Annotated in this window: 44 protein-coding genes and 1 other RNA gene (1 of these 45 running past the window's edge); 22 read left to right on the top strand and 23 right to left on the bottom strand. The window is 65.1% G+C overall.

What is annotated here, in order from left to right; translation table 11 throughout:
• From CCR94_RS17055 to CCR94_RS17030, 6 genes are all read right to left on the bottom strand, one after another.
• Positions 1-254 carry the 5' portion of a 4Fe-4S binding protein gene (locus tag CCR94_RS17055; RefSeq protein WP_184421413.1) on the bottom strand. Its footprint begins 1174 nt before the window's first position, so only the first 254 of its 1428 coding nucleotides appear in the window; it begins with the start codon at positions 252-254; its stop codon lies off the left edge, out of view.
• 9 nt (positions 255-263) lie between these two features.
• Positions 264-608: a cupredoxin domain-containing protein gene (locus tag CCR94_RS17050; RefSeq protein WP_244594112.1), complete on the bottom strand. Its 345-nt coding sequence runs from the start codon at positions 606-608 to the stop codon at positions 264-266.
• Between the two features lie 47 nt (positions 609-655).
• A complete protein-coding gene (locus CCR94_RS17045) occupies positions 656-1195 on the bottom strand; it encodes an iron transporter (RefSeq protein WP_104509047.1) in 540 nt (179 codons plus the stop codon).
• Between the two features lie 323 nt (positions 1196-1518).
• Positions 1519-2292 (bottom strand): Bax inhibitor-1/YccA family protein, encoded by a 774-nt coding sequence (locus tag CCR94_RS17040; RefSeq protein ID WP_104509046.1) that lies wholly within the window; start codon positions 2290-2292, stop codon positions 1519-1521.
• A gap of 136 nt (positions 2293-2428) precedes the next feature.
• Positions 2429-4963: an ABC transporter permease gene (locus tag CCR94_RS17035; RefSeq protein ID WP_158254807.1), complete on the bottom strand. Its 2535-nt coding sequence runs from the start codon at positions 4961-4963 to the stop codon at positions 2429-2431.
• Complete coding sequence (locus tag CCR94_RS17030; RefSeq protein WP_104509044.1) at positions 4956-5654, bottom strand: ABC transporter ATP-binding protein; 699 nt, start codon at positions 5652-5654, stop codon at positions 4956-4958. The genes CCR94_RS17035 and CCR94_RS17030 overlap by 8 nt, the downstream gene beginning before the upstream one ends.
• Before the next feature lie 112 nt (positions 5655-5766).
• On the opposite strand from CCR94_RS17030, the gene CCR94_RS17025 reads away from it, so the two are divergent.
• Entirely contained in the window at positions 5767-6375 is a 609-nt protein-coding gene (locus CCR94_RS17025) for an arylesterase (protein WP_104509059.1), read from the top strand.
• Between the two features lie 190 nt (positions 6376-6565).
• On the opposite strand, the gene CCR94_RS17020 is transcribed toward CCR94_RS17025, so the two are convergent.
• From CCR94_RS17020 to CCR94_RS16960, 13 genes are all read right to left on the bottom strand, one after another.
• Positions 6566-7357, bottom strand: a complete 792-nt coding sequence (locus CCR94_RS17020; RefSeq protein ID WP_104509043.1) for a L,D-transpeptidase — start codon at positions 7355-7357, stop codon at positions 6566-6568.
• An 87-nt stretch (positions 7358-7444) separates the two neighbouring features.
• Positions 7445-8278: a lytic transglycosylase domain-containing protein gene (locus CCR94_RS17015; RefSeq protein ID WP_104509042.1), complete on the bottom strand. Its 834-nt coding sequence runs from the start codon at positions 8276-8278 to the stop codon at positions 7445-7447.
• A 101-nt stretch (positions 8279-8379) separates the two neighbouring features.
• On the bottom strand, positions 8380-9567 hold the full coding sequence (locus CCR94_RS17010) for an acyltransferase family protein (RefSeq protein WP_158254806.1): 1188 nt from the start codon (positions 9565-9567) through the stop codon (positions 8380-8382).
• A 13-nt stretch (positions 9568-9580) separates the two neighbouring features.
• Positions 9581-10711: a GNAT family N-acetyltransferase gene (locus tag CCR94_RS17005; protein ID WP_104509040.1), complete on the bottom strand. Its 1131-nt coding sequence runs from the start codon at positions 10709-10711 to the stop codon at positions 9581-9583.
• Positions 10698-11504 (bottom strand): glycosyltransferase family 2 protein, encoded by an 807-nt coding sequence (locus tag CCR94_RS17000; RefSeq protein WP_104509039.1) that lies wholly within the window; start codon positions 11502-11504, stop codon positions 10698-10700. The genes CCR94_RS17005 and CCR94_RS17000 overlap by 14 nt, the downstream gene beginning before the upstream one ends.
• Positions 11505-11673: 169 nt before the next feature.
• Positions 11674-13044, bottom strand: a complete 1371-nt coding sequence (locus CCR94_RS16995; protein ID WP_104509038.1) for an MBL fold metallo-hydrolase RNA specificity domain-containing protein — start codon at positions 13042-13044, stop codon at positions 11674-11676.
• The gene (locus tag CCR94_RS16990; RefSeq protein ID WP_104509037.1) at positions 13041-13988 is read right to left on the bottom strand and encodes an LOG family protein; all 948 of its coding nucleotides are present in this window, start codon (positions 13986-13988) and stop codon (positions 13041-13043) included. The genes CCR94_RS16995 and CCR94_RS16990 overlap by 4 nt, the downstream gene beginning before the upstream one ends.
• A gap of 57 nt (positions 13989-14045) precedes the next feature.
• Positions 14046-14654, bottom strand: coding sequence for an aminoacyl-tRNA hydrolase (gene pth, locus CCR94_RS16985; RefSeq protein WP_104509036.1), 609 nt, complete (start codon positions 14652-14654; stop codon positions 14046-14048).
• Between the two features lie 62 nt (positions 14655-14716).
• Entirely contained in the window at positions 14717-15364 is a 648-nt protein-coding gene (locus CCR94_RS16980; protein ID WP_104509035.1) for a 50S ribosomal protein L25/general stress protein Ctc, read from the bottom strand.
• Between the two features lie 169 nt (positions 15365-15533).
• Positions 15534-16418, bottom strand: a complete 885-nt coding sequence (locus CCR94_RS16975) for an S-methyl-5'-thioadenosine phosphorylase (RefSeq protein ID WP_104509034.1) — start codon at positions 16416-16418, stop codon at positions 15534-15536.
• Between the two features lie 310 nt (positions 16419-16728).
• Positions 16729-17079 (bottom strand): DUF6460 domain-containing protein, encoded by a 351-nt coding sequence (locus tag CCR94_RS16970; RefSeq protein WP_244594111.1) that lies wholly within the window; start codon positions 17077-17079, stop codon positions 16729-16731.
• Between the two features lie 22 nt (positions 17080-17101).
• Complete coding sequence (locus CCR94_RS16965) at positions 17102-17527, bottom strand: hypothetical protein (protein ID WP_104509033.1); 426 nt, start codon at positions 17525-17527, stop codon at positions 17102-17104.
• A 103-nt stretch (positions 17528-17630) separates the two neighbouring features.
• Positions 17631-18323 (bottom strand): response regulator, encoded by a 693-nt coding sequence (locus tag CCR94_RS16960; RefSeq protein WP_104509032.1) that lies wholly within the window; start codon positions 18321-18323, stop codon positions 17631-17633.
• 653 nt (positions 18324-18976) lie between these two features.
• Between CCR94_RS16960 and hemA the strand changes: the two genes are divergently transcribed.
• The gene (gene hemA / locus CCR94_RS16955) at positions 18977-20290 is read left to right on the top strand and encodes a 5-aminolevulinate synthase (RefSeq protein WP_104509031.1); all 1314 of its coding nucleotides are present in this window, start codon (positions 18977-18979) and stop codon (positions 20288-20290) included.
• A gap of 279 nt (positions 20291-20569) precedes the next feature.
• Positions 20570-24055 (top strand): PAS domain-containing hybrid sensor histidine kinase/response regulator, encoded by a 3486-nt coding sequence (locus tag CCR94_RS16950; protein ID WP_104509030.1) that lies wholly within the window; start codon positions 20570-20572, stop codon positions 24053-24055.
• A gap of 35 nt (positions 24056-24090) precedes the next feature.
• Here the strand turns inward: CCR94_RS16950 and CCR94_RS16945 are convergent, their stop codons facing one another.
• Positions 24091-25359 (bottom strand): polyhydroxyalkanoate depolymerase, encoded by a 1269-nt coding sequence (locus tag CCR94_RS16945; protein ID WP_104509029.1) that lies wholly within the window; start codon positions 25357-25359, stop codon positions 24091-24093.
• 262 nt (positions 25360-25621) lie between these two features.
• On the opposite strand from CCR94_RS16945, the gene CCR94_RS16940 reads away from it, so the two are divergent.
• On the top strand, positions 25622-26266 hold the full coding sequence (locus tag CCR94_RS16940) for an MBL fold metallo-hydrolase (protein WP_104509028.1): 645 nt from the start codon (positions 25622-25624) through the stop codon (positions 26264-26266).
• Entirely contained in the window at positions 26263-27093 is an 831-nt protein-coding gene (locus CCR94_RS16935; protein WP_104509027.1) for a universal stress protein, read from the top strand. Before CCR94_RS16940 ends, CCR94_RS16935 begins: the two co-directional genes overlap by 4 nt.
• A 95-nt stretch (positions 27094-27188) precedes the next feature.
• Here CCR94_RS16935 and CCR94_RS16930 read toward each other — a convergent pair whose 3' ends face one another.
• The gene (locus CCR94_RS16930; protein WP_104509026.1) at positions 27189-27983 is read right to left on the bottom strand and encodes a response regulator; all 795 of its coding nucleotides are present in this window, start codon (positions 27981-27983) and stop codon (positions 27189-27191) included.
• Positions 27984-28152: 169 nt separating this feature from the next.
• On the opposite strand from CCR94_RS16930, the gene CCR94_RS16925 reads away from it, so the two are divergent.
• The 10 genes from CCR94_RS16925 (at position 28153) to CCR94_RS16880 (ending at position 47005) form a co-directional block, all read left to right on the top strand.
• The gene (locus CCR94_RS16925; RefSeq protein ID WP_104509025.1) at positions 28153-28362 is read left to right on the top strand and encodes a NepR family anti-sigma factor; all 210 of its coding nucleotides are present in this window, start codon (positions 28153-28155) and stop codon (positions 28360-28362) included.
• Entirely contained in the window at positions 28359-28895 is a 537-nt protein-coding gene (locus CCR94_RS16920) for a sigma-70 family RNA polymerase sigma factor (RefSeq protein ID WP_104509024.1), read from the top strand. Before CCR94_RS16925 ends, CCR94_RS16920 begins: the two co-directional genes overlap by 4 nt.
• An 81-nt stretch (positions 28896-28976) precedes the next feature.
• Complete coding sequence (locus CCR94_RS16915) at positions 28977-34259, top strand: alpha-2-macroglobulin family protein (RefSeq protein ID WP_104509023.1); 5283 nt, start codon at positions 28977-28979, stop codon at positions 34257-34259.
• A complete protein-coding gene (pbpC, locus tag CCR94_RS16910; protein WP_244594110.1) occupies positions 34256-36397 on the top strand; it encodes a penicillin-binding protein 1C in 2142 nt (713 codons plus the stop codon). The genes CCR94_RS16915 and pbpC overlap by 4 nt, the downstream gene beginning before the upstream one ends.
• A 288-nt stretch (positions 36398-36685) precedes the next feature.
• The gene (locus tag CCR94_RS16905) at positions 36686-39181 is read left to right on the top strand and encodes a glycogen/starch/alpha-glucan phosphorylase (protein ID WP_104509022.1); all 2496 of its coding nucleotides are present in this window, start codon (positions 36686-36688) and stop codon (positions 39179-39181) included.
• A gap of 9 nt (positions 39182-39190) precedes the next feature.
• The gene (gene glgB, locus CCR94_RS16900) at positions 39191-41395 is read left to right on the top strand and encodes a 1,4-alpha-glucan branching protein GlgB (protein WP_104509021.1); all 2205 of its coding nucleotides are present in this window, start codon (positions 39191-39193) and stop codon (positions 41393-41395) included.
• Positions 41396-41458: 63 nt separating this feature from the next.
• Positions 41459-42721, top strand: coding sequence for a glucose-1-phosphate adenylyltransferase (gene glgC / locus CCR94_RS16895; RefSeq protein WP_104509020.1), 1263 nt, complete (start codon positions 41459-41461; stop codon positions 42719-42721).
• 11 nt (positions 42722-42732) lie between these two features.
• Positions 42733-44196: a glycogen synthase GlgA gene (glgA, locus tag CCR94_RS16890; RefSeq protein ID WP_104509019.1), complete on the top strand. Its 1464-nt coding sequence runs from the start codon at positions 42733-42735 to the stop codon at positions 44194-44196.
• On the top strand, positions 44193-46202 hold the full coding sequence (gene glgX / locus CCR94_RS16885) for a glycogen debranching protein GlgX (RefSeq protein ID WP_104509018.1): 2010 nt from the start codon (positions 44193-44195) through the stop codon (positions 46200-46202). Before glgA ends, glgX begins: the two co-directional genes overlap by 4 nt.
• A gap of 290 nt (positions 46203-46492) precedes the next feature.
• The gene (locus CCR94_RS16880; RefSeq protein ID WP_104509017.1) at positions 46493-47005 is read left to right on the top strand and encodes a hypothetical protein; all 513 of its coding nucleotides are present in this window, start codon (positions 46493-46495) and stop codon (positions 47003-47005) included.
• 47 nt (positions 47006-47052) lie between these two features.
• On the opposite strand, the gene CCR94_RS16875 is transcribed toward CCR94_RS16880, so the two are convergent.
• Positions 47053-47439: a DUF6165 family protein gene (locus tag CCR94_RS16875; RefSeq protein ID WP_104509016.1), complete on the bottom strand. Its 387-nt coding sequence runs from the start codon at positions 47437-47439 to the stop codon at positions 47053-47055.
• A 356-nt stretch (positions 47440-47795) separates the two neighbouring features.
• Between CCR94_RS16875 and CCR94_RS16870 the strand changes: the two genes are divergently transcribed.
• From CCR94_RS16870 to CCR94_RS16860, 3 genes are all read left to right on the top strand, one after another.
• Positions 47796-48164, top strand: coding sequence for a hypothetical protein (locus CCR94_RS16870; RefSeq protein ID WP_146090063.1), 369 nt, complete (start codon positions 47796-47798; stop codon positions 48162-48164).
• A 151-nt stretch (positions 48165-48315) separates the two neighbouring features.
• Positions 48316-49410, top strand: a complete 1095-nt coding sequence (gene ribA / locus CCR94_RS16865) for a GTP cyclohydrolase II RibA (RefSeq protein ID WP_104509014.1) — start codon at positions 48316-48318, stop codon at positions 49408-49410.
• Entirely contained in the window at positions 49388-51742 is a 2355-nt protein-coding gene (locus tag CCR94_RS16860; protein ID WP_104509013.1) for a hypothetical protein, read from the top strand. The genes ribA and CCR94_RS16860 overlap by 23 nt, the downstream gene beginning before the upstream one ends.
• 195 nt (positions 51743-51937) lie before the next feature.
• Here the strand turns inward: CCR94_RS16860 and panB are convergent, their stop codons facing one another.
• On the bottom strand, positions 51938-52747 hold the full coding sequence (gene panB / locus CCR94_RS16855; protein WP_104509012.1) for a 3-methyl-2-oxobutanoate hydroxymethyltransferase: 810 nt from the start codon (positions 52745-52747) through the stop codon (positions 51938-51940).
• 172 nt (positions 52748-52919) lie between these two features.
• On the opposite strand from panB, the gene dnaG reads away from it, so the two are divergent.
• The 4 genes from dnaG to CCR94_RS24645 form a co-directional block, all read left to right on the top strand.
• Complete coding sequence (gene dnaG, locus CCR94_RS16850; protein WP_104509011.1) at positions 52920-54872, top strand: DNA primase; 1953 nt, start codon at positions 52920-52922, stop codon at positions 54870-54872.
• A 247-nt stretch (positions 54873-55119) separates the two neighbouring features.
• A complete protein-coding gene (gene rpoD, locus CCR94_RS16845; protein WP_104509010.1) occupies positions 55120-57135 on the top strand; it encodes an RNA polymerase sigma factor RpoD in 2016 nt (671 codons plus the stop codon).
• A 117-nt stretch (positions 57136-57252) separates the two neighbouring features.
• Positions 57253-57400, top strand: a non-coding RNA gene (ssrS, locus tag CCR94_RS16840) — 6S RNA.
• Positions 57389-57671: 5-formyltetrahydrofolate cyclo-ligase (locus CCR94_RS24645; protein WP_146090062.1), on the top strand; the 283-nt coding region annotated here is incomplete at its 3' end. The genes ssrS and CCR94_RS24645, both read left to right, overlap by 12 nt.

The raw sequence follows: 57671 nt of genomic DNA, 5'->3' as shown, positions 1-57671 counted from the left end.
CACAAGCCCCAGAACGCGAATTGCGCGATCATGGTGAGATTGTTCCAGACATGCGCCGTGGCGTCCGGCAGCGGCAGGAAGGCGGGGACGCCGACCAGCAGCAGATAAAACCCGACCACGACCCATTGCGTCCGGCGGATCAGTTTCTGGTTGCGCATCAATGCGTCGCCCAGCGCCGCCAAGGCCCGCGCGGCGAGCCCGCGACGCGGCGGCGAAGCGGGCTGGAGCTGAAGTTCGCGGATCGCCATGGTCATGTCTTCAGCCTATTTCGCCACGAGGATCGCCGGCGGCGCATCGGGGTGGAAGTCGTCGAAGAAGGGATATTCGCCGGGATCGAGCGTGCGGATCACCAGCACGGAATCGCTCTCCGCCGCCAGAACCTTTTCCTTCTTCAACTCCTTGCTCTCGAATTCGGCGGGGGTCTTGCCGGAATTCTTCAGCTCCAGCCGAAAGCGGGTGTTGGCGGGAACTTCGAGCCGGGACGGCGTGATCGCGCCGTCCCTGAATTCCAGCGTGAAGGTCGGATCCTCCGCAGCGAGGGCGGGCGCGACCACAAGCGGCAGCAGAAAGCCGCAGATCGTCGTCAGCCGCAATCTTGTCGCCCTCATCGTCGCTCTCCCAGTCATGCCGAAAACTCAAGCAGGATGCGGGCCAATCAATAGCCGCCCTTCTTGCCGATGCCGGCATAGGTGAAATCATATTCCGCCGTCAGCGGCTTGAACCATTCGCCGACGCCGGTTTCCTTGTCGGTGTGGCGGCCGAAATGGTTGTGCATCGAGGAATTCGGCGGGGAAATCAGCAGTTTAAGCCTGTACTTGCCGGGGCCGAACATTTTGACGTTGTCGCCGTAATGCGGGCCGTCATTGGCGACCATGGGCATGAAATCGCCCTTCACCACCTGACCATCGTCGAGCTTGGTGAGTTCGAACTGGATGGCGAGATAGGGAATCCAGTCGCCCTCGGCAAAACCGTTGGTATTGCCCTTGGCGGCGTGAATGTCGGCCTCCAGATGCACGTCGGACTCTTTTGCCGCGCGCATCATGCCCGGCGGGTCCATTTCGATCGGCTGCAAATAGACCGCGCCAACCTCCATGCCGCCCAACTGCTGCTTTTGCCCGACCGGATATTCCTTGGCCGAGGCGGCGCCGGCGAGCGTCAGCGCGAACAGCGTGGCGGAGATGATTTTCTTGTACATTCCTGGCTCCTTGGGTCCGGAACAACCGGCCGGACAAAGTCTCTCGCCATGTTTCCGCGATCAGGCGCGAGGCGCAAAATAAATCGTGCTGTTTAGAGTTTTTCTAATTTGCGCTTGGCAAATTCCTGGCTCCTCCGATGATGCGCCCCAGTCCGGCCCGCAATGGCGGCCGCTGTTTTCGGCGGCGCGCGCGGACGCGGCGGAACAGGAACTGGCGCGGCGGGCGAAGGCCCCTCGTTCTGACCAGACTGGATCGGGCGCTCTCATGAAAAAAGCCCCGCCGGAGCGGGGCTTTCGTTTTCAGAAGAGGAGGCTTGGCTGCTTCAGTCGTTCCGCTGGCCCGTCAGTTGGATCAGCGAAGTGAAGATGTTGATGAAGTCGAGGTACAGCATCAGCGCGCCGTTGACCGACTTCTTGGTGGCGACCTCATAACCGTCGCTCTCGTAATACATCGACTTGATCGACTGGGTGTCATAGGCGGTCAGGCCGGCGAAGATCAGCACCGACAGGATCGACAGGCCGAACTGGAAGGCCGCGCTCTGCACGAACAGGTTGACCAGGCCGGCGATGATGACGCCGATCAGGCCCATGATCATGAACGAGGCCATCGGACCAAGATCTTTCTTGGTGGTGTAGCCGTAAAGGCTCAGACCGCCAAAGGCCGCCGCGGTGATGAAGAAGGCGCGCGCCACCGAGGAACCCGTGTAAATCAACAGGATCGACGACAGCGACAGGCCCATCACCGCCGCGAAGGCGAAGAACAGGGTGCGCGCCGAACCGGCCGCCATCGAGCCGATCTTGAAGGAAAAGAACAACACGAAGGCGAGCGGGGCGAACATCACCACCCAGCGCAGCGGCGAAAGATACAGCGCGGCGCCGGCTTCGGTGAGATACAAGTGGCCGACGTGATAGGCGGTGGGCGTCGCCGAAACGGTCAGCAGGTTGGCGCCGAGCGCCACCAGGCCGGTCAGCGCGAGGCCAATCGTCATATTGTTGTAGACGCCCAGCATGAAGGCGCGCAGACCTTGATCGACCTCGGCGCCCGTCCGGGCATAGCTCCGGCTCCACGGAGCGGCGTTGCGGTCAAAGTTGGACATGAAATCCTCGTTTCCCGCCGCGCGTCCGCATCAGGACAATCCGGACGCGGTGCGGCTCACTGAAAATATGGCCGGAGGGAATTCAAAAGACAAGCGGCGCCGACCCTTTCGATTCATTACATTTTGTTCATTCGACTCATTCCTGCCGCAGCCAGCGCGCCGGTTTTTCGCCGAGCGCGCGCGCCGTGCCGAGCAGACCGGCGACGATGGCGAACAGCGTCGCGCCGCCCGCGACCAGCGCAGCCTGGGCGGGAAACAGCGCGAAAGGCGCGTCCAGCAGCTTGACCGTCACCAGCCACGCCGCCAAACCGCCCGCCAGCAGGCCAAAGGCGGCGGTGATCGCGCCCAGCAGCGAAAATTCCAGCGCCAGCGCCGCGAGAAGTTTGCCCCGCGTCGCGCCCAGCGTCTTCAGGATCACCGCTTCGTAAAGCCGCGCGCGCTGGCCGGCGGCCAGGGCGCCGGCCAGCACCAGGGCCGAGACGATGAAGGCGAGCGAAGCCGCGACGCGGGTGGCGACCACGAGCTTGCCCAGGATATCGTCGAGCGTCGCCAGGGTTTCGCGCAAGGAGACGCCGACGACGGAGGGAAATTTTTGCGCCGCCGCGCCCAACAGCGCCGCCTCGCGCGCGGGGCTGGGCTTTTCCGGCGGCGTCAGCGTCATCAGGGACGTGAACGGCGCGCCCTCGAACACGTTGGGCGAAAACACCAGCACGAAATTGATGCCGAACGAGCGCCAGTTGACCTTGCGCAGATTGGCGACCTTCGCGGTCACCGCGCGTCCCATCACATTGACGGCGATTTCGTCGCCGACGCTCAAGCCCAGGCCGCGCGCCACCTCGGTTTCCATCGAGACCAGCGGGGGACCGTTGTAGTCCGGCGCCCAAAATTCGCCAGCGACCAGCCGCGACCCCGGCGGAAGCGTGGTCGCGAAGGTGATGCCGCGATCGCCTTCCAGCGCCCAGCGCGCCTTGTCGCCCGGCGTGACCTGTTCGGCCGGAACGCCCTTGATGCGGGTGATGCGGCCGCGCAGCATGGGCGCGCTCACGATTTTGGCGCCGGGCGCCTCCGCGTGCAGGAACCGCTCGAAATCCTCGGCTTCGGCTCTTTGCACGTCCACGAAGAAATAGCTCGGGGAGTCCTTGGGCAGGGAGTCGCCGATCTCGGCGCGCAGATTGTGCTCGACGGCGGTCAACGCCGTCAGCAGGGTGACGCCGAGGCCGAGCGACAGCAGAAAGGACGGGGTGAGCGCGCCGGGCCGGTGGAGGTTGGCGACCGCCAGCCGCAGGCTGACGCTGCCGACATGCGGCGCGCGCCGCGCCAGCGCCATCACCAGCCGGGCGATGGCGTAGAGCAGGCCGAAACTCGCCAGCACGCCCAGGCCGAACTGCGCGGTCAGCATGGCGTCGCCCGAGGTGAGCAGGGCGAGACCGAACAAGGCGGCGCCTCCGACGACCCCGAGGGCGAGACCGCGCCGGCTCGGGCGACCGCCCGTCCGCATCGCGTCTTCGCGCAACAGCCGCGTCACCGGCAGCGTCCGCGCCTCTTCGAGCGGCGGCGCGGCGAAGGTCAGCGCGATCAGCAGGCCGAAGCCGACCGCATAGGCGGCGTCGCCGGGATGGATCGCCGGCGTGATGGGGAAAGGCAGGGTGTCCGCGAAGCCGGTCAGCAGCAGGGCCGGCAAGGCCAGTCCCAGCGCCGCGCCAAAAAAGGCCGCGCCAAAAGCCACGATCATCGCCTGGATCAGCACGAAGCCGGCGGCTTCGCCGCCGCTGGCGCCGAGCGCTTTCATGATGGCCAGGGTCTTGCGCTTGCGGTCGATCAGGGCGCGCACCGAATTGGCGACGCCGATGCCGCCGCAGACCAGCGCGGTCAACCCGATCAGCGTGATGAACTGGGCGACGCGCTCGATGCTGCGCGACAATTGCGGCGAGGGGTCGGCGCGGGTGCGGATCTCATAGCCGGAATCGGGGAAGCGCGCCAAAAACGCCTTCTTCACGGCTTCGACCCGCGCGTCGTCCGCGCCCGGCAGCGACAGGCGCAACGAGGCGCGCGTCAGGGAGCCGGGTTTCTTCAGGCCGCTCGCGGCCAAGGCGTTTGCAGACAACAGCACATGGGGCGCCAAACTGAAGGCGCCCATGGCGTCCGGTTCGCGGCGCAGCCAGGCGGCGATCACGAATTTGGCGTCGCCGATGAAGAAACTGTCGCCGAGTCCGAGCGAGAGGCGCGCGCCCAGTTGCGGGTCGATGACCACGCCAAACCCTTTGTCGCGCGGCGCCAGCAGCTCCGAAAGCGGCGCTTGCGGCTCGGTCCGCATCTCGCCCGTGAGCGGATAGGCGGCGTCCACGCTTTTCATCTCGACCAGCGTGGCGTGGCTGGAATCCTCGCGCCGCGCCATGGAACGCAGGATGACGACCTCGCTCAACCCGCCCTGGCTGGCGAGAAAAGCGCGGTGTTCGTCGGCGGGCGACCCTTGCGCGCGCGAAAAACTCAAATCGCCGCCGATGATGACCGCGCCCTGCCCCGCCAGCCCGTCGCGCATGGCGCGCGAGGTGGCGGCGACGGCGGCGAGCGCCATCACGCCGATGGCGAGGCAGGCGATGAACACGCCGAACGACCTCAAGCCTCCGCGCAGGTCGCGCAGGGCGAAGCGAAGCAGCGCGCGATTAAGCATCCTGCAAGTCCCGCGTGGCGTCGGATTCAACGGCGCCATTGCGCAGGCGGACGATGCGCCGGCAGCGCCGCGCCAGATCCTCGTCATGGGTCACCAGCACCAGCGTCGAGCCGCGCTCCCGGTTGAGCGCGAACATCAGTTCGACGATTTCGGCGCCGACGGCGGAATCGAGATTGCCGGTGGGTTCGTCGGCAAAGAGGATGTCGGGGTTGACGACCAGGGCGCGGGCCAGCGCCACGCGCTGCTGCTCGCCGCCCGACATTTGCGCCGGATAATGTTGTTCGCGATGGCTGAGCGACACTTGCGCGAGCGCCTCGCGGGCGCGGCCGAAAGCGTCCGCCACGCCGCCAAGTTCGAGCGGCAGCGCGACATTTTCCAGCGCGGTCAGCGTCTGCACCAGATGGAAGGCCTGGAACACCACGCCGATATGGGCCCCGCGAAACCGCGCCAGTTCATCCTCGCCCATGCGGTCGATCCGGCGCCCGGCGACTTCGACCGCGCCGGATTCCACCCCCTCCAGTCCCGCCATCACCATCAGCAACGAGGATTTGCCCGAGCCGGACGGGCCGAGCAACGCCACGGTTTCCCCGCGAAAAACGTCGAGCGAGACGTTTTTGAGGATGTGAGCTCTGGCTTCACCGTCTCCAAGCGTTAGATTGACATCGACAAGGCTTATGGCGCGTTGTGGCATGGAGTGAGTCCGGAAAGGATTGAGCGTGTTGCATGGAAGGCGATTTTGGAGGCGGGGCTATGGCGCATATGGGCGCCGCAACCCGCTTCGTCCAGTTTTGTTTCTGGCGGCCATGCTGATCGGCGTCGTGACCGGCCTGAGCGCGCCCGCGCTGGCCAAGCCGACCAGGATCGTCGCCCTGGGCGACAGTCTCACCGCCGGCTACGGCCTGCCGGCGGACGCCGCCTTTCCCGTCGTTCTGGAAAAAGCATTGCGCGACAAGGGTATAGACGTCGAGATCGTCAATGGCGGGGTGTCCGGCGACACATCGGCCGGTCTGCTGGCGCGGCTCGACTGGACGCTGGGCGAGGGCGCCGACGCGGCCATTGTCGAAATCGGCGCCAATGACATGCTGCGCGGTTTCGAGCCCTCGGGAACGCAGCGCAACATCGACGCCATCCTCGGAAAATTGCGCGAGCGGAAAATCCCGTTCCTGATCGCGGGCATGCGCGCGGCGCCCAATCTCGGCGGAACCTATGCGGCGCAGTTTGAACCGATCTACCAGAGCCTCGCGGCCAAATACCAGGCGCCGCTCTATCCGTTCTTTCTCGACGGCGTCGCCGGGGTCGTCCCAAACCAGTTGCCCGACGGCCTGCATCCCAGCAAGGCGGGCGTTGCGCGCATCGTATCGGGCATTCTGCCCCTGACCGAGGACTGGCTGAAGAAGCTGGCCACGAATTAGCGCATAGTCCCGAAAAGCGCGCGCGGTTCTCTGAAAAGAATATGCGTTTTCAAATCAACATAGAGTATCCCCGCGTCGACTGAAGCGGGGATAATCTATGGCGCCCCGCGTCGGGTCGCGCCTTGAAGCGATGAGGATAAAATAACGTCATCCTTCTTCCGCCAGAAGGAATGACGTTAAATCGCCGCCCTCACATCACCACGACCTTGGTGCCCGCCGACACCCGCCCATAAAGGTCGATCACGTCGGCATTGTGCATGCGGATGCAGCCCGAGGACGACGCCGTGCCGATGCTTTTGGGCTCGTTGGTGCCGTGGATGCGGAACAAGGTGTCGGTCTTGCCCTGGAACAGATAAAGCGCGCGCGCCCCGAGCGGATTGTTGAGCGCGCCATCCATATGTTCGGGCAGGTCGGGATGGCGCTCCAGCATTTCCTTCGGCGGCGTCCAGCCCGGCCAGAACGCTTTTCTGCCGATGGTGGCCGAGCCTTTCCAGGCGAAACCCGCCTTGCCCACGGCGATGGAATATTGCACCGCCTGACCGCCGCCCAACGAATAGTAAAGCTTGCGCTGCCTTGTGTTGACGGTCAGCGTGCCCGCCGCCTCGCCGGTCGGATCGGACACGATCTGCTGCGTCGTCAGCTTGAAATTGACCTTGTTGTCGAGATCGACCGGGGTCGAATAATTGGGGTCGGCGTCGGGGGGCAGCGCCGCGTAGCTGGAGCCGCCGCGCGGCGGTTCGACGCCGGGTTCGCGGTAGATCGAGCCGCCACGGTGAAGATCGACCACCACGCCGGGATCGTCGTCGTCGTCGCGCAGGACGGGCCGGGGCTGATGCCTGGGCTTGGGCGCGGACAGGACGCGCGGCTCAGGCTGGGGCCCCGGCGGCGGATCGAAGAAGTAAAACTGCGCGTCCGCCGGCGCCGCAAAGGCGCCAAGGCTCGCCAAGATCACCAGCGATTGAAGGAGTTTCGTTCTGGACATGAAGGTTCCCGCCTGCGCCCGCACGCGGGCGCAAAATGTTTGTTAAGGTTTTGTCCCCAATCGCGGCGTTTGTAAAGCAGGCCGATCTCAGGTTTTCAGCACGGCGCAGGCGCCGCCGGCGCCGTGGATTTTTGCGCACAAAGCTTCCGCCGCCGCCCGACTCTGCGCCGGCGCCCGGATCGCCCAGAACCGCGCGAAACCGCGCCCCGGCGCCCGCCGGCCGATGATCATGGGCTCGCCGGTCAGCAGGCCGCCAAAACTCCGCCGCGCCCGCGTGTAAGCCGCCATCGCCGCGCCGCGATTGAACGCGCCGGAGATCTGCACGCCCCAGGGCGCCATCAGGGCGGAGCGGGCGAACTGGAGCGGCTCGTCGCGCACCATGCGCGACGCCAGCTCCAGGCAGGAGCCTCCCGGCAGCTTGATCGTCTCGGCCGCCTTGGCGTCCTGCCAGTCTTCCGCCACGTGGCGCGTGATGATTTCGACATAGGAGCGGGTTTCGAACGGCAGGCCGCCGGTCCCGGCCAGCCAGGCCGCGACGCGGTTCGGCCCGCCATTATAGGCCGCCGCGGCGAGGCCGAGATTGCCGAACCGCGTCCGCAGCTCCGAAAGCAGCTCCGCCGCCTTGGGAATGGCCTGCTCCGGGTCGAACGGATCGGAAAGCCCACGCTCGGCCGCCGTGCCCGGCATGAATTGCGCGATGCCCTGGGCGCCCTTGGGCGAGACCGCATTGGAGCGGAACGCGCTCTCTTGCCAGATCAGCCGGGTGAGAAAAGAGACCGGCAGGTTGTGGGTCGAGGCGGCCTTTTCGATCATGCCGCAGACCTGCTCGCGCAGGCCTTCCTCGGCGCGGGCGGGCGCCGAAAGCAGCAGCAGCGCCAATGCGGGCGCGAAGATCGTGGCGATGCGTCCTGGCAAAATCATGCTCCCGAAGCCATCTGGCGAAATTGCAAGGCTCCTGTCGCGGACCGGCCGGGAGGGGCGGGTCCGCAGCCAGCTTTCGATAATCCCCAATGACGAGGGCATCAAGCCGGCAGCACGCGCCGGGCCGGGGTCTGGCCGCGCGCCGCCAGCGCGTTGAACCAGCTCCGGCCGGGCCGCTCGATGAAACGGAAGGTCAGCGCGGACACCCCGAGCACCAGCGCGACATAGACCGCGAACACGCCGGCCTGCGCCAGCAAACCTTGCGAAAACACCGCAGCCAGGGCGCGCCCGCCGTCGGTTCCCGGCGCCACGCCGAACAGCCCGAACTTGCCCGCGACGGAGGCCGCCCGTCCCAGCACGTTTACCAGCAGGAAGGCGTGGACCATGTAGATCGAATAGGACCATTCGCCGAAAGCGTGGAACGGCCGCGTCAGCAGAAGGCGCGACACCGGCCCTTGTTCGCGCGCGTAAATCAGCGTGGCCAGGGCGAACAGCGGCGGCGCGAGCATGAACAGCCAGAAGCGTTCGCCATAAGCGATGAACGCGATCGCGACGAGCGTAACCAGGACTTCCGCCGCCGCCAGCGCCCAGCGCGGCCAGCGGGCCAGGAGATCGCGGTTTTCCGCCCGCAACCTCTGCGCGGCGACGCCGAGGAAGAAGCCATAAATGCAGCGCAGCAGGCCGTAGTCAAAAGTCAGATCCTTGCTGACCCGCGCCGCGAAAAAGGTGGCGACGCCGCCGGCGAGCGCCAACAGCACGACGAGACGCGTCTTCTCCCTCAGCGGGTCCTGACCCGCCCGCGACAGCGGCAGCGCCAGCACGGCGGCGAACAGCATGTTGACCCAGAATTCGACGCTGATGCTCCAGGCCGGGAAATTCCAGGTGATGCCGTCGTGCAGGCCCAGCGCCTGCGCCAGCGCCAGATTGCTCAGCAGCGAGGGAACCGATGTCCCTTGCGAAAACGGCGTCGCGGCCAGCGTCGCGCCCTTCAGGCTGGCGACGTAGCGGCCGATCTCGACCACGACGAACAGGCCGAGAATGAAGAAGTGCAGCGGGTAAAGCCGCCCGACGCGCCGGATCGCGAAGGCCGCGCCCTCGCCGCGCGCCGCCAGCGATTCGAAAAAGGCGTGGGCGAGAACGAAGCCGCTGAGCACGAAGAAAAAATCGACCAGCGCGAAGGAGTGGGCGATGAAGTCCGGCGGCGTCACATTCATGTGGGTGTAGAGGTGCAGCAGCGCCACGGTCAGGGCGCAGAGGCCACGCAGTCCGTCCAGGGCATGAAAGCGCATCACCTCTCCCTTGTTATGCTTCGACGCAATCGTCCGCATCCGGCTCCGCCACCGGCCGCGCGCCGTGGCGCAACCGGCGCAGCAGAGGCAAGGCGAGCGCGCCACGCCAGCCGGCGCCGCGCGTGTAAAAACCTTCGGTGGTCACCAATTCCGGCCGGAACCGCGTTTTCGAGCGATCGATTCCCGACGACAGGTTCACGAGCCGCACGTTTTGCTCATGCGCCCATCTCAGCGTCTCCGCCATTAGCGTGGTCATGATGCTGTAGCGGCCGTAATCGGGGTCGTAGCCGGAGAAATAGAGGTAGAGTTCGTCGCCCAGCGCGAAGCCGAGGCGGATCGCGACGATTTCGCCGCCGACGCGGATCTCGAACAGGCGCAGGTCGCCGTTGCAGGCCATCCGCCCGCAATAATCGTCAAGAAAGGCGCGCGACCGGGCGCCATCGAAAACATTCGGGTGTGACGTCACGTCCTTGAGCGCGGCGCGCCGGGCATGCAGCGCGTAGAATCTTTGCAACGAGTCACACGCCGCTTCCGGCGCGGTGGTCACGCCAAACGCGTAATGCACGTTGTCGGCGCATAAATCGTTCTGGCTCTTGCGCAGATGCTTTCGCGTCTTTTTCGGCAGGGCCGCGTGGAAAGCGTCCCAGCTTTCCGCCATCGGCAGCACGGAATCGACATCCTCCAATTGCGGCTGAACGATGCAGTCCTCGCGCGAAGAGCCCGGCGCCATGCCGCGCCATTGCACGAAATCGCAGTCTTGCAAGGTTTTGACATGCGCCGCCAGCCGGGCGCAGACTTCGGGCAGGCGCTCGCGCCGGCACACCGGGCCGCGCAATTGCGTGACATAGGGATCGGCGCCGAAGAACTGCAATTCGCTGAACAGGCCCGGCCCGAAGCCGGGCCGGCGCGTCCGCATCATCGGCGCGACGGCGACGAGTTGGCCGCCGTCGTCGCGCAGCACGAACACGCGCATCTCGTGCCGCGCGAGGGCTGAGGGCCGCGCGCCAAAATGCTTCCACCACGTCAATTGCCACAGCGGCGATTTCGACGGCGTGCGCAGGGTCATTGCGCCGAACAGCCTTTGCCATTCCGGCGCGAGCGCCTGAAGCTCCTCTTGGGAGCTGAGGACGCTAATTGAGATCATCGATCTTGTTCAACAATTTGGCGAAAGTCTTCATGGCGTAGAAATCGACGGCGCCATGCTCCGCGCGGTAGCGGCTGTGAATGTCGCGGTAGGATTGCTCGATCAGCGGCTGGCGGTCGGGCAGGCGCATCAGCGAAGGGCCGATGCGATAATGGATCGAGGTGCGGTCGAGCAGCACCGCGCCGAATTTGCGAATGGCGCGGGCATAGAAATCGACGTCCTCGGCGATGACGGGACCATTGCTGAAGCCGTCGATCTCGGCGACGCAGCGCTTGCGGGTCATCGCGGCGCTGCACACCAGCAGCGTCTCCTGGAAGAACATGGCGGCGGAAAAGCCGAGCTTGCCCATGCGCTGGTATTTTTTGGCGCGGCGGAAGGCCCGGTCGAAATAGGCGCGCTCGCCGGAAATCTCCGTGTCGCCGAACGGCTCGATCTTGCCGAACACCACGCCGATCTCCGGGCGCTCGGCGAAGGCTTTCAGCGCCTCGGCGTAATAGCCGTCCGGCACGAGATCGTCGTCGTCGAGGAAATGGATGATCTCCGCTTGCGCCCCCCGCCAGCCGAGATTGCGCACCAGGGCGGGCCGGCCGCCCGAGGGCGCCGGGGAGCGCTGGTAGGTCAAGCCACGGTCGAGATAGGGCGCGACGACGTTTTCGGCCGAGCCCTGGGGGCAGTCGTCGACCACGCGGATTTCGCAGGCGACGCCTGTCTGGGCCAGAACGCTTTCGATGGCTTCGACGAGATGTTCAGGCCGCCGGAATGTGGGGATGATGACAGAAATCTGGGGGATCATAAGGGTTTCGCGCCTCGGGCCTCAGGCCCGCGTCGAGCGGGAGACTGTGCCCAAGCCGCTAAGGAAGGCTTGTCCGAATGCGGGGATTCCGGTTAACGCGCGCGCGTTCGCCGACAAGTTTAGCGAAATTTTCTACAGTCTTAACGAATGGTTTCCCTGTTGCGCCGCGTCACAGCAGAAAGCTCTTCCCCAACTCGGGCCGATCCACCGGGCCGGGCAGCAGACCGGCGAGCGTCTCCATCGCCTCCTCCTCGCCATGCACGAGAAAAGTCCGTTTCGGCGCCGCCGACTTGTGCCAGGCGACCAGCTCGGCCTGGCCGGCATGGGCGGAAAAGCCGTTGATGGTATGGATATGCGCGCGCACCGCGATCTCCTCGCCGAACAGCGACACTTTTCGCGCGCCATCGATGATCTGGCGCGCCAGCGTTCCCTTGGCGGCGAAGCCGACGAAGATCACGCTGGCGCCCGCGCGGCCGAGATTGTGGCGCAGATGATGGCGCACGCGCCCGCCATTGCACATGCCGGCGCCGGCCATGATCACCGCGCCGCCGCGAATGGTGTTCAGCGCAATGGACTCCGCCGCCTCGCGGCAGAAATGCAGGCGCGGCAGGGCGAAGGGATCGCGCCCCCGCGCCAGCAGGGCGGAGGTCTCGCCGTCATAGCATTCCGGGTGGGCGCGAAAAATCTCCGTCGCCGAAATGGCCATGGGGGAATCGAGGAAGACCGCCAGGGCGGAGGGCAGTTTGTTGTTTTCCATGCCTTCGCGCATGTAGAACAGCAACTCCTGCGCCCGCTCCAGCGCGAAGGTGGGGATGACGACATTGCCGCCGCGCTGATAGCTCTCGTTGAGGGCCTGATAAAATTCTTCAAGCGTCGGCGCGAGCGCGCGATGGTCGCGGTCGCCATAGGTGCTTTCCATCACCGCCACATCGACGCCATGGGGGACGACGGGATCGCGCAGGATGGCGCGGTCGCAATTGCCGATGTCGCCGGAAAACAGCAGCCTTTTGCCCTCCGCCTCGACCAGCAGGCTGGCGGAGCCGAGAATGTGGCCGGCGTCGAAAAAGGTGACGGCGAGGTTGTCGGCCAGTTCGACGCGGGTCTCGTAGGCAATTGCGCGGCCGAAGCGGTCGAACACGTTCAGCGCGTCGATCAGGTCATAAAGCGGCGCCGGCGCTCCGGTTTCGCCGCGGCGCTCGGCGCGGCGCGCATGGGCGCGGGCCTCCTCCTCCTGAAGGTGCGCGGAATCAAGCAGCACGAGGCGGGCGAGATCGCGGGTGGCGGCGGTGGATATGATCTCGCCGCGAAAACCGCGCTTGTTGAGCAGCGGCAGCCGTCCGCAATGATCGAGATGGGCGTGGGTGAGCAGGACGAAATCGATGTCTCCAGGGGAAAAACCGAAATCGCCGGCGTTCTCCTCGGCGCTTTCGCGCCCGCCCTGGAACAAGCCGCAATCGACCAGCACTTTCTTGCCCGCCGCCTCCAGCAGGTGGCAGGAGCCGGTGACGTTGCGATCGGCGCCGTGGAAGGAAAGTTTCATGATTTTCCGCGCTCCCATTGCATGATGGCGTCGAAAATGTCTTCAGCCGTTTCGGCGAACCAGAACAATTCGCGGTCCTCGGGGTCGATCACGCCCTGCTCCGCCAGAAAGTCGAAGTTCACGGCGCCGCGCCAAAACGCCTCCCCCACCAGCACGATGGGGATAGGCTTGATTTTTCGCGTCTGCGCCAGGGTCAGGACTTCAAAAAGTTCGTCGAACGTGCCGTAGCCGCCGGGAAAGGCGACCAGCGCCACGGCGCGTTGCAGGAAATGCAGCTTGCGCATGGCGAAATAGTGGAACTGGAAGCACAGGCCGGGCGTGATGTAGGGGTTGGGATATTGCTCGTGGGGCAGATGAATGTTGAGGCCGACGCTCTGCCCCCCGGCCTCGAAGGCGCCGCGATTGGCGGCCTCCATGATGCCCGGCCCGCCGCCGGTCATGATGCGAATCTTGCCCAGTCCGCCCCAATCAGCCAGCGAGGCCGTCTGGCCGAACGCCCTGGCCACGTCGTAATAGCGGCTGAGCGCCAGCACGTTTTCCGCCGCGCGCAACCGGACCTCGGCCGCACGCCGGTCTTCTCGCCGGTCGTCCGCCGCCGCGACGACCCGCCGCGCCGCCTCGACGCGCCGCTTCGCGGCGGCGGGCTCGCACAGCCGGGTCGAGCCGAACACCACGATGCAGCGCTCGATCCCCGCCGCCCGCAGGCCGTCCTCCGCCTTGAGATAGTCGAGTTGCAGCCGGGCGCCGCGCGCGGCGGGGCCATCCAGGAAATCCTGGTCCTCCACGGCGAGCCGGTAGGAAGGGCTGGCCGTGATCGCCTCCAGACGGGCATGGGCGGCGGGATCGTCGGCGGGCGGCTTGGGATTGCGCCCGGGCAGCGGCTCGCGCCGCTCCGGTTTGGGCGGCGTCGGGATTTTACGGGGGGTGTGGTTGCGCTCGGTCATGCGGGCCTTTTGCAGTTCGGTCTACGCCGATCGCCGCCTCCGCTCAAGCCAAGAGAATTACGCGCCCTTCGTCACCGGCGCGGCCTGCCCAAAACCGGCGGTCTCCATGGCCAGATGCACCTTGCTCTGGAAATGCGAGTCGTCGCCCTTGACCAGCAGGTCGGCGTTGCGGGCGAGCGCGTCGCACAAAGCCTCGACCCAGCCCTGCTCAGCCTTGGCGAAATCGCCGAGCACATAGGAATGGACGCGCGCCTTGTCGCCGGGATGGCCGATTCCCAGCCGAATGCGCCGGTAATTCGACCCCATATGGGCGGTGATGGAGCGCAGGCCGTTGTGGCCGGCGTCGCCGCCGCCGATCTTCACCCGCACTTTGCCCGGCGCGAGGTCGAGTTCGTCGTGGAAGACGAAAATGTCGGCAAGCTCGATCTTGTGGAAGCGCGCGGCCTCGGCGACGGAGCGGCCGCTTTCGTTCATGTAGGTCTGCGGCTTGAGCAGGATGGCGCGCTCCGATCCGAACCGCGCCTCGGCCATGTCGCCCTGGAATTTCTTGCGGAACGGCCCGGCGTCGCTGGCGCGCGCCAGCGCGTCCACGGCCATGAACCCGATATTGTGGCGATTGCCGGCATATTCCCGACCGGGATTGCCCAGTCCGACCAGTAGCAGCATGACCAACCCTCAAAACAAAACCGCCCGCTTTTTCAAGCGGGCGGTCTTCCGAAAGCCGAAGCTTACTTCTTGCCCTTGGCCGGAGCCGCAGCGGCTGCTGCCGCGGCGGCGGCGGCCGCAGCTTCCTCGGCCGCGGCGACCGCGCCGCCGGGCGGCGGGGCGACCGTGACGATGGTGAAGTTGGACCGATCGACCGGCGTGCAGTTCGCCGGCAGTTCAATCGACTTGATATGCACGGCGTCGTTGAAGTTCAGGCCGGAGAGATCGATGGTGATCGAATCCGGGATGTTGTCGGCGGGAACCAGCATGTCCACGGCGTGGAGCACGATGTTCAGCGAACCGCCGCGCTTGATGCCGGGGGCGACTTCCTGGTTGGCGAAATGCACGGGCACCGCCACCTTGATGCGCGATCCCGGCTTCAGGCGCAGGAAATCGACATGCATCGGCGTGTCGCGCACGACGTCGAGCTGGTAGTCGCGCGGAATGGCCTTTTCCTTCTTGCCGTCGATCTCGATTTCGAAAATCGTGGTCAGGAAGTGGCCCGCGTAGATCAGCTTGTTGAGGTCGCGGTAGTTGAGGGTGATCGGGGTCGGGGCTTCGCCGCCGCCATAAATCACTCCGGGAATATTGCCTTCACGACGAACGCTGCGGGCGGCCCCCTTGCCGGTCCCGCTGCGAACCGTGGCGGCGAGGGTCTTGATCTCGGCCATGGGTTCATCCTTTTTGGAAAGATCGCGCCCACGCCTCCAGGGGTGTCGGAAACGGACGCGAAGCGGCGCTTTTAATCGCGCCGCGCCGAAAACGCAAGCGCGCCCGTTCCTTTTGGCGTCACGCTTGCGACGTCACGCCGTCCTGGGGTTCATCCGGCCTGCTTGGCGCTCATCCGGCCTGCTTGGCGTTCACCCGGGCGAGGATGGCGTCGAGCTTGTTCAAGAGTTCGGGATCGCGCGCGTCCCTTGCCGTGGTCAGCGCATAGTCCAGCGCGCGGTCCGATCCGACCGGACAGGGCTGGTGCTCGACGGGGAAATCGGTCAACAGCCGCGCCACCAGTCGCGCCGCCTTGTCGGCGTTGGACTTCACCACCTCCATGATGTCGGTGACCTCCACCGCCGCGATCTCGTCATGCCAGCAATCGAAATCGGTGACCATCGCCAGGGTGGCGTAGGACATTTCCGCCTCGCGCGCGAGCTTGGCCTCGGGCAGCGCGGTCATGCCGATCACCGAATAGCCGGCGGCTTTGTAGCTGAGCGATTCCGCCTTGGAGGAAAATTGCGGCCCCTCCATGCAGACATAGGTGCCGCCCTTCACGATCTCGATCTGCTCGGCGCGGGCGGCGGCGATCAGGCGATGCAGCAGCAGCGGCGCCACCGGCTGGGCCATGGAGACATGGGCGACGCAGCCGTTGCCGAAGAAAGAGGTTTGCCGCCCGAAGGTGCGATCGACGAACTGATCGACGGCGACGAACATGCCGGGCGGCAATTCCTCGCGGAACGAGCCGCAGGCCGAAACCGAGATCACGTCGGTGACGCCGACCCGCTTCAGCGCGTCGATATTGGCGCGATAATTGATGCCCGACGGCGACAGGTGATGGCCCCTGCCGTGGCGCGGCAGGAACACCGCCTCGGTCCCGCCGATCCGGCCAAAGCGCAGCACGTCGGAAGGCTCTCCCCAGGGCGAATCGACCTTCTCCTCCTTGATGTCCGAGAGGCCGGGCAAATCATAGACGCCGGAGCCGCCGATGATGCCAAGAAGCGCTTTGGTCATTCGCCAATCCTTTGAACTTGAGTCTTCGCAGCGAAATTGGCGCAAGCCTCGCCGCGCGACAAGGAGCCAAATCAAAAAAAGGCAGGGCCGAGGGAAACGGCAGGACCGAGGGACCCGAGCAAAAAAAAACCGGACACTTGCGTGCCCGGTTTGCCAAAAAGGCTTTAAGTTGGCGCCACTGGAGCGAAATGGGGAGGACACTCGCCCGTACGTGGTGTGCCCCTTCTATCGCTTAACAGTTGCCGCGCCACAATTTTTCATACCGCAACACTGCCATGCGCCGAGCGCATGGAGGCGACCGGATTGTTGGTTAGTTTTTCGGACCGCGCGGCTTCATGCCGATCAGACGCAAGGCCAGCCAGACCGGAACGACAATGGCCGCGCCCGCCGCGACATAACTGGCGATCTCGCGCACGGCGTCGAAGCCGGCGGCCCAGAACCGCTCGAAGATGCGCTGAACGCCGGTCAGGACCTCCATCGGACGGATATCCAGCCAGACCAGGAAGAAACCGACCATCAGCGACAGCAGAACCAGTCGGGTCAGCACGGAGCCGGGAGAACCGCCAAGGAAGCGTTCAAGGTCGGAGTCCGGAGGCCGCGCGGCGACGTCGGCCGGACGCGGCGCGAACGGATGCTGGGTCTTGAGATTTTCCTCGGACATGGCGTCGATTCCTGCAACAGATCTAGAGTGAAGGCGGGGCGGGCTTTTCCGTTTCCCGGAACAGGCGCAGCATGCGCCGCATGAAGGTTTCGGCGCGGTCCATGGCGCGGTTGAACCGGCGGTCCTCCTCGTCCTGCTGCGCCAAGGCGGGCGGGGCGGCGGCCCCGGCCTTGAGCGCGGCGTTTTCCTTCGACAGCCGGGCGATTTCCGCTTCCAGCGCGGCGCGCTCGTCGGCTCCGGCGCGGCATTGCGCCTGATCGGCCGATGTCGTGCACAAGGAGGTCTGGCCGGTCTTGGTGTCGAGGCGGAGAAAGCCGTTCGCGACCGGCGTCATGGCGAACCGCCCGTTCTCGGCCTCGGCCGGCGCCGGCGTCTGCGCGCGCACGGGCCCCGCGAGGGCGGAAAACAGCCCCACGGCGCAAAAAAACGATCTTCGTGTCGCGGACATGACGAGCCGCCTTTCCCCTCGGAACGACAGCCAGAACATAAGGGCGAGGGGCCGCGGCGCCAGAGGCCGCGCGCGATCTTGCCGAAATTTAATGGCGGGAAGTCTAATGAGGCCCTTCGACGGCTATGCCGTTGACGGTGTTGACGGCGCCGGAGAAAGCCTCGATTCGCGCGGCGGCGATCACGGCCTGGGTGCGGCTCTCCACCCCGAGCTTTTGCAGGATGGCGGAGACATGGGCCTTCACAGTGGCCTCGGACACCGACAATTCATAGGCGATCTGCTTGTTGAGCAGACCTTCCGACAGCATCATCAGCACCCGGACCTGCTGCGGCGTCAGCGAGGCCAGACGGCGCACGCTGTCGGCCATGTCGCGGTCGGCGGGGCCGGCGAGATCGACATCGGCGGGCGCCCAGACATCGCCGGCCAGCACCGCGCGGATCGCCGCCTGCATGGTCTCCATGTCCGTGCTCTTGGGGATGAAACCCGAAGCGCCGAAATCGATGCACATGCGGATGACGCTGCGTTCTTCATTGCCCGAGACCACCACCACCGGCGTGCCCGGATATTGCGCGCGCAGCACCAGCAGCCCGGAAAAACCCCGCACGCCCGGCATGGCGAGATCGAGCAGCACAAGATCGGCGTCGCCGCTGGCGTCGAGAGAGCGGGTCACATCGTCGAGGCTGCCGCATTCCACCAATTCGGCCCCGGCGACCGCAGACGCGACCGCCTGTTTCAGCGCGCCACGCACGAGCGGATGGTCGTCGGCGATCAAAATACGCGTCTTCAGCTGATCCACACTGCCTCCGGGGCTATGGCGCCCGAGCCAATTCAAGCTCCCCTTTGCGTGTCATACTAAAGACTGTCAAGGCAATTTTGTCCATATGCGACGCAAGTTTTATTTCGAAGTCTTTTGCGGCGCGGGTTCAGCTTATTGTAACGTTTGGCGCGCCAGTCGTGCGAAGGCGTCGCTCAATCCTCCAGCATCTCGCCTGTCTTTCACGAAGACAGAGCGGCGATCATGCAATGAAAAAAAATCCATTTCTGTCGGACGTCCGCTTTGCATTTGTCTTTATTTGGTCCATTGAAAAGCGCCTTGGTGGCGGAAGGCGCCTCCAGCCCTTTGTCAATCGGAACAGACGTCAAGTAATCTTTACATGCGATGGCCGCGCGCCCGAGCGCGGCTCTTGTCCAACCCTGTGAAATCGGCCAAGAATGATCTGGCGCAAGGAAACTGGGCGCCCGGCGTGATTGTTTGACGTCGAGTTAAGCAGACTGCCTACGACAGCATCTTCCAGATGCGTCATCGTGGCGGTCGATCAAAGGCGCGGAACCCTGATAAGGGATGCGTCGGGTAAGCCGAGGCTTGGCCGGGAACGACTGAGCCGCAATGAACTAGCTCAGATCAACCGCGGCAAAATTGAGCCGTTGCGGACCGGAAGGTTGAAGACGATGCAGTATCGCGAGATTTTCGAAAATGCGATCGGCAAACTGAAGGCGGAACAGCGCTATCGCGTGTTCGCGAACCTTGAACGTGACACAGACCGTTTCCCCAATGCGATCTGGCGCCCGGACAATGGTCCGGCCCGCGACGTCACTATCTGGTGTTCCAACGATTATCTCGGCATGGGCTGCAACCCCGAGGTGACGAAGGCCATGGCCGCCGCCGCGAAGAAACACGGCGCCGGCGCCGGCGGCACCCGCAACATTTCCGGCACCAGCTATCCGCTGGTCACGCTCGAAGCCGAACTGGCCGACCTGCACGACAAGGAAGCCGCTCTGGTCTTCAATTCCGGCTGGATCTCCAATCTGGCGTCGATTTCGACCATCGCCGACCTGCTGCCGAACTGCCTGATCCTGTCCGACGCCCTCAACCACAATTCCATGATCGAAGGCGTCCGCCGCTCCTCCGCCGAGCGGAAGATTTGGCGCCACAATGACGTCGCTCATCTGGAGGAGTTGCTCGCGGCCCAGCCGCGTGAGCGCGCCAAGCTGATCGTGTTCGAGAGCCTGTATTCCATGGACGGCGATATTTCGCCGATCAAGGACATCTGCGACCTCGCCGAAAAATACAACGCCATGACCTATATCGACGAGGTTCATGCGGTGGCCATGTATGGCGAACGCGGCGCCGGCGTCGCCGAGCGCGAAGGCCAGATGCACCGCATCGACGTGATCGAGGCCACTCTGGCCAAGGGCTTTGGCGTGGTCGGCGGCTATATCGCCGCGACGGCGGCGATCTGCGACGCCGTGCGCTCCTTCGCGCCGAGCTTCATTTTCAGCACCGCCCTGCCGCCGGCCGTCTGCGTCGCCGCGACCCAGTCGGTGCGCATCGCCAAGGCCCATCCCGAACTGCGCATGGCGCATCAGCGTCAGGCGTGGCTCACCAAGCATGCGTTGATGCGCGCCGGCCTGCCGGTGATGACCAACACTTCGCACATCGTCCCGGTGATGGTGGGCGACGCTCAGTTGTGCAAGGCCGCCAGCGACATGCTGCTTGAGCGCCACAACATCTACATCCAGCCGATCAACTATCCGACCGTGCCGCGCGGCACCGAGCGCCTGCGCATCACCCCGACGCCGCATCACGGCGACGCCCACATCACCCATCTGGTCGAATCCATGGTTGATGTCTGGAAGACACTTGGCATCGCCTTCGCGGCGGCGAGCGACATCGAATCGCCCTTCGCCAATGACGCGGACTGCACCTATCCGCAGAAGAAGCAGGATTGCAGCTATCCGCAGATCAAGCGCGCGGCCGAATAAGCCAAGCCAAACACCGAGATCGGAAGAGCCGGCTTGACGCCGGCTCTTTTGTTTCATGGCGGCTTTGCGCCGTATCGCCTTTACTCCATGCCGGCGCGCGCGGATCGCACATCCTTTCGGCTGCTTTTCCCCGACTTGCGGAGTCCGTGAAGGCGACTATGCTTCTCCCGGCCCATGAACCGCGCAAATCGCGATCGGCTCCGCGAAAAAAGGGAGGCCTTGTGCGCCAGACATCGCCCGCTCCAGGCGCGAACCGCTTGACGCCAGCGGCCTCGCGTCATGCCTGATCGCGTGATCGGCGTCGCCGTCATCGCCCTGTATCTGCTCGCGCTGCTCGGGCTGGCGATTTACGGCGACCGCGGCGCCAAGGCGCTGGCGCGCGATCCCGCGCGAAAAATCATCTATGCGCTCGGCCTCGGCGTCTACTGCACCTCCTGGACCTTCTTCGGCTCGGTGGGCATCGCCTCGTCCAACGGACTCGATTTCCTGCCCATCTATATCGGCCCGATGCTGGTGTTCGGTTTCGGCTGGCCCTTGGTGGCGCGGGTGGCGCGGCTCGCTCATGCGCAGAACATCACCTCCATCGCCGATTTTCTCGCCGCCCGCTATGGCAAGTCGCAGGCCGTGGCCGCCGTCACCGCCGCCATTTCGGTGCTGGGCGTCACGCCCTACATCGCCCTGCAGATCCGCGCCATCGCCACCACGCTGGCCATCGGCCTCGGCCTGACCGAGCCCTTCGCCCAACCGGCCGCGGATATCGCCGAGCCGCTGTCGGCGGCGAGCGTCATCCTGCTGGCCCTGTTCGCCATGGCCTTCGGCACGCGCCGAATCGCGGCGGGCGAGCGCCAGAGCGGGCTGATGCTGACGATCGCCGCCGAATCGACCGTCAAACTGTTCGCTTTCCTGGCGGTCGGCGGCTTTGTGGTCTGGAGCATGTACGACGGCTTGGACGATCTGTTCCGCCGCGCCGCAGCCGATCCGAAGATTCACGGCGTGATCTCCTCGCCGCCCGACCCCTGGGTCTGGGCGTCGCTCACCCTGCTGTCCAGCGGCGCCATGCTGTTCCTGCCGCGTCAGTTCCACGTCGCCATCGTCGAAAACCACGACGAAACCGACATCCACGCCGCCGCCTTCCCGTTCCCGTTCTATCTGGTCGCCATCAACCTGTTCGTCATTCCCTTGGCGATCGCCGGCCTGCTGACCTTTCCCAACGCCATCAACCGCGACCTCTCCGTGATCGCGCTGCCGATCTCCGCCGGCCACGGCTTTGTCACGCTGCTCGCCATGATCGGTTGCCTGTCCGCCGCCACCGCCATGGTCGTGGTCGAATCGGTGGCGCTCTCGATCATGGTGACCAACGACCTGATGCTGCCGGTGCTGCTGCGATTCGGTCGCAACCGCGCTACGAACAAGGGGAGGGCCGGCGCCCAATTGCTGCTGGCGCGCCGGTTGGCGATCGTCGCCATTCTCGCCCTGGCCTATTTCTATTATCGCGCCGCCGGCGAGGTCTTGTTGGCCTCGCTCGGCATCCTGTCCTTCGCCTGCGTCGCGCAACTCGGCCCGGCCTTCATCGGCGCCCTGTTCTGGCGGCGCGGCACGGCGCTCGGCGCCATAGCCGGGCTGACCACCGGCGTGGCGATCTGGGCCTACGCCCTGCTCGCGCCCTCGCTCGACGCCGCCTTCGCGCCCTCCGCAGAACTCTATCAACTGCAATTGTCCACGCTTGCCCACGGCGCGCTGTGGAGTCTGGCCGGCAATGCGCTGGCCTATGTGGTGTTTTCACTGGCGCGCCGGCCGCATCCGATCGAGCGGCTTCAGGCCGATATTTTTGTCGGCAAGACCCAGGCGCCCATGGCCCAGGCGTTCCGGCTGTGGCGGTCCTCGGTTCCCGCATCGGACGTCGAGGCGGCCGTCGCCCGCTATCTCGGCGACGAACGCACCCACGAGGCCTTCGAGAGCTTTTTCGCCGCGCGCGGGCAGAGCTACGATCCCGAAGAAGAAGCCGACATTCACCTGCTGCGCATCGCCGAACATATGCTGGCCTCCGCCATCGGCGCGGCCTCCTCGCGACTGGTGCTGTCGCTGCTGCTGCGCCGGCGCAATCTCTCCAGCACCGCCGCGCTGAAGCTGGTGGACGAGGCCTCCGCCGCCTTGCTCAACAACCGCGACATGCTGCAATATGCGCTGGATTTCGCGCGGCAGGGCATTTCCGTGTTTGACGCCGACCTGCGGCTGACCTGCTGGAATCGCGAATTCCGCGAAATGTTCGAACTCACGCCCGACCTCACCCATTTCGGCGTGGCGCTCGACGAGATCCTGCGGCACAATTCCGAGCGTGGGCTCTACGGGCCCGGCCCCGTCGACGAACAGGTGGCGTCGCGGCTGGAGCGGCTCACCGCCGCCGAACCGTTCCGCGTCGCCCTGGCCACGTCGGGGCGGGTGATCGAGACCCGCGCCGCGCGCATGCCCGACGGCGGCCTGGTCGTCACCTATACCGACGTCACCGCGCAGCACGCCGCCGAACAGGGGCTGGAGGCCGCCAATGAAACCCTTGAGCGGCGCGTGCGTGAGCGCACCGAGCAACTCACCCGCGTGAACGACGAACTGGCGCGCGCCAAGGCGGAAGCCGACGAAGCCAATATTTCGAAAACCCGCTTTCTCGCCGCCGCCGGCCACGACATCCTGCAACCCCTCAACGCCGCCCGCCTTTACGCCGCCGCCATGCAGCAGCGCGCCGATTCCGGCGCGCCGGCGCAGGAGGTGGTCAGCCTCGCGCGCAATGTGGATTCGGCGCTGGAGGCTGTGGAGGACATTTTCTCGGCCCTGCTGGAAATATCGCGGCTGGACGCCGGCGCCATGAGGGTCGAGCCGGCCAATCTGCCGATTGACGATCTGTTTCGTCAGCTCAAAATCGAATTCGCCCCGCTGGCGCGAAAAAAGGATCTGGAGCTGATCTTCGCGCCCTGTTCGCTGGCGGTGCGCTCGGACAGAAAACTTCTGCGCCGCCTGTTGCAGAACCTGATTTCCAACGCGCTGAAATATACGCAAAAAGGCCGCGTGCTGGTCGGCGCGCGGCGCGTGCGCGGCCGGCTGCGGATCGAGGTCTGGGACACCGGCATCGGCATCCCCCCGGACAAGCAGAAGAGCGTGTTCCAGGAATTCAAGCGCCTGGACGCCGGCGCCGGCGTCGCGCCGGGCCTGGGCCTCGGCCTGTCCATCGTCGAACGGCTGGCGCGCGTGCTCGGCCACAAGATCGCGCTGAAGTCCCGGCCCGGACGGGGCTCGGTGTTTTCCGTGACCGCGCTCAGAGCGCCCGCGCCGCCGCGCGCGCCGGAAGGCGCCTCCGAGGCCGCGCCGGCGCCGGCGGGGCACGGACCTCTGGCCGATATGGTGGTGGTCGCCATCGACAACGATCCGCAGATCGTCGATGGCATGAAAGCCCTTCTGTCCGGCTGGGGCTGCAAGGTGGTGGCCGCCGGCAGCCAGCGCGACGCGATTTCGCAACTGGCGCGGCTGCGCTGCGCGCCGGACGCCGTCTTCGCCGATTACCACCTCGACGAGGGCGACGGCGTCGACGCCATTGTGGCGCTGCGCTGGAAGTTCGGGCCGCAATTGCCGGCCGCGCTGATCACCGCCGACCGCTCGCAGGACATGCGCGAGCGCGCCTCCGACAAGGACATAGCCGTGCTGCGCAAGCCGCTGAAGCCGGCGGCGCTGCGCGCCCTGCTGGCGCAATGGCGGGGACGGGCGAAGGCGGAGGTTTGACCGCCGCGCCCCCCCCTTGGACAGCCCGCGAGCCGTCAGGCCGGGAACAGCCCCGCCTCCTCCACCGCCTTGTGGAAGGCGCACACCTTCGGCGCGATGTGCTTGCGGAAACGCGAGCCGTTGAACACGCCGTAATGGCCGACATCCTCTTGCAAGTGATGCAGGCGAATGGCGTCGGGGATGCTGGAGCACAGATCCTGCGCGGCCTGGGTCTGGCCGACGCCCGAAATATCGTCCTTCTCGCCCTCGACGGTCAGCAGGCCGACGCGGCGGATCGCCTTGAGATCGACCTTCTCGCCCCTGTGCATCATCTCGCCCTTGGGCAGGGAATGATGCACGAACACCGTGTCGATGGTCTGCAAATAGAATTCGGCGGTCAGGTCCATCACCGCCAGATATTCGTCGTAGAAGTCGCGGTGCTTTTCCGCCGAATCGCCGTCGCCCTCGACCAGATGGTTGAACATGTCGAGATGGGCGTTGACATGGCGGTCCAGATTCATCGCCATGAAGCCGGACAGTTGCAGGAAACCCGGATAGACCGAGCGGCCCGCGCCTGGATAAGGCAAGGGCAGCAGGTGGATGCAATTTTGCCGGAACCAGGCGGGGCCGCGCTTTTCCGCGAGCTTGTTCACCTGCGTCGGGCTGCGCCGCGTGTCGATCGGGCCGCCCGTCAGCGTCATCGACGCGGGAACATGGGGGCTGTCATGCGCCTCCATGCGCGCCACCGCCGCCAGGACCGGCACGGAGGGCTGGCACACCGCGAGAATGTGAAACGGCGTTCCCCCGGCAAGGCTGAGGTGCTCGCAGATGTCCGCGACATAATCGATGTAGTCGTCGAGATCGAACTTGCCAAGGCTCAGGGGCACGACGCGGGCGTCCACCCAGTCGGTGATGTAGACGTCGTGGGTTTGCAGGAAGGTCTCGACCGTCCCGCGCAAAAGGGTGGCGTAATGGCCGGACATGGGCGCGACCAGCAGCAGGCGCGGCTGCGGGGCCGATCCGGCGGGCAGGTCGCGCGCGAAATGCACCAAATGGCAGAACGGCTTGACCAGGACGGTTTCCTCGGTGACGCCGACCTCCTGACCGTCCACGAAGACCGTGGCGATGTCGAAGGCCGGCTTGCCGTAGCGCCGCGTAACCCGCTCGAACATTTCCGCCGATGCGGCGATGTTGCGGCCCACCGGCGTATAGGCCCAGGGATTTCCAGGGTTTTTGAAGGTCATCCGGGTCAGGTCGGAAAACGCGCGCGCCGGCGCCATGGCCAGTTGGGCCATCTCGTAGATTTGATAAGAAAAACGATTCATTTTTACGCTCCGACACGTGGCTCTCGTCTGATGACGGAACCATCCTCCCGCCGGCGCGCTGCTTGTTGTTTTTGCGCCGGGCCGATTTTTCAAAATTAACATGGAAAACCCTGACGTCCACAAAACCTAGATCCCACCAAGGCGCCAGATACTCGGCTTTTCGGATAATGCCGTTAAATTTACCTTTTCGCCGGGCCTGAAGCGCCGCTATGATCGCGGGAACCGGGGCGACCGGCGGCGGCGCGGAGGGAAGTTCAAGTTCATGACGCAGATCAAGGTCGCCATCGTTCCCGTGACGCCGTTCCAGCAAAACTGCTCCCTGCTGATTTGCGAAAACAGCAAGAAGGCGGCCGTGGTCGATCCCGGCGGCGACGTGCCGCTGATCCTGCGCGCCATCGCGCAGACCGGGGCGCAGGTGGAAAAAATCCTGCTGACCCACGGTCATGCCGATCATGCCGGCGGCGCCGCCGAATTGCGGGAGAAGCTCGGCGTAACCATCGAGGGGCCGCATATTGGCGACAAGTTCCTGCTCGACAGCCAGGCCGAGACCTCCGCGCTGTTCGGCTTCGCCTGCCGCAACGTGACGCCGGACCGCTGGCTGGCGCATGGCGACGTGGTCACGTTCGGCGACGCCGCCTTCGACGTGCGCCATTGTCCCGGCCATACGCCCGGCAGCGTGCTGTTCATCAACACCCCCATGAACTTCTGCCTTGTGGGCGACGTCGTGTTTCAGGGTTCGATCGGCCGCACCGATCTGCCCGGCGGCGACCACACGCTGTTCCTGCGCTCCATCGCCGCGCAGGTTTTAACGCTCGACGACAATATGACCTTCATTTCCGGCCATGGGCCGATGAGCACGATCGGCGAGGAACGCCGCAACAATCCCTTCCTGCAAGAATTGGCTTGATCCTCATGACTTTGCGCTCGATTCTCCTTCATGTCACCGCCAGCCCGCGCTGCGAGGCGCGGCTCAAGCTCTCGGTCGAACTGGCGCGCCGGAGCGACGCCCGCCTGACCGGCCTGTTCGCGCAAGTCGCCGCGCCGCATCGGATCGGCGTGGCCTCGCAATGGCCTTCGCAGGACTACCGGGAGGCCGGAGAGACCGCCCGCGCCGCGTTCGCGCTCGCGACCGAGGGCCTCGACGCGCGTTTTCAGGATCTCAACCGCGGCGCCGAAGCCGATATGGTTCCGCAATTCGTCGATTACGCCCGGCATTTTGACCTGATCGTGCTCGGCCAGCGCATGCCCGACCATTCGCTGATCCCGCCCGACCTTCACGAACAGATCATCGTGCAGTCCGGCCGCCCGGTGCTGGTCACGCCCTATGTCGGCACATTCCCAAGCCTCGGCGCGCGGCCGGTGTTCGCCTGGTCGGATTCCCGCGCCTGCGCCCGCGCCTTCGCCGATGCGATTCCGCTGATCGCGCCTGACGCGGACGCGCTGATCGTGAGCCTGTCCAAACCGGGCGACGAGGAGGGAATGGCCTATCGCAAGGAATCGCTGGCGCTCGCCGCCGACCATCTCGCCCGCCATGGCGTCAAGGCGCGAACCGAGCAAATCGTGCTGGGGGAGCTCGGCCTGATGGATTCGTTGCTCAACCGCGCCGCCGACCACAGCGCCGACCTATTGGTGATGGGCGCCTTCGGCGGCTTCCGCTATCCCCTGTTTTCGCGCGGCAGCGGCTCGCGCTACCTGCTCAAGCACATGACCCTGCCGGCGCTGTTCTCGCATTGAAGTGAGCTTGCTCGATCAACCCGTCCTCACGCTTCGAGAAAGCGCTTCAGCGCCGTCTCGAAGCGCGAGGACGGTTCACGGATCAGCCCCGCCTCTCACGCAACGCGCGGCTGCGCCGGGCGCGCCTGTTCGTCGAAGAACAGGGCCTGGCTCACCAAAGCCTTGACCGTCTCGGCGCGGAACGGTTTTGAGATCAGGAACGTCGGCTCCGGCCGCTCGCCGGTGAGCAGGCTTTCGGGATAAGCGGTGATGAAAATCACCGGCGTGGCGCAATTTTCCAGAATTTCGTTGACCGCGTCCAGCCCCGAACTGCCGTCGGCGAGGCGGATGTCGGCGAGAACAAGCCCGGGGTGCTCGGCATGGGCCAGCGCCACCGCTTCGCTATGGGTGCGGGCCGGCCCCACCACCTGATGGCCCAGGCTGGAGAGGATGGATTCGAGATCCATGGCGATCATCGGTTCGTCCTCGATGATCGCCACCTTCGAGGCGACCTGCGCGGAAATGACGCGCCCGGCCTCCGCGATCAGCCTCCCGACTTTCTCTTCCGGCAAATCGAGAATGCGGGACGCCTGTCCGGGGGTAAAACCTTCGACGGCCGTCAGCAGGAACACCTGCCGCGCCACCGGCCCGATGGCCTCGATGCGCTGGTCCGGGAGGGTCGATACCGAGCAAATCCCCGTGACCGGCGCGCGCGCGTTCCAGACCAGCGAGAACAACCGGAAACTTTCTTCAAGCGGCTCCTCATCAAAGTCGAACAGGGCGGGTTCCGCGATCAGCCGTTCCAGCAGGGCTTCGACCGCGGCGTCGCCCACAGGCTGCGATCCGCTCAAGGCGCGGGCGTAGCGCCGCAAATGGGGCATGTGCTCGAAAATAACCTTGGCAACCGACATTCAGGACCCTCTGCCTCGGAGGAGACAATACACAAATACATGAAATGAGATATAGGTTAGGCTGTTTGATGGCGCCAGCGCGGCCACGGGAACGAAATCCCGCCGGGCGCGTTTTGACGCCATCGGTCCTTTCGCGCGACGCTCAAGTCGCAAACCAAAATCTGGCCCCATGACGGAAAGCAGCAAAGACGAGAACAGCGCTGAAATCGGCCTTGAGCCCTTGCTGCAAGCCCATATCGGTCGGAAACTCCGGGAATTCTACGATTCCGCCGTGCGCGAGCCGGTGCCGGATCGCTTCAAGCTGCTGCTGGACCAGCTTGAAAACGGGGAACTGGAAGGCGTCGGGAGCAAAGCAGAGGGCAAGGCCGATCAGGCATGAGCCAAAACAGTTCGCCAGGCTTGAAGGAGCAATTGCTGGCGGAAATTCCGTCATTGCGCGCCTTCGCCCTGTCGCTGGTGGGGATCGCGGACCGCGCCGATGACCTGGTGCAGGACACGCTGGTCAAGGCCTGGGCCAACGCCGATTCCTTCACCCACGGCACGAACATGCGCGCCTGGCTGTTCACCATCATGCGCAACACCTTCTTCAGCCAGTATCGCAAGGCGCGGCGCGAAGTGCAGGACGTCGACGGCGAGGCGGCGGCGCGGCTGGTGGCCCTGCCCGACCAGATGTCGCATCTCGACTTCACCGATTTCAAGGCCGAACTGGACCAACTGCCCGCGGACCAGCGCGAAGCGCTGGTGCTGATCGGCGCCTCCGGCTTTTCCTATGAAGAAGCGGCGGAAATCTGCGGCGTCGCCGTGGGCACGATCAAGAGCCGCGTCAATCGCGCGCGACGCCGGCTGATCGAGCGGTTGGCGCTGCAAGCGGAGGAAGAGACCGCGCAAACCCCTGACGCTACGAAAGCCTGAAAACACAACTTTTTGATCGCTTGCCCTTGGCGTCGAGCCGGGAAATACTGTCGTGCATTTTGCCCTGAAGGAGAGCGCCTCATGCGCCCGACTCGCAGCCTTTGCCTCGCAGTTCTCGGTTTTTTTCTTGCAATTGCTTCAGTTTCCGCCGCCCCGCAGCCGCAGAAAGCGCCGGCGACCCGGCAAGACCCCAAAGCCCAAGCCCTCAAGGCCCAAGCTCCCAAGGCTTATGTCAACGACGACCTCGCGGCGTCCGGCGAACAACTCGCCCAGAAGGCGCAAGAGGACACCAGGGACTTACGCCACACGCCGCCGCTCGAATTGCGCAAGCAATTGGACGAGGCGGAAAAGCGCGGGGATGTCGCGCAACAACTGACCCTGCTCGAAGCCTTGGCGGCTTCGGCGCCGGACGATCCCTACGGCTGGCTGGCGCTGGCCCGCGTCGAACTCTCCGCCTCCACCGTCAAGGACGCCGACGAGAGCAAATTCAAGGATTTGGCGCTGGCGGCGGCGTGGCTGTCCTATCAAAAGGCGCGCGCCCCCGGCGACGAGGCCGCCGCCCTCACCCTGATCGGCCAGATCCAAGCCAACCGCGAATCCTGGCGCGAGGCGCTCAACGCCACCGCCGCCGCGCTGAAGGCGCAGGACAATCCGGATCTGCGCAAGACTTACGAGGACATGCGCGAAAAACACGGTTTTCGCGTGCTGAAATATACGGTTGACAATGAATCGGCCAATCCGCGCGCCTGCTTCCAGTTTTCCGAAGACCTTTTGCGCAGCCGCACGGATTTCTCGCCCTTCGTCACGGTCGGCGGCCAGGACTCCCCTGCCATTTCGCAGGAGAGCCAGCAAATTTGCGTCGAAAACCTTGTTCATGGCGAACATTACGCGGTGACGCTGCGCGCCGGCCTGCCCTCGCAGGTCGGTGAAGACCTTTTGCATCCGCTCAATTACGATCTCTATATCCGCGACCGCAGCCCCAGCGCGCATTTCACCGGCCGCAATTACGTTCTGCCGCGCGTCGGCCCCGAAGGCCTGCCGATCGTCTCGGTCAACACGCGCAAAATCAAGGTCGAGATTTATCGCGTCGGCGACCGCAACCTGCTGCCGACCGTCCGTTCCGAAGACTTTCTCAGCCAACTCAGCGGCTATCGCCTGAAACAGTTTGCGAACAGCGACGGCGAAAAAATCTGGAGCGGAACGCTCGACGCGCAAAGCGAAGCGAACAAGGATGTCGTGACGGACCTGCCGGTTCTCGAAATTTTGAAGACCCCGCAACCCGGCGTCTACGTGATGAGCGCGCAGGCCGCCGACGACCTCTCCACGAGCGACGATTCCTACGACACCAAGGCGACACAATGGTTCGTGGTGTCCGACCTCGGCCTGACCGCGCTGAGCGCCCCGGACGGCGTGACCGTGCTGGTGCGTTCGCTGGCCGACGCTTCGCCGAAGCCGGGCGTGGAGGTGCGCCTGCTGGCCAAGAACAATGAACCGCTGGCCACAGCGACAACCGACGCGCAGGGCGCGGTGCGTTTCGATCCCGGCCTGTCGCGCGGCGAGGGCGGACTCGCGCCCGGTCTGATCGTGGCCAATGACGGAAAAGCCGACGCCAATTTTCTCGATTTGCAGCAAAGCGCCTTCGACCTCGCCGATCGCGGCGTGAAGGGCCGCGCCGCGCCGGCGAAGCTCGACGCCTTCGTCTATGCCGAACGCGGCGTGTACCGCTCCAACGAGAACGTTTTTCTGACCGCGCTGCTGCGCGACGCGCAGGGGGCGGCGGTGGCGCAAACGCCGCTGACTCTGGTGATCAAGCGGCCGGATGGCGTCGAGTTTTTGCGCGCGACCTCTCCCGACCAAGGATTGGGTGGTCGCGCCCTGTCCTTCAAACTCCCCAATGACGCCGCATCCGGCGGCTGGACCGTCGAGGCTTTCGTCGATCCGAAAAGCCCAGCGCTGGGCGAAACCTCGTTTTTGGTCGAGGACTACGTCCCCGAGCGCATGGACATGACGCTCGCGCCCAAGGCGGCGAGCGCCAAACCGGGCGCGTCGGTAAAACTGGATGTCGCGCTGCGCTATCTCTATGGCGCCCCCGGCGCCGGCCTGAACCTTTCGGGCGATGTGGAAATCAGCCAGGCCAAGGACCACGGCCTGCCCGCGCTGGCGGGGTTTGACGCGGGCATGACGGACGAGGACTTTTCCGCCGTCAAGAACGACATTGAAACCGACGCCGCGACCGATGAGTCCGGCAAGGCCAGCGTCGAGGTCGCCCTTCCGGAAGCTGAGGCCAACCGGCCGCTGGAGGCCAAGATCACGCTGCGCGCGGGCGAAGTCGGCGGCCACGCCATCGAGCGGCAGGTCTATCTGCCGCTGCTGCCGGCGACCGGCCTGATCGGCGTGAAAAAGACCTTTGGGACTCTGAGCGACGGCGCGCAGGCGACGTTCGATGTCATCGCGGTCGGGCCGGACGGGCGCCGCAAGGCGCAGCCGCACGTGCAATGGACGCTGGTCCGCGTCAACAACGATTATCAGTGGTACAAGCAGGACGGCCGCTGGACCTTCGAGCAGGTCAATTCCACCAGCAAGATCGCCTCCGGCACGCTCGATCTGGCCAAGGACCAGCCCGGCAAAATCGCCGCCCTGGTCGGCCTCGGCCATTACCGGCTCGACCTGCGCGGCGAAGACCCCAAGGACGCCCAGACCTCCGTGAGTTTCGATTCCGGCTGGTCGAGCGAGGCCAAGGCCCCGACGCCCGACCTGCTCGACCTCACGCTCGACAGACAAGATTACGCCAGCGGCGAAATCCTGGTCGCGAAAATCACGGCGCGCGCCGACAGCAAGGCGACGCTGGCGATCGTCAGCGACAAGGTCCACGCCACAATTCTCGCCGATCTGAACAAGGGCGAGAACGAAATCAAGATTCCCGTCGGCGCCGACTGGGGCGCCGGCGCCTATGCCGTCGCGCTGGCCCATCGCCCGCTCGACAAGGCGGCGCAGCGCAATCCCGGCCGCGCCATTGGCGTCGCCTGGTTCGGCATCGACCATAAGGCGCATAGCCTCGATGTGGCGCTCAAAGCGCCCGCCAAGGCCAAGCCGCGAGAAAAGCTGACCATCCCGCTCGAAATCAAGGGGGCGGACGAGGCCTATGTCACCATCTCCGCCGTCGATCTCGGCATACTCAATCTCACGCGCTACCAGACGCCCAACCCGCGCGACTATTTTTACGGCCAGAAAATTCTGGCGGCGGAGGTGCGCGACCTCTACGGCCTGCTGATCGACGGCCTTCAGGGAACGCGCGGCGCGATCCACAGCGGCGGCGATTCCGGCGGCCCGGAAGCGGGCGTGGAAAAGCCGACGCAGGAGCCGCTGGCGCTCTATTCCGGCTTGGTGAAAGTCGGGCCGGACGGCAAGGCGCAGGTCTCGTTCGACCTGCCCGCCTTCAACGGCACAGTGCGCCTTACCGCCGTCGCCTGGGCGAAAAAGGCCGCCGGCTCGGCCTCGGCTGACGTGATCGTGCGCGATCCCGTGGTGGCGCAAGCCAGCCTGCCGCGCTTCCTCGCGCTGAAAGACCAATCGCGGCTCAACCTGCGTCTTGACAATGTCGAGGGCGCGGGCGGCGACTATCGCATTGATGTGCGGACGCGCGGCGGCGTGGCCGGCGATCCGGCGGCGCTGCATCGCACGATCAAGCTGGCGGCCAAGGCTTCGGCCGTGCTGGACATTCCGTTGCGCGCGGAAAAACTTGGCGACGGCGCGGTCGAGGTGGCGCTGGCGGGACCGAATTTTTCCGCAACGCAAACCCTGCCGCTCGCGGTGCAGCCGGGAACCTCGCCGGTGGTGCGCCGCGACATTCGCGAACTCGGCCCCGGCGAAAGCCTGACGCTGAACGGCGCTCTGCTCGCGGACTTTTTGCCCGGCGCGGGCGCGGTGGCGGTCAGCGTCTCGTCGCTGGCCGGCATTGATGCGGCGGCGCTGCTGCACAGGCTCGACGCCTATCCGTTCTCCTGTTCGGAACAGACGGTGAGCCGCGCGCTGCCGCTGCTCTATGTCAACAAACTCGCGCAGGACCGACACGTCGCCTGGGCGCAGGACATTCCCGCTCGCGTCAACAGCGCGATCAAAATCCTGCTGGCGCGGCAGGATTCCTCCGGGGCGTTCGGCCTGTGGTCGGCAAGCGGCGCCGAGGACATGTGGCTGAACGCTTATGTCAGCGATTTCCTCACCCGCGCGCGTGAAACTTCCTATGACGTCCCGCAAAAGGCGATGGATCTCGCGCTCGACCGTCTGCGCAATTATGTCGTCAACACCACCGAGGTCGACGCCGACAAGGGCGCGCCGCTCGCCTATGCGATTTATGTGCTGGCGCGCAACGGACGGCCGGTGAGCGGCGACCTGCGCTATCTCGCCGACGCCAAACTCGACGCCTTCACGACGCCGCTCGCCCGCGCCCAACTCGCGGGGGCCGCCGCGCTGCTGGGCGACAAGGCGCGCGCGAAAAAAATCTTCGTCGCCGCCGCCGAGGCGCTGAATGGGGCGCGACCCTCGCAATACTCGCGTCCCGATTTTGGCTCGTCGCTGCGCGACGGCGCCGGCCTGCTGGCGCTGGGCGCGGAAAGCGCCGCCGATCCGGCGGTTCTGGTCAAAGCCGCGCGCTTCGTCGAGGGCGAAAGCGCCAACCTGCAAAAGAGCTCAACGCAAGAGCAAAGCTGGCTGGTGCTGGCGGCGCAAGCGACGGCGACGCAGGCGCAAGCTCAAAAAATCACCGTGGATGGCGTCGAAAAGCAAGGCGCCTATAGCGCCCGCTACGAAGATGCGGTTTTGCGCGCAAAACCCGTGACCATCACCAACGCCAGCGACAAGCCTGTCCGCATCGGCATCGACGTATCCGGCCGCCCAAGCGCGCCGGAGCCGGCGGAAACGCGCGGCTATTCGCTCGAACGCGGCCTGTTCCACATGGACGGCTCGGCCGCCGACCCGATGCATCTCACCCAGAACGAGCGGCTGGTGGCGACCCTGAAAGTGGTGGAGAGCGAAGCCGCCTTCGCGCGTCTCGTGCTGGAGGACCGCCTGCCCGCCGGTCTGGAGATCGACAATCCCGCGCTCTATGACGGCGGTTCGAGCGAGGGGCTGGACTGGGTCAAGGCGGGCGTGGAGCCGAGCCACACGGAATATAAAGACGACCGTTTCGTCGCCTCGTTCGAACGTTCGGGCGCCGACAAGGCCACCTTCACCGTGGCCTATATCGTCCGCGCCGTCAGCCCCGGCCGCTACGTGCAGCCGCCGGCGTTGATCGAGGACATGTACCGTCCCGAACGTTTCGGCCGCACCGGCTTCGGCGAGGTGGCGATCGAGGCGGCGAAGAAGTGAGCCAACGCGATCCTCGCTTCCTCAAAATCTTTGTCGCGCTGCTCGTCCTCGGCCTCGCCCTGCCGTGGGGCTGGGGAGAGATTCAGCGCCGGATGGGGCCACCCGATCTTTCCGCCCTGCAAACCAGTTCAACCTTCGCGCTCGACCGCAATGGCGTCCTGTTGCGCGCCTTCGCGGCGCCGGACGGGCGCTGGCGGCTACCGGCGAAAGCCGACGAGGTCGATCCCAAATTCTTCGTCCTGCTGAAAGCTTACGAGGACAAGAGATTCGCCAGCCATTCCGGCGTCGATTTTTTGGCGCTGGGACGGGCGCTCTGGCAATATGCGACCCACGGCCACGCGCTCTCCGGCGGCTCGACCCTCACCATGCAGGCGGCGCGTCTGCTGGAGCAGCGCTCGGAAAAGTGGGTGCCGGTTTTCCGAGAAAGCGCTGCGACCAACAAGGACTCGCCGCGCGCGCCACACTCGTTTCCCGCCAAGCTCAAGCAAATTTATCGCGCCGTCCAACTGGAGGCGCGGTTCTCGAAGAAAGAGATTCTCGAAATCTATCTGGCGCTCGCCCCCTACGGCGGCAATGTCGAGGGTTTGCGCGCCGCGAGCCTCGCCTGGTTCGGCAAGGAGCCGCGCCGGCTCAGCACGGGCGAGGCGGCGCTGCTGGTGGCGCTGCCGCAGGCGCCGGAAGCCCGCCGCCCCGACCATTTTCCAGCCCGGGCGCGCGCCGCCCGCGACCGGGTGATCGACCGCGCGCGCGCCGCCCACGTCCTCGGCGCGGAAGAAGCCCGCCGCGCCAAGGCTGAACCGCCGCCGCTGCGCCAGAATTTTCCCAATCTCGCCGCCCAGGTCACCGACCAGTTCGTCAAGGCGCATCCGGAGCGGCGCGTCTTCCATCTCGCCTATGACGCGCGACTCCAGCAAAGCCTGGAAGACCTGGCCAAGCGAAAATGCGAGCGGCTCGGCCCAAAACTCACCGCCGCGCTCATCGTGATCGACAATGCCAACGGCCATGTGCTCGCCCATGTCGGCGGCGCCGATTATTTCGCCAAGGCGCGCGCCGGATCGCTCGACATGGCCCGCGCGCTGCGCTCGCCGGGTTCGACATTAAAACCTTTCATCTACGCCACCGCATTTTCCGAGGGGCTGGCCCATCCCGAAACCCTGCTCGACGATTCCCCGGCGCGCTACGGCCTGTGGCGCCCGGTCAATTTCGACGATGTGTTTCATGGCGCGGTGACCGCGCGCAAGGCGTTGCAATTCTCGCTCAACCTGCCGGCGGCGCAACTTTTGAACGAGGTCGGCCCCGCGCGCCTGCTCGCCCGCCTGCGCAGCGCCGGACTGGAGTTGAAACTGCCCAAAGACTCCGATGTCGGCCTGGCCATCGGCTTGGGCGGCGTCGGCGCGCGACTGATCGATCTCGCCCGCGCCTATGCCGCCTTTACACGCGAGGGCGTCGCGCCCGATCTGGTCGAAAGCCTCGACGATCCGCCGCGCCCCGAAAACCGCCGCCTCACCGAACCCGCCAGCGCCTGGCAGATCGCCGACATTTTGCGCGGCGCGCCGCCGCCGGACAATGGGTCGGCCGGCCGCATCGCCTTCAAGACCGGCACGTCCTACGGCTATCGCGACGCGCTCGCCATCGGCTTCGACCGCGCCCATACCATCGCGGTCTGGGTCGGGCGCGCCGACAACGCGCCGGTCCCCGGCCTGATCGGCCGACAGGTGGCGGCGCCCATCCTGTTCGACGCCTTCGCACGTCTGGGCGGCGCCAACGAGCCAATCGCCAAGCCCGAAAACGTGCTGGAGGCGCGCAACAGCGCCGACCTGCCGCCGCCGCTGCGCCATTTGCGCCACGGCGCGCCAAAAACCATCGCCGCGACCTACGCCCATCCGATAAAAATCTTTTATCCGCCGGAAGGCGCGCGAATCGATCTCGGCCTGAGCCACGGACCGGACAAGGCCGACCTGAGCCTGAAGGCGCAAGGCGGCGCGCCGCCGTTCACCTGGACGGTGAACGGCGCGCCGATCGACGCCGCCAACCCGCGCCATGAAGCCCGCTGGAAGCCGGACGGCGCGGGTTTCGCCCGCGTGTCCGTGATCGACGCCAATGGCGCGAGCGACAGCGTGAGCGTGCGGCTGGAGTAGGACAAGGTGACTTCAGAAGTAAAATGCGCAGCCTCCGTTCTGTCATCGCGCGACAAACGAAGCAGTTCAGACGACGCCACAGACGAGCTCAAGGTTTCATTGACGCCGCCCCCCGAAAGAGAGCTTCAGCAAAATTCCTGGATTTCTTCGACGCGCTCGCAATGATGACAGAGATATTTTTGCCAACCCGCGACAGTCGCCCTGACAAAATGCCCTCTTACCGCTGGCAAAGCGCGTCGCGGGGTCTTACCATGGCGGCAAATCGCCATTCGCCATTCAGGAACACACATGACCGAAACCATCGCCGCCGCCTCCGACCGTCCCAACGAGGCGCCGGAAGCCGAGGCCTTGAACGGCGATATCGCCAAATTGCGCGACGCCGTGCTGGAAAAGCTGACCTATTCCGTCGGCAAGGACCGCAATGCCGCCAGCGAGCGCGACTGGTTCATCGCCGTCGCGCTCGCCGTGCGCGACCGCATGGTGGACAATTGGATGACCTCGGTGCGCGGCAATTATCGCGACAACCGGCGCCGGGTCTATTATCTCTCGCTCGAATTCCTCATCGGCCGGCTTCTGGTCGATTCCCTGACCAATCTCGGCATTGTCGAGCCGATGCGCGCGGCTCTGGCCAGCCTCGACGTCGATCTGGAAAAATTGCGCGACATCGAGCCCGACGCGGCCCTGGGCAATGGCGGCCTCGGCCGTCTCGCCGCCTGTTTCATGGAGAGCATGGCGACGCTCTCCATCGCCGCCCATGGCTACGGCATTCGCTATGACCACGGCCTGTTCCGCCAGACCATCGCCGACGGCTGGCAGCACGAATTTCCCGAGGACTGGCTGGAATTCGGCAACCCCTGGGAGTTTCCGCGCCCGGAAGTGAGCTACATGATCGGCTTCGGCGGCGCGGTCGAAAGCATTCCGCGCAACAGCCACCCGGCCCACGTCTGGCATCCCTCCGAAACCGTCGAGGCGGTCGCCTATGACACGCCGGTGGTCGGCTGGCGCGGCAAGCATGTCAACACCTTGCGGCTTTGGTCGGCGCGCGCGCCCGATCCGCTCAAGCTCGACGTGTTCAACTCGGGCGATTATGTCGGCGCCTTGGCCGACCAGGTGCGCGCGGAAAGCATTTCCAAAATCCTTTATCCCAGCGATTCCACGCCCGCAGGCCTGGAATTGCGGCTGCGGCAGGAATATTTCTTCGCCTCGGCGTCGTTGCAGGATCTGATCCGCCGTCATCTCGAGCAACATGGCGATATCGAGCTTCTCGCCGACAAGGTCGCCATCCAGCTCAACGACACCCATCCGTCGATCGGCGTCGCGGAATTGATGCGCCTGCTGGTCGATGTCCATGGCGTTGATTGGGACCGCGCCTGGGAGATCACCGTCGCCACTTTCTCCTACACCAACCACACGCTGTTGCCGGAGGCGCTGGAAACCTGGCCGGCGCCGCTGATGGAGCGGCTGCTGCCGCGACACATGCAGATCATCTTCCTGATCAACGCCAAACATCTCGACGGTCTCCGCGCGAAGGGCATGGAGGACGCCGGCAAGCTGTCGGCCGTGTCGCTGATCGACGAACACGGCGGGCGCCATGTGCGCATGGGCCATCTCGCCTTCCTCGGCTCGCACAAGGTCAATGGCGTGTCGGGGCTGCATTCGGAACTGGTCAAGCAGACCGTGTTCCGCGACTTGCATGAAATCTTCCCCGACCGCATCTGCAACGTCACCAACGGCGTCACTTTCCGCCGCTGGCTTTACGAGGCCAATCCGCATCTGACCAAACTGCTGGTGGAGACGCTGGGCCGGGGTTTTCTGGACGACGCCTCGCAATTGCAGAAACTGGAGCCCTTCGCCGACGATCTGGATTTCCAGGCGCGCTGGGCGGCGGCCAAGCAGCTCAACAAGGAGCATCTGGCCAGCGTGGTTGCCGACCGCCTGCTGATCAAGATCAACCCGAACGCGCTGTTCGACGTGCAGATCAAGCGCATGCACGAATACAAGCGCCAGCTCCTCAACATCCTCGACACGATCGCGCTCTACAACGAGATCCGCGCGCAACCCATGCGCGACATGGCGCCGCGTGTGAAAATCTTCGCCGGCAAGGCGGCGGCGAGCTATCAGCAGGCCAAGCTGATCATCAAGCTCGCCAATGATGTGGCGCGCGTGGTCAACAATGATCCGACGGTGCGCGATCAGCTGAAAGTGGTGTTCCTGCCCAATTACAATGTCAGCCTCGCCGAGGCGATCATTCCCGCCGCCGATCTGTCGGAGCAGATCTCCACCGCCGGCATGGAGGCTTCCGGCACCGGCAACATGAAGATGGCGCTGAACGGCGCGCTGACCATCGGCACGCTCGACGGCGCCAATGTCGAGATCAGGGAGAAGGTCGGCAGCGAGAACATCTTCATTTTCGGCCTCAAGGCCGATGAAGTGGCGGCGCGCCGCGCCCGGGGCATCGATGCGCGCGAAACCATCGCCGCCTCGCCGCAATTGCGCGAAGTGCTGGAGAGCATCGCCGACGGCGTTTTCTCGCATGACGACCGCCACCGCTACCAGGGTCTGGTCGATGCGATCACCTATCACGATTACTTCCTGGTGACGGCGGATTTCGATTCCTATCGCGCCGCGCAGGCCGCCGTGGCGCGCCGCTGGCGCGACCGCAAGTCTTGGCAGCGCTCCGCCATTCTCAACACCGCACGCACCGCCTGGTTTTCGTCAGATCGCGCCATAGCCGAATACGCCGACCAAATCTGGAACGTCCCGGTCAGCCGGCCAAAGGACTAAGCAACTGCAATGAAACAAATTCTGGACCGCGCCTCGGACGCGGAGATCGCGGCCCTCGCGGGGGCGCGGCATGCCGATCCCTTCGCCATCCTCGGCCCGCACGCCACCCGCGGCGGCGCGGCGCTTCGCGTTCTGGCGCCGGGCGCCGAAACGGTGACCGCGCTGCTGGAGGGCGGCGAAAAGCTTGTCCTCACGCCGCGCGGCCAGGATTTTTTCGAGGGGTTTACGCCCCGCAAGCCGCCCTTTACCTATCGCCTGCGCGCGGAAAACGCCGGAGGCGACTGGGAATGGGACGATCCCTACCGGTTTGGCCCGGTGCTCGGCCCGATCGACGATCACCTGCTGGTGGAGGGCTCGCACTTAAGACTCTATGAGCGGCTCGGCGCCCATGTCATGACCCATGAAGGCGTGGAGGGCGTGCATTTCTCGGTTTGGGCGCCGCAGGCCCAGCGCGTGTCCGTGGTCGGCGACTTCAACCAATGGGACGGCCGCCGCCACGCCATGCGCAAGCGCGTGGATTCCGGCCTGTGGGAGATTTTCATCCCTGGCGAGAGCGTCGGCCTGTTCTACAAATATGAAATTCTCGGCGCCGGCGGACACATTCTGCCGCTCAAGGCCGATCCGTTCGGCCAGCAGTCGCAGTTGCGGCCCTCGACCGCCAGCATTGTCATTTCCGAAAAGCCGTTTGCCTGGAGCGACGCCGATTGGCTGGCGCGCCGCGCCCACACCGACTGGCGCCGCGCCCCCATGGCGATCTATGAGGTCCATCTCGGCTCCTGGCGGCGCGGCTTCGACGCCAACGAGGTTGACGGGCGCTTCCTCAGCTACGACGAACTGGCCGACAGCCTCATCCCCTACGCTTGCGACATGGGGTTCACCCATCTCGAATTGATGCCGGTGTCCGAGCATCCGCTCGACGCCTCCTGGGGCTACCAGCCGATCGGCCTGTACGCCCCGACCTCGCGCTTCGGCGATCCCGACGGTTTCAAGCGCTTCGTCGATCGCGCCCACGCGCAAGGCCTGGGGATTATCGTGGACTGGGTGCCCGCCCATTTCCCGGTGGACACCCACGGCCTCGCCGAATTCGATGGCGCCGCGCTCTATGAAAACGCCGATCCGCGCCGCGGCTTCCATCCCGACTGGAACACCGCCATCTACGATTTCGGCCGGCGCGAAGTCGCGAATTTCCTCACGGTCAACGCGCTCTACTGGTTCGAGCAGTTCCATGTCGACGGGCTGCGCGTCGATGCGGTGGCCTCCATGCTCTACCTCGATTATTCGCGCAAGGACGGCGAATGGCTGCCCAACCAGCACGGCGGCAATGAGAACCTCGAAGCCGTGGCCTTCCTCCAGCGCGTCAACACGCTGGTCTATCAAAACCATCCGGGCGCCCTGATGATCGCCGAGGAATCGACGGCCTGGCCCGGCGTGTCGCAGCCGGTCTATGCCGGCGGCCTCGGCTTCGGCTTCAAATGGAACATGGGCTGGATGAACGACACCTTGCGTTACATCAGCAAGGATCCCGTCTATCGCCGTTTCGACCATCAATGGCTGACCTTCGGCCTGCTCTACGCGTTTTCCGAAAACTTCATTCTGCCGATTTCCCATGACGAAGTGGTGCACGGCAAGGGGCCGTTGATCGGCAAGATGCCCGGCGACGAATGGCAGCGTTTCGCCAACGCCCGCGCCTATCTCGCGTTCATGTGGGCGCATCCCGGCAAGAAATTGTTGTTCATGGGCCAGGAATTCGGCCAGACCAGCGAATGGACCGAGCATCGCTCGCTCGACTGGCATTTGCTGCAATACGCCCCGCACCAGGGCCTGTCGCGGCTGGTCGGCGATCTCAACCGGCTGTATCGCGACCTGCCGGCGCTGCACGGCCGGGATTGCGAGGGCGAGGGATTCGAGTGGATCGAGGCCGACGACGCCGACAATTCCGTGCTCGCCTGGATTCGGCGCAGCGCGGGCGCGCCGACCGTCGCCTTCGTGGTGAATTTCACGCCGGTGCCGCGCCTCGATTACCTGATCGGTCTGCCCCAGGCCGGGCGCTGGCGGGAGGTTCTCAACACCGACGCCGCAATCTACGGCGGCTCCGGGCTGGGCAATTGCGGCGGCGTCACGGCCGAACCCCATGCGTACAAGAACTTTCCCGCCTCCGCGCGGGTCAAAGCGCCGCCATTGGCCGCGCTCATCTTAATTCTTGACCAGAATTGATCCAGAATCACGCGCATGTAACAGAAGAAGACTAGTTTCCGGCGCAAATAAGAGGAAAGCCCAATGCCGGCCAATTCACATGCCCCACTCGCCCGTCAGGCCATGGCCTATGTGCTGGCCGGCGGCCGCGGCTCCCGCCTTCTGGAACTGACCGACCGCCGCGCCAAGCCCGCCGTCTATTTCGGCGGCAAGACGCGCATCATCGATTTCGCGCTGTCGAATGCGCTCAATTCCGGCATTCGCCGCATCGCCGTCGCCACCCAGTACAAGGCGCACAGCCTGATCCGCCACCTTCAGCGCGGCTGGACCTTTTTGCGCGCGGAACGCAATGAAAGCTTCGACATCCTGCCGGCCTCGCAGCGCGTCTCCGAGGACAAATGGTATGTCGGCACGGCCGACGCCGTCTACCAGAACAGCGACATCGTGCTGGACTACGGCCCGGAATATGTCATCGTGCTCGCTGGCGACCATATCTACAAGATGGACTACGAACTCATGCTGCAACAGCATGTGGACGCGCGGGCGGATGTGACCATCGGCTGCCTCGAAGTCCCCAAGGCCGACGCCATCGGCTTTGGCGTGATGGGCGTGGACGAGAGCCAGCGCATCGTCAGCTTCGTGGAAAAGTCGAAGGATCCGCCGACGATTCCCGGCTCGGACGACACCTGCCTCGCCAGCATGGGCATCTACGTCTTCAACACAAAATTCCTGTTCGACCTGCTGGACCAGGACGCTGCGGACCTCCATTCCAGCCACGATTTCGGCAAGGATGTGATCCCCTATCTCGTCAAGAACGGCAAGGCGGTCGCCCATCGCTTCGCCGATTCCTGCGTGCGCTCCCGCAACGAGACGCGCGCCTACTGGCGCGACGTCGGCACGCTCGACGCCTATTGGGAAGCCAATATCGATCTCACCGGCATCACGCCCGAACTCGACCTGTTCGACCGCGACTGGCCGATCTGGACCTATGCCGAACTGACCCCGCCCGCCAAATTCGTCCACGACATCGATGGGCGGCGCGGCCATGCGGTGTCCTCGCTGGTGTCGGGCGGCTGCATCGTCTCCGGCGCCTCGCTGCGCGAAACCCTGTTGTTCAGCAATGTGCGGATCAATTCCTTCGCCAGCGCCAGCGAATGCGTGATCCTGCCCGATGTGAATGTCGGGCGGTCCGCGCGGCTGCACAAGGCGGTGGTTGACGCCGGCGTGCGCATTCCCGAGGGCCTGGTGGTCGGCGAAGACCCGGAACTGGACGCCGAGCGCTTCCGCCGCAGCGAAACCGGCGTCTGCCTCATCACCCAGCCGATGATCGACAAACTGAAAGACTGAAGACCTTTGGCATGAACATTCTCTCCGTCGCCTCCGAACTCTTTCCCCTGATCAAGACGGGCGGCCTCGCCGATGTCGCGGGCGCGCTGCCCGGGGCGCTTCAGGCCGAGGGCGTGGCGATGCGCAGCCTGATTCCCGGCTACCGGCCGGTGATGGCGGCGCTGAAAAAAACCGAACAGGTCGTCGCTTTCGACGACCTGTTCGGCGCGCCGGCCAAATTGCTCGCCGCCAAGGTTGGCGCGCTCAATCTGTTCGTGCTCGACGCCCCGCATTTTTACGCACGCGACGGCGGCCCCTACGCCGGCGCCGACGGCCAGGATTTCACGGATAACGCGCTGCGATTCGCCGCGCTGGCCAAGGTCGGCGCGCTGATCGGCCAGGGCCTTGTTCCCGCCTTCGTCCCGCATGTGGTCCACGCCCATGACTGGCAGGCCGGCCTCACCGCCGCCTATCTGCACTATAACGACGCTCCTCGTCCCGGCAGCGTCATCACCGTCCACAATCTCGCCTTCCAGGGCCAGTTCGGGGCTGATGTTTTCGGCCAGCTCGGCCTGCCGCCTCAGGCCTTTTCGATCGAGGGCGTCGAATATTACGGCGGCGTCGGTTTCCTGAAGGCCGGATTGCAACTGTCGGATCGCATCACCACGGTCTCGCCGACCTATGCGCAGGAAATCCAGACGCCCCACGCCGGCATGGGGCTCGACGGCCTGTTGCGCGCGCGCGCGGGCGCGCTTTCCGGCATTCTCAACGGCATCGACTGCGACATCTGGAACCCCCAGACCGACAAGATGATCGCGAACTATTCCGCGAAAATCCTCGGGCCACGCCTCGCCAACAAGAAGGCGCTACAGGAACGGTTTGGCCTCGACCGCGACGACAAGAAATTTCTGGTCGGAATCGTCAGCCGTCTGTCCTGGCAAAAGGGCCTCGACCTGCTGCTCGGCTGCCTGGCGACCTTTGAGGCTTGCGACGCCCAACTGGTCATGCTGGTCTCCGGCGATTCCGCTCTTGAAGCCGCGTTTCAGGAGGAGGCGCGGACGCAGGCCGGCAGGATCGGCGCGCATTTCGGCTATGAGGAAAAGCTCGCCCATCTCATCCAGGCGGGCGCCGACGCCATTCTCCTGCCCTCGCGCTTCGAGCCCTGCGGCCTCACCCAGCTTTGCGCCCTGCGCTATGGCGCGGCGCCGATCGTGGCGCGGGTCGGCGGCCTTGCCGACACCATCGTCGACGCCAATGAAATGGCGGTGCAAGCGGGCTGCGCCACCGGCCTGCAGTTCGCGCCGGTGACGTCGGAAGCTCTGTCCGGCGCGCTGCGGCGCGGCGCGAACCTGTTCCAACAAAAGAAGATCTGGAAGAAGATCCAGTCGAACGGCATGAAGACCGATGTGAGCTGGACCCATCCGGCCAAGCATTACGCCGAAATCTACCGGCAAGTGGCGCCGCCGCAGCGCGAAGTGGCGCGGCCGGCGGCATGAGTTTTGAGATCACGCCAGGCGCGCCGGAGCCGCTCGGCCTGCGACTCGTCGCGGGCGGAGCCAATGTCGCCGTTTATTCGGAAACCGCGGAACAGATCGACCTCTGCCTGTTCGACGCCACCGGCGCGCGCGAACTTTCGCGCGTAAAACTGCCGGGCCGCGCCGGTCCGGTGTTCCACGGCTTCGTCCCGGGCCTGAAAGCCGGCGCGCTCTACGGCCTGCGCGCCCACGGCCCCTGCGCGCCGGAGCGCGGCCTGTATTTCGACCCGCGCAAACTGCTGCTCGACCCCTTCGCGCTGGAGCTGAACCAGACGCCCCGCTCGCACCCGTCGCTGTTTCCCTCGCCGGACGACAGCGGCCCCCACGCCCCCAAGGCCAAGGCCTGCGCGCCCGAGCCGGCGCCGGCGCGGCGCGCCAGAATTCCGTGGCGCGACACCGTCATCTACGAAATGCATGTGCGCGGCTTCACCAAGCGTCTCGGCGGCGTTCCCGAAAGTTTGCGCGGAACCTTCGCCGGTCTCGCGCAACCTGAAGCCATAGCCCATCTGAAACGGCTCGGCGTCACCACGCTTGAACTGCTGCCCTGCGCCGCCTGGCTCGACGAGCGCCATCTGGTCGATCTCGGTCTGCCCAATTACTGGGGCTACAGCCCCATCGCCTTGCTCGCGCCCGATCCGCGCCTCGCGCCCGGCGGCTGGACGGAGGTGCGCGAGACCGTCGCCGCCTTGCAGACGGCGGGGCTGGAAGTTCTGATCGACGTGGTGCTCAACCACAGTGGCGAAGGCGACGGACACGGCCCGATGGTCTCGCTGCGCGGCCTCGACAATCCCGCCTATTATCGCCTGAGTCCGGAAAACCCCGCCGGCTATATCAACGACGCCGGCTGCGGCAACATTTTGCAGGCGGATCATCCGGCTGTCGTTCGGCTGGCGATGGACGCCCTGCGCGCCTGGGCGATTTACGGCGGCGTCGACGGGTTCCGCTTCGATCTGATGACCACGCTCGGTCGCCGCGCCGACGGCTTCGATCCTCATGCGCCGCTGCTGACCGCCATCGCCCAGGATCCCGCTCTGCGCGAACTGAAGATCATCTCGGAGCCGTGGGATTTGGGGCCGGGCGGCTATCAACTCGGCGCGTTCCCCGCGCCCTGGGGCGAGTGGAACGACAAGTTCCGCGACACCGTGCGAAAATTCTGGCGCGGCGATTCCAGCATGATCGGCGAACTGGCGACGCGGCTCGCGGGCTCGGCCGACCTGTTCGCGGGAAAAAAGCCGCCGTCGCGCTCGGTGAATTTCGTCACCGCCCATGACGGGTTTACGCTGGCCGACCTGGTCTCCTACGCGCGCAAGCACAACGAGGCCAATGGCGAGCAAAATCGCGACGGAACGGACGCCAGTTTTTCCTGGAACAATGGCGTGGAGGGCGCGACCAAGGACGAAGCGATCCTGGCGGCGCGCCGGCGCGACCAGCGCGCCCTGCTCGCCACGCTGATTTTTTCACGCGGCACGCCGATGCTGTCGATGGGCGCGGAATTCGGCCACAGCCAGAACGGCAACAACAACGCTTACGCGCAGGACAACGAAGTGTCCTGGCTCGACTGGGACAAAGCCGATCCGCGCCTGCTCGCCTTCGTCACCCGCGCCCTGGCCCTGCGCCGGACGACCCCGGCCTTCACCGACGAAACCTTTTTGACCGGCGCGGACCAGGGCGACAGCCCGCCGGATGTGGAATGGTTTGGAGAGCGCGACCCTATGCGCGCGCCGGACCATTGGCGCGGCGGCGAGCGCCTTTTCCTTGGCGCCGTGTTCACATTGGGCGAATCGCGCGCCGCCCTGCTGCTGAACGCCGGCCGGGCGCCCGTCGCTTGCGCGCTGCCGCCGCGGGCTGGCAAAAGCTGGCGCCGCGCGCTCGACACCCAGAGCGAAGACGGCGCGCCCCGCGCGGAACGCGGCGTCATCGCCGCACGCTCGGCGGTGGTTTTTATCGAAGAAAACCAGGGCGAGTGAACTTATCCCTGTCCAATTCAAGCTTATAATCAGGAATTAATAATCTTGACGCCGTCATTACGAGCGGAGCGAGGCCGCCCAGCCGTGATGAACGTATACATCCTAGACTCAACCAGGAGTTACGCATCGGAAAGGGGCGGGAATGCTTGTTTTGCCTGCACCTCAAGAGGCGGCGCGTGTTTTTGCGGTTATAATTTGTAAAATACGAGCCATTCGCGCTCCGGTTTTTCAATATTTAACCGCCATTTTTCTGATCGCACGCGCCACGCGCTCCTTTCCCGGACAGGCACATGAACAGCTACGAACTGAACCATTCAAGCCACTTCGACTACGCAAACGTGGTCAAACGCATGAAGATGGCCAATGAGAAGCGCAGTCGGCCGGCGCCAAGCAAGCCGGCGAGCGCGCGCGCGACCTCGCTGGGCGGCCGCCCGCGACCGGCGCCTCGCCCCTCCATGTGGTCGCGCATGAAAAGCGTGCTGCTCGACGAATCCAAGCATATGATCGTGGCTTCGCTCATCCTGCTCGGCTTCGTCGTCTGGCTCGGCTCCACGGCCCAGACGATCTACGCGCAACACACCGAGGCGGGGTTCGCCAGCGCGTGCCAGCAGAACCAGTTTGCCCACGCCGGCTCCACCTATTGCTACGACGACCGCCGCATCGTTCATACCCTCAAGCCGGATGGAACGACGACGAGACCCGGTCTCGATTGGCGCGTCAACGAGTCCGCGCTTCGCATTTCCGAAGCGGCGGCTGCGCGCGAAGCGCGCGAGGCGCGTGAAGCGCATCCCAACGAACCCTGAGACGGACTTGCGCCATTTCCGCCGGCGCCCGGACGCCGGCGGCGACGTCAGTAAGCCGCGTAGCTCTTTTCCTCGATCAACTCGCTTTCCAACAGCAGGTTGATCCGCCGCTTCACCTCGGCGCGGCGGTCATTGGTGCGATAGACGGCGCGGGCGAGGTCGATGAATATCTCGCGGAAATTTTGCGCGCGCTCTTGGTCGCGGATCGCGTCCTCGATCTCCCACAGCGAGAGGTTGATCGCCTTCAACTCGTCGCGAAGGCGCGTCAGCTCCGCGCCTTCGGGCGCGACGGCGGCGAGCGTGGCGCTCAGGACGCTCAGTTCGCGCCGCACATTGCCGCGTTTGCCCTCATCCTGGATGCGTTCGAGCTTGATCTCGAGAATGGTGATCTTGTCGATCAACTCGCCCGGCGAAATTTCAGCGAAGATAACCATAGGTCCCGGCCCATTCGATTTGGAAATTTTTTCAGGCGGGAAGGATCCTCAATCAAGGTGGCGCGGGGCTGGTCTCGGCGGCGTCCAGACGAAGCAATCGCCGCGTCGAGCAACTATATCACCGTAGACACGCTTCGGCTTCCTGCGCGGGTTTGACATGATGCGGAGCCTACCGAGATTCTCGGTTCGTGTGACGCGAGTCCTCGCCGTATTCTTGCATCGCGGCAGCTTCGGCCGCCTTGGTCATTTTTTTACGAGGTAATGCGGGCGGTTGGCCAAATCAGTTATTCTAACTTGTCTTTCTTTCAGAGGATCGCAAACCGTTTTTCCGTCAGGTTGACGAAAAGGAGATTCGAATGTCAGGAACCGCGCGCCGAAATCCCCCGTGGAACCGAGAAGAATTGATACTCGCTCTGGACCTCTACATCCGCTTCGCGGGCAATCCGCCCGGAAAATCGAGCGCAGAGATAGTCGAACTCTCGATGTTGTTAAACCGGCTGACATCTGCCGATCGACAATATAATTCAGAATTCCGAAATCCAAACGGCGTCTATATGAAGCTGATGAACTTCAGGCGTTTCGACAAAACGTTCCAAGCACAAGGCAAGACGGGACTAACAAGGGGAAATAAGCTTGAGGAGGTGGTTTGGGACGAGTTCGCTCATAATCCAAAGCTCCTCCAGGAGACGACGCAGGGAATCAAACAAAAACTTTTGTTTTTTTAAGCCGGTGATTTGCTGCCCCGTTCACAGCTTCAGTGGTGAGACGGGCAGTTGGGCGCCGTAACGGCGCGCGGCTTGAGGCTGGCTTCACGCGATTGGAAGCACTATGTAGGCAACGTCGCCGCCATCGGGCTTTCGGAGTCGCAAAGGGTCAATGCACGATATTTCCGGTCTGTTTCCGGCGCACGAAAACCTCGGGGCCATTTCGGTGGAGCGCGCCGTCGCGGAATTGCGCGCGGGACGGCCGGTCGTGCTCGCGGAGGCGACCGGCCGTCTGCTGGTCTATCCCGCCGAACAACTCGACAAGACGTCCGCCGAGACGCTGGAGCGGATCGGCGGGGCGCGGCTCATTCTCAGCATGCAACGGCTCGAACGGCTTGGCGTGGCGCGCGATGCGCCAGGCCTGATCGCCTTGCCGCGAATCGATCTCGACCGAATCGCCGCCCTGATCATGGACGAGGAAGCCCGCATCGACGCCCCGGTCGTCCATCCCATTCCGGCGGAAGAGGCCGCGCTCGACCTGCTGCGCCTCGCGCAATTGCTGCCGGCCGCCATCCTGATAAAACTGGACGCTCCCGTCGCCGGCGTCAACGAGGTCGCCGGCTGCGACATCCGCGCCTTTCGCGCGCGAAAAATCACCTCGCTGCGGCTGATCGGCCGCGCGCCCGTGCCGCTCGAAGGCGCGACGCATTCGGAAATCGTGGTGTTTCGCGGCGGCGAGGGGTTGCGCGATCAGGCGGCGGTGATCGTCGGGACACCCGACCTCGCCGGCCCGGTGCATGTGCGGCTGCATTCGGCCTGCCTCACCGGCGACCTGTTCGGCTCGCTCAAATGCGATTGCGGCGACCAGTTGCGCCACACCGCCAAATTCATGGCGGAGAATGGCGGCGGCGTGATCCTCTATCTGGATCAGGAAGGGCGCGGCAACGGCCTCTCCAACAAGATCCGCGCCTATGGCTTGCAGGCGCAGGGCCACGACACCTATGACGCCGACGAAATTTTAGGGTTTGGCCTGGACCAGCGCCGCTTCGGCTATGCCGCGCGCATGCTCGACCTTCTCGGCGTGACCCGCGTGCGGCTGATGACCAACAACCCCAAGAAAATCGAAGCCTTGCGCGCCGCCGGGCTGGATGTCAGCGATCAGCGCATCCAGGGTCGGCCGACGCCGCAGAACATTCATTACCTCGCCACCAAGCGCGACAGGGCAGGTCATTTGCTCGATGTTGATGTCCCCACCGCCGAAGACTGAACCCGCACGGGTTTTTCTCGCCTCGATCCTGATCTTTTGCGTCGCCAGCCTTTACCTGTGCTGGCCGTGGATTTCCGGTCAGGTGACGATTCCCTGGGACGCCAAGGCGCATTTCCAGCCGCAACTGTCGTTTCTCGCCCATTCGCTGCATCGTGGCGCCGCGCCGTTCTGGACGCCCAACGTCTTCGCGGGCATGCCGCAGATCGCCGATCCACAAAGCCTGATCTTTGCGCCGCTCTATCTGGCGCTGGCGGCGCTCGTCCCTGAGCCGAATTTTCAGGAGGCCGACGGCGTCGCCTTCCTGATGCTGACGCTCGGCGGCATCGGCTGGATGCTGTATTTCCGCGACCGGGGCTGGCGCGCCGCCGGCGGGCTGGTCGCGGCGCTGGCCTTCGCCTACGGCGGTTCGGCGGCTTGGCGCATCCAGCACACCGGCCAGATCCTGAGCCTGTCCTGGTTTCCGCTGGCGTTTTGGGCGCTGAACCGGGCGCTCGACCGCGCCTCCTTTGGGTGGGGCATGGTCGCCGGCCTGTTCGCGGCCTTCATGGTGCTCGGCCGCGACCAGATCGCCTGGCTGTTCTGTCTGGTGCTCGCGGCTTTCGTGGTCTATCGGGCGTTCGCGCCGCCGCTGCCGGACGGTCTTGGCGCCGGCAAGCGCTTCCTGAACATGCTCAAGCCGCTGGCGGGCGGCACGCTGGTCGGCCTGATCGTCGCCGGCCCGGCGCTGCTGTGGACCATCGCGCTGGCCGAGCAATCCAATCGCTCGGAGATCACGCTGGAAGGGGCGATGCGCGGCTCGCTGCATCCGGCCTCCGTGCTGACCGCCTTCGTCGCCGACCTGTTCAACGTGCATGGCCCGCTGTCCGGCTTTTGGGGGCCGCCCTCGCCGGGTTGGGGCGAAACCGGCCTCTATATCGCCCGCAACATGGGCGAGCTTTATTTCGGCGCGCTGCCTGTGGCGATGCTGCTGGTGTTCGGCCTTGGGCGCGGCTGGGTTTTTCGCCGTCCGGCCGCCTTCTTCCTCGGCGCGCTGCTGGTGATGTATGTTTACGCCATCGGCAAATATACCCCGGTCTTCCCTGCCCTGTTCGACGTGCCCGGCGCCAATCTGTTCCGCCGCCCGGCCGACGCCACCTTCCAGATCGGCGCCTTCGCCGCCGTGCTCGGCGGCGCTTGCGTCTCGGACTATTTGAATGCGTCGGCCGGAGGGCGTCGCGCGCCGCTCGGTTATGGCCTGCTTGGCGCGGTTCTGCTCGCCTGCGTCGGGGTCGCCGTGGTCAAGGGGCACAGCGAGGCCTTTCCCGCCATTGGCTTCGCGCTGGTCTGCTTCGCGCTGTCCTTTGCCGGCCTGTTCGCCGCGCGGCGGCTTGAGGGCTGGCCCACGCTGGCGCTGCTGCTGATCGCGCTGCCGCTGACCTTCGACCTTTCGCTCAACAACCGCCCGAATCAGTCCACGGCGCTCCCGCCCGAAACATTTGACGTTTTGCGCGAGGGTACGGGGAACGAGACGATTGGCTTCCTCAAGCAAAAGCTGTCCGAAAACACCGCGCCGGATCGCCGCGACCGCGTCGAACTGGCGGGAATCGATTTCCATTGGCCCAACGCCGGACTGACCCACGGTTTCGATATGGATCTCGGCTACAATCCGATCCGGCTGAGTTTGTTCGTGGACGTCACCCACGCCATCGACCATGTCGCCTTGCCGGAACAAAGGGTGTTTTCGCCGGCTTTCCCGTCCTACAAATCGCCCATGGCCAATCTGATGGGCTTGCGCTGGATCGCCGCCGGCGTGCCCGCCGAGCAGATCGACAAGAGCCTGAAACCCGGCGACCTGCCGCTGATCAAGCAGACCGCCGACGCCTTCATTTACGAAAACAAGGACGCCCTGCCGCGCGTGCTGCTTCCCGGCCGCGCCGTCGCCGCCGATTTCGCGGCGCTGGAGCGCGACGGCGGCGTCCCCGACATCGACTATCGCCACAACGTCCTGATCGACCGCGCCGATTGCGCGCGTCTGGCGCTGCAATGCCAGGAGGCCCCAGCAACCGCCGCCGATGGGGCGCGACCCGAAGGACAGGGGGACGCGAAAATCACGACCTACGAGAACACTTTTGTCGAGGTCGAGGCGCGGGCGCCGGCCGGCGGCGGCTTTCTCGTCCTCAACGATGTCTGGCAGGACTGGCAGGCGGTTTACGTCGATGGCGTCGAGGCCGACCTGCTCAAGGCCAATCTGATGTTCCGTGCGGTCAAACTCACGCCGGGCGCGCACAAGGCGCGCTTCCAGTTCGAGCCGATGCGCGCCTTCCGCCGGTTTCTTCCCGGCGGCGCTGGCTGACGCTCATCCCCCGAGGGTTGACGCCAAAATCCCGTTTCCATGGCCATGGTTCGAGACGGCCCCTTTCGGGGCCTCCTCACCATGAGGGCGTTCTCCATGGGAAACAATAAAGTAGCCCTCATCCTGAGGAAGCCGCGAAGCGGCTGTCTCGAAGGACGAGGGCGGTCCACGGGTTGATCAAAAGCGGGGTGAGGTTCAGCCCGCTTTTTTGCAAAGCTGTTCGAGCGTCTCCGCCGGCAGCGCGGCGCAATTGGCCATGGTCGGGAAAACGCCGCCCTTGACGTCGGCGACGTAAGATGCGGTCGCGGCCTCCATCGTCGCGCCGACTTCGGCATAGCGCTTGTTGTGGCGGAAATTCTTCTCGGTATAGCCGAGCACGTCGGGGAAGACGAGAACCTGCCCGTCGGTTCCCGACCCGGCGCCGATGCCGATGGTCGCGGCCTTGATCTCCTTGCTGATGATTCCCGCGAGTTCGGCGGGCACGAGTTCCAGCACGATCATGAACACGCCGGCTTCGTCGAGCGCCCTAGCCTCGGCGCGCAGGCGCTCGGCCTCTTCAAATGTCTTGCCGTGGACGCGGCGCTCGCCCGTTTGCGGCTCGTAGCCGATATGGCCGCACACCGGCACGCCGGCGCTGGTCAGAGCGCGCACGATGTCGGGATGGGCGCCCTCGAATTTCACCGCATCGGCGCCGGCCTTCTGCAACGCCAGCCCGCTCGCCACCGCCTGCTCCGGCGTGTCGTAGGTGGCGAAGGGCAGGTCGGCGTAAATGAACGTGTCGGGCGCGCCGCGCCGCGCGGCGGCGGTGTGGTGGATCATGTCGGCGAGCGTCACCTCGCGCTCGCTGGCGTAACCCAGAATGTTCACGCCGACGCTGTCGCCGACCAGAATGGCGTCGATCCCCGCCGCCGCCTGCGCCCGCGCCTGCGGCGCGTCATAGGCGGTCATGGTGGCGATCTTCTCGCCCTGGGCTTTCATTTCGGCAAATTTGGCAAGCAGGCGCATGACGTCTCGCATTTCCATTCTGCGCCCGTTGCGGGCGCGACGTGTCTAGTCAAAGCCCAATGAAACGTCCATATGGCTTTGGTCCCTGTGGATAGCGGCGACAAGTCGTCGCGCCGCTTGCGTCTGGGGCCGCGCGGCCCCATGTGACCTATGCGAGCAATCTGTCCGAAAAATGAAATTCACGCCCACCTTTCTCGACGAGATTCGGGCGCGGCTTCCCGTGTCGGAAGTCGTGGGCCAGCGCGTGCGCCTGAAGAAGCGGGGCCGCGAATGGTGCGGCTTGTCGCCGTTCACCAGCGAAAAAACCCCATCGTTCTGGGTCAACGACCAGAAGGGCCAGTTTTTCGATTTCTCCGCCGGCAAGAACGGCGACATTTTCGAATTCGTCATGGAGACGCAAGGCCTGCCCTTTCCCGAGGCGGTGGAGCAGCTCGCCGCGCTCGCCGGACTCTCCATGCCGGTGGAGACGCCGGAACTGGCCGCCGCCGAGAGACGACGCGCGACCCATCTGGAGGCTCTGGAGTTCGCCGCCGATTTCTTCGAGCGCGCGCTGAAGGGCGGCGCCGGCGCAAAAGCGCGCGCCTATCTCGCCGAGCGCGGCATCACGCTGGAGGCGCAAAAAAAGTTCCGGATCGGCTATTCCCCGAACGAGCGCTACGCCCTGCGCGATTATCTGGCGGGAAAAGGCTGCGACGCCGAGGTGATGAAGGAGGCCGGGCTTCTCACGCATGGCGAGGACATCGCCGTTCCCTATGATTTTTTCCGCGACCGGCTGATGTTCCCGATCTGCGATCGCGGCGGCAAGGTGATCGCCTTCGGCGGGCGCGCGCTGAGCAAGGACGTCCAGCCCAAATACAAGAATTCGGCGGAAACCCCGCTGTTTCACAAGGGTTCGAACCTTTACAACCTGCATGTCGCCCGCAAGGCCGCCCATGAACGTGGAACCGTGATCGCGGTCGAGGGTTATGTGGACGTCATCGCGCTGAGCATGGTCGGCATCGACCATGCGGTGGCCGGTCTCGGCACGGCGCTCACCCCGGATCAATGCGAACTGCTGTGGAAAATGGCTGAGGAGCCCATTCTTTGCTTCGACGGCGACCGCGCCGGACGCAAGGCGGCGTTTCGCGCCGTCGAAACCGCGCTGCCCCTGATCGGACCGGGCAAAAGCCTGCGGTTCGCGCTGCTGCCGGAAGGCCAGGACCCTGACGATCTCGCGCGCGCCGGCGGCGCCTCGGCGCTGGAGGCCGTGCTGGGGGCGGCGAAACCCATGTCCGAGATGATTTTCGCCCACGAAGCCGAAGCGCAGACGCTGGACACGCCCGAGCGCCGCGCCGCCTTCGAGCGGCGGTTGCGGGACTGCGCCGGGCAGATCCGCGACGAAGTGCTGCGCCGGCACTATCTCGACGATTTCCGCGACCGCCAGTACAAGCTGTTCGGACGCGCGCGCCGAGAGTCCTATAATAGTGGCCGCGAGCCTTATAGCGCCCGCCGCGAACAATTCGTCCCGCGCGGACGCCAGGGGTATGGCGCCGGCTCTGGCCAGCCGCGCGGGCCGGTGGCGGCGAGCGCGGCGCTGCTGCAATCCGGCCTGTTCTCCCTGCCCAAGGAGGCCCCGGCGCCGCGCGAAACCTTGATCCTCGCCCTGCTCGTCAACCATCCCAACCTGATCGTCCGCCATGCCGAGGATGTGGCCCGCCTCGAATTCACCGGCGCGTCCGGAGAAAAAATGCGCGACGCCCTGCTGGGACTGGCGGAACCGGAAATGACGGCGGAAACCCTGCGGGAAAAGCTCGGATCAAGAGGATTTTCCGATATTTTCGACGGAATCGCGGCCAACGCCACACTTTCGACACTTTGGTGCGTGAGGCCCGACGCCCACGAAAACGACGCGGACGAGGTCTTGCGCCAGGCTCTGGCCTTGCATCACAAGCAGCGCGCGTTAAATAGGGAATTGCGGCAGGCGGAGGCTGCGCTCGCGCGGGAATTGGCGTCGGCGGGCGAGCCGAGCGAGGCCAGTTTTGCGGCTCTGGCGGACATAAAAGCGCAACTGTCCGCGCTTGAGGGCGCGGAGGCGACAATTGAGGGCTTCGGCGCATCCTCGGGCCGGGAGGACAGGAATGTCTGAGTCCTCGGCGCCACGCGCGGTCGCGGGAGGAAAACGCGCCGCAGAACACATGGTTAAGCGGGCCTTAAATCTTTCCGCGCAACCTGTGGACAGGGGCGAATCGCATTTCGCGGGCCGCCGATGATGAATTCCGAGCTTGCCCGCGTTTCTTGCTAGAGGAGCGCGCGCAGGCTCGATTGGCGCTTATCGAGCGCCCGCCTGCGGCGTCCGCCGTCGGGCCAGGCAGGATCAGTTCTGGAGTCGCCATATGGCCAAGAAAGACGACGCGAAACCCGAAGGCGAAGCTGTTGCCGATGTTGCCGACAGCCCCTTGCTCGATCTGTCGGACGCCGCCGTCAAGCGCATGATCAAGACCGCCAAGAAGCGCGGCTTCGTCACCTATGCCGAACTGAACGCCGTTCTGCCGTCCGAGGAGGTGTCCTCCGACCAGATCGAGGACGTTTACGCCATGCTCAACGAAATGAGCATCAATGTCATCGAGGGCGACGACGCCGAAGAGGCCGAGGAAGAGGCCGCCCCCGCCGAGGAGGAGGAGCCCGAGGCCGGCGAACTGACCGAGGCCGCGCCGACCCGCGCCGTCGCGACCCGCACCTCCGAACCCGCCGACCGCACCGACGACCCCGTCCGCATGTACCTGCGCGAAATGGGCTCGGTGGAGCTGTTGTCGCGCGAGGGCGAAATCGCCATCGCCAAGCGCATCGAGGCCGGCCGTGAGGCGATGATCGCCGGTCTGTGCGAAAGCCCCCTGACCTTCCAGGCCATCATCATCTGGCGCGACGAATTGGTCGAAAACAAGGTGCTGTTGCGCGAGATCATCGATCTCGAAGCCACCTACGCCGGTCCCGAAGGCCGCGGCGGAACCAGCGGCGAAGAGGAAACGGAAGAGGCCGAAGGCGAAGCCCCGGCCACCGCCCCCCGCAATCCCCCGGCGGGCCTCGAGGAGGAGCCGCCGGTCGTCCCGGAGAATTTCGACGACGAGGACGATATGGAGAATTCCGTATCGCTCTCGGCGATGGAAACCGAGCTGAAGCCCAAGGTTCTGGAGACCTTCGACCGCGTCGCCGACGCTTACAAGAAGCTGCGCCGGCTACAGGACCAGAATGTCGAGAACAAGCTCAAGAACGAGCAACTGACGCCGGCCCAGGAGCGCAAGTACAAGACGCTCAAGAAGGAAATCGTCACCGACGTCAAGTCGCTGTCGCTCAACCAGAACCGCATCGACGCGCTGGTCGAGCAGCTCTACGACATCAACCGCCGCCTGATCGGGCTGGAAACCAAGCTTTTGCGTCTGGCCGAAAGTTATGGTGTCGCGCGCGACGACTTCTTCAAGAACTATCACGGCGCCGAACTCGACCCGAAATGGGTTTTGCGCATTTCCAAGCTGGGCGCGCGCGGCTGGCGCGATCTGGTCGCGACCTCCAAGGACGAAATCCACGAATTGCGCGGCGAAATCCATGCGCTGGCGACCGAAACCGGGCTGGAGATCCAGGAATTCCGCAAGATCGTCCATATGGTGCAGAAGGGCGAGCGCGAAGCCCGTCAGGCCAAGAAGGAAATGGTCGAGGCCAACCTGCGCCTCGTCATCTCCATCGCCAAGAAATACACCAATCGCGGCCTGCAGTTCCTCGATCTGATCCAGGAGGGCAATATCGGCCTGATGAAGGCGGTGGACAAGTTCGAGTACCGGCGCGGCTATAAATTCTCGACCTATGCGACCTGGTGGATTCGTCAGGCCATCACCCGCTCCATCGCGGATCAGGCCCGCACCATCCGCATTCCCGTGCACATGATCGAGACGATCAACAAGATCGTGCGCACGTCGCGCCAGATGCTGCACGAGATCGGCCGCGAGCCGACCCCGGAGGAACTGGCGGAAAAGCTCGCCATGCCCTTGGAAAAAGTGCGCAAGGTGCTGAAAATCGCCAAGGAGCCGATCTCGCTGGAAACCCCGATCGGCGACGAGGAGGATTCGCACCTCGGCGATTTCATCGAGGACAAGAACGCCATCCTGCCGATCGACGCGGCGATCCAGTCCAACCTGCGCGAAACGACGACGCGCGTGCTGGCCTCGCTGACCCCGCGCGAGGAGCGCGTGCTGCGCATGCGCTTCGGCATCGGCATGAACACCGACCACACGCTGGAAGAGGTCGGCCAACAATTCTCGGTCACGCGCGAACGTATTCGGCAGATCGAGGCCAAGGCGCTGCGCAAGCTCAAGCACCCCTCGCGCAGCCGCAAGCTGCGGTCCTTCCTGGACAACTGATTTTTTAAGCCCGCGACGCCATCGCGGGCTTTTTTTGCGCGCGATTATTTGTCTGAAACAGGCGCGCGCAGCGATTTTGTCATGGCGCCAAAGGCGGAACGCCCCTAGATTAGCAGTGCGGCGCTGCGGGGTGCGTGTGGATATTTCCCCGGGGCCTTACGATCCCCTAGGGAGCTGTCCCTGCCCTCGTCCGTGGACTTGGGCACACGGCGCCCACCTACTCTGTAGGTACCCGGGATCCGTCCCACGGCTTTTGTGGCCCGCACTTCTGTTTCGAGCGCGCGCGGTTCGCGCCCGCGGGGAGACCGCCAAGCTGGATCAGGACAAGGATTCGAAGGCCGCGCTGCGGCAGCGCTTCAAGCAGATTCGCGCCACCATCGCCCCCGACCTCGCCCAAGCCGCCGCGCGCGTCCTCGCCGCAAAGGCGCCGCCCTTCCTGACCCGCCTGACGCAAACAGCAGGCTTGACGCCCGCGGAAACCCCCGTGGCGCTCTATTGCGCGCTGCCGGGCGAACTCGATTGCGCGCCTCTCCTTG

The sequence above is a fragment of the Rhodoblastus sphagnicola genome, assembly GCF_002937075.1.
GTDB classification, from domain to species: domain Bacteria; phylum Pseudomonadota; class Alphaproteobacteria; order Rhizobiales; family Beijerinckiaceae; genus Rhodoblastus; species Rhodoblastus sphagnicola.
The sequence above is the reverse complement of the archived record's forward strand: the minus strand, read 5'-3'. Positions and strand labels throughout refer to the sequence as shown.

Excerpts from the sequence above, each read along its gene's own strand:
- CCR94_RS17050 (WP_244594112.1), bottom strand. The coding sequence starts at position 608 with ATGAGGGCGACAAGATTGCGGCTGACGACGATCTGCGGCTTTCTGCTG.
- CCR94_RS17045 (WP_104509047.1), bottom strand. The coding sequence starts at position 1,195 with ATGTACAAGAAAATCATCTCCGCCACGCTGTTCGCGCTGACGCTCGCC.
- CCR94_RS17040 (WP_104509046.1), bottom strand. The coding sequence starts at position 2,292 with ATGTCCAACTTTGACCGCAACGCCGCTCCGTGGAGCCGGAGCTATGCC.
- CCR94_RS17035 (WP_158254807.1), bottom strand. The coding sequence starts at position 4,963 with ATGCTTAATCGCGCGCTGCTTCGCTTCGCCCTGCGCGACCTGCGCGGA.
- CCR94_RS17030 (WP_104509044.1), bottom strand. The coding sequence starts at position 5,654 with ATGCCACAACGCGCCATAAGCCTTGTCGATGTCAATCTAACGCTTGGA.
- CCR94_RS17025 (WP_104509059.1), top strand. The coding sequence starts at position 5,767 with ATGCTGATCGGCGTCGTGACCGGCCTGAGCGCGCCCGCGCTGGCCAAG.
- CCR94_RS17020 (WP_104509043.1), bottom strand. The coding sequence starts at position 7,357 with ATGTCCAGAACGAAACTCCTTCAATCGCTGGTGATCTTGGCGAGCCTT.
- CCR94_RS17015 (WP_104509042.1), bottom strand. The coding sequence starts at position 8,278 with ATGATTTTGCCAGGACGCATCGCCACGATCTTCGCGCCCGCATTGGCG.
- CCR94_RS17010 (WP_158254806.1), bottom strand. The coding sequence starts at position 9,567 with ATGCGCTTTCATGCCCTGGACGGACTGCGTGGCCTCTGCGCCCTGACC.
- CCR94_RS17005 (WP_104509040.1), bottom strand. The coding sequence starts at position 10,711 with ATGATCTCAATTAGCGTCCTCAGCTCCCAAGAGGAGCTTCAGGCGCTC.
- CCR94_RS17000 (WP_104509039.1), bottom strand. The coding sequence starts at position 11,504 with ATGATCCCCCAGATTTCTGTCATCATCCCCACATTCCGGCGGCCTGAA.
- CCR94_RS16995 (WP_104509038.1), bottom strand. The coding sequence starts at position 13,044 with ATGAAACTTTCCTTCCACGGCGCCGATCGCAACGTCACCGGCTCCTGC.
- CCR94_RS16990 (WP_104509037.1), bottom strand. The coding sequence starts at position 13,988 with ATGACCGAGCGCAACCACACCCCCCGTAAAATCCCGACGCCGCCCAAA.
- pth (WP_104509036.1), bottom strand. The coding sequence starts at position 14,654 with ATGCTGCTACTGGTCGGACTGGGCAATCCCGGTCGGGAATATGCCGGC.
- CCR94_RS16980 (WP_104509035.1), bottom strand. The coding sequence starts at position 15,364 with ATGGCCGAGATCAAGACCCTCGCCGCCACGGTTCGCAGCGGGACCGGC.
- CCR94_RS16975 (WP_104509034.1), bottom strand. The coding sequence starts at position 16,418 with ATGACCAAAGCGCTTCTTGGCATCATCGGCGGCTCCGGCGTCTATGAT.
- CCR94_RS16970 (WP_244594111.1), bottom strand. The coding sequence starts at position 17,079 with ATGTCCGAGGAAAATCTCAAGACCCAGCATCCGTTCGCGCCGCGTCCG.
- CCR94_RS16965 (WP_104509033.1), bottom strand. The coding sequence starts at position 17,527 with ATGTCCGCGACACGAAGATCGTTTTTTTGCGCCGTGGGGCTGTTTTCC.
- hemA (WP_104509031.1), top strand. The coding sequence starts at position 18,977 with ATGCAGTATCGCGAGATTTTCGAAAATGCGATCGGCAAACTGAAGGCG.
- CCR94_RS16950 (WP_104509030.1), top strand. The coding sequence starts at position 20,570 with ATGCCTGATCGCGTGATCGGCGTCGCCGTCATCGCCCTGTATCTGCTC.
- CCR94_RS16945 (WP_104509029.1), bottom strand. The coding sequence starts at position 25,359 with ATGAATCGTTTTTCTTATCAAATCTACGAGATGGCCCAACTGGCCATG.
- CCR94_RS16940 (WP_104509028.1), top strand. The coding sequence starts at position 25,622 with ATGACGCAGATCAAGGTCGCCATCGTTCCCGTGACGCCGTTCCAGCAA.
- CCR94_RS16930 (WP_104509026.1), bottom strand. The coding sequence starts at position 27,983 with ATGTCGGTTGCCAAGGTTATTTTCGAGCACATGCCCCATTTGCGGCGC.
- CCR94_RS16925 (WP_104509025.1), top strand. The coding sequence starts at position 28,153 with ATGACGGAAAGCAGCAAAGACGAGAACAGCGCTGAAATCGGCCTTGAG.
- CCR94_RS16920 (WP_104509024.1), top strand. The coding sequence starts at position 28,359 with ATGAGCCAAAACAGTTCGCCAGGCTTGAAGGAGCAATTGCTGGCGGAA.
- CCR94_RS16915 (WP_104509023.1), top strand. The coding sequence starts at position 28,977 with ATGCGCCCGACTCGCAGCCTTTGCCTCGCAGTTCTCGGTTTTTTTCTT.
- CCR94_RS16905 (WP_104509022.1), top strand. The coding sequence starts at position 36,686 with ATGACCGAAACCATCGCCGCCGCCTCCGACCGTCCCAACGAGGCGCCG.
- glgB (WP_104509021.1), top strand. The coding sequence starts at position 39,191 with ATGAAACAAATTCTGGACCGCGCCTCGGACGCGGAGATCGCGGCCCTC.
- glgC (WP_104509020.1), top strand. The coding sequence starts at position 41,459 with ATGCCGGCCAATTCACATGCCCCACTCGCCCGTCAGGCCATGGCCTAT.
- glgA (WP_104509019.1), top strand. The coding sequence starts at position 42,733 with ATGAACATTCTCTCCGTCGCCTCCGAACTCTTTCCCCTGATCAAGACG.
- glgX (WP_104509018.1), top strand. The coding sequence starts at position 44,193 with ATGAGTTTTGAGATCACGCCAGGCGCGCCGGAGCCGCTCGGCCTGCGA.
- CCR94_RS16880 (WP_104509017.1), top strand. The coding sequence starts at position 46,493 with ATGAACAGCTACGAACTGAACCATTCAAGCCACTTCGACTACGCAAAC.
- CCR94_RS16875 (WP_104509016.1), bottom strand. The coding sequence starts at position 47,439 with ATGGTTATCTTCGCTGAAATTTCGCCGGGCGAGTTGATCGACAAGATC.
- CCR94_RS16870 (WP_146090063.1), top strand. The coding sequence starts at position 47,796 with ATGTCAGGAACCGCGCGCCGAAATCCCCCGTGGAACCGAGAAGAATTG.
- ribA (WP_104509014.1), top strand. The coding sequence starts at position 48,316 with ATGCACGATATTTCCGGTCTGTTTCCGGCGCACGAAAACCTCGGGGCC.
- CCR94_RS16860 (WP_104509013.1), top strand. The coding sequence starts at position 49,388 with ATGTCCCCACCGCCGAAGACTGAACCCGCACGGGTTTTTCTCGCCTCG.
- panB (WP_104509012.1), bottom strand. The coding sequence starts at position 52,747 with ATGCGCCTGCTTGCCAAATTTGCCGAAATGAAAGCCCAGGGCGAGAAG.
- dnaG (WP_104509011.1), top strand. The coding sequence starts at position 52,920 with ATGAAATTCACGCCCACCTTTCTCGACGAGATTCGGGCGCGGCTTCCC.
- rpoD (WP_104509010.1), top strand. The coding sequence starts at position 55,120 with ATGGCCAAGAAAGACGACGCGAAACCCGAAGGCGAAGCTGTTGCCGAT.